The 56,131-nt window shown below is 63.5% G+C and carries 61 protein-coding genes and 1 tRNA gene (1 of these 62 only partly in view); 42 read left to right on the top strand and 20 right to left on the bottom strand.

Annotated elements, in window-relative coordinates; translation table 11 throughout:
* Positions 1-1,483, top strand: a 1,483-nt coding sequence (thrS, locus tag C483_RS04850; RefSeq protein ID WP_006652238.1) for a threonine--tRNA ligase, incomplete at its 5' end; no start/stop codon positions are given.
* A gap of 221 nt (positions 1,484-1,704) precedes the next feature.
* On the opposite strand, the gene C483_RS04845 is transcribed toward thrS, so the two are convergent.
* Both C483_RS04845 and C483_RS04840 read right to left on the bottom strand, forming a co-directional pair.
* The gene (locus tag C483_RS04845; protein ID WP_006652237.1) at positions 1,705-2,352 is read right to left on the bottom strand and encodes a DUF6498-containing protein; all 648 of its coding nucleotides are present in this window, start codon (positions 2,350-2,352) and stop codon (positions 1,705-1,707) included.
* A 219-nt stretch (positions 2,353-2,571) separates the two neighbouring features.
* A complete protein-coding gene (locus C483_RS04840; RefSeq protein ID WP_006652236.1) occupies positions 2,572-3,189 on the bottom strand; it encodes a methyltransferase family protein in 618 nt (205 codons plus the stop codon).
* Positions 3,190-3,353: 164 nt separating this feature from the next.
* On the opposite strand from C483_RS04840, the gene C483_RS04835 reads away from it, so the two are divergent.
* On the top strand, positions 3,354-4,028 hold the full coding sequence (locus C483_RS04835) for a helix-turn-helix domain-containing protein (protein WP_006652235.1): 675 nt from the start codon (positions 3,354-3,356) through the stop codon (positions 4,026-4,028).
* A 130-nt stretch (positions 4,029-4,158) separates the two neighbouring features.
* Positions 4,159-4,869, top strand: coding sequence for a phosphoribosyltransferase family protein (locus C483_RS04830; protein ID WP_006652234.1), 711 nt, complete (start codon positions 4,159-4,161; stop codon positions 4,867-4,869).
* A gap of 134 nt (positions 4,870-5,003) precedes the next feature.
* Here C483_RS04830 and C483_RS04825 read toward each other — a convergent pair whose 3' ends face one another.
* The 4 genes from C483_RS04825 to C483_RS04810 form a co-directional block, all read right to left on the bottom strand.
* Positions 5,004-5,438, bottom strand: a complete 435-nt coding sequence (locus tag C483_RS04825) for a universal stress protein (RefSeq protein ID WP_006652233.1) — start codon at positions 5,436-5,438, stop codon at positions 5,004-5,006.
* 213 nt (positions 5,439-5,651) lie between these two features.
* Complete coding sequence (locus tag C483_RS04820) at positions 5,652-6,242, bottom strand: 50S ribosomal protein L15e (RefSeq protein ID WP_006652232.1); 591 nt, start codon at positions 6,240-6,242, stop codon at positions 5,652-5,654.
* Between the two features lie 202 nt (positions 6,243-6,444).
* A complete protein-coding gene (locus tag C483_RS04815) occupies positions 6,445-6,657 on the bottom strand; it encodes a hypothetical protein (RefSeq protein ID WP_006652231.1) in 213 nt (70 codons plus the stop codon).
* Between the two features lie 445 nt (positions 6,658-7,102).
* Positions 7,103-8,008 carry a serine/threonine-protein kinase RIO2 gene (locus C483_RS04810; RefSeq protein WP_006652230.1) on the bottom strand — a complete coding sequence of 302 codons (906 nt, stop codon included), beginning with the start codon at positions 8,006-8,008 and terminating at the stop codon, positions 7,103-7,105.
* A gap of 171 nt (positions 8,009-8,179) precedes the next feature.
* On the opposite strand from C483_RS04810, the gene C483_RS04805 reads away from it, so the two are divergent.
* The 4 genes from C483_RS04805 to C483_RS04790 all read left to right on the top strand — a co-directional run bounded on the left by C483_RS04805 (position 8,180) and on the right by C483_RS04790 (position 12,016).
* The gene (locus C483_RS04805) at positions 8,180-9,016 is read left to right on the top strand and encodes a lipoate--protein ligase family protein (RefSeq protein ID WP_006652229.1); all 837 of its coding nucleotides are present in this window, start codon (positions 8,180-8,182) and stop codon (positions 9,014-9,016) included.
* A 73-nt stretch (positions 9,017-9,089) separates the two neighbouring features.
* Positions 9,090-10,058, top strand: a complete 969-nt coding sequence (locus C483_RS04800) for a M48 family metallopeptidase (protein ID WP_006652228.1) — start codon at positions 9,090-9,092, stop codon at positions 10,056-10,058.
* 128 nt (positions 10,059-10,186) lie between these two features.
* Positions 10,187-11,068, top strand: a complete 882-nt coding sequence (locus C483_RS04795; RefSeq protein ID WP_049912434.1) for a deoxyribonuclease IV — start codon at positions 10,187-10,189, stop codon at positions 11,066-11,068.
* 138 nt (positions 11,069-11,206) lie between these two features.
* A complete protein-coding gene (locus tag C483_RS04790; protein ID WP_006652226.1) occupies positions 11,207-12,016 on the top strand; it encodes a class I SAM-dependent methyltransferase in 810 nt (269 codons plus the stop codon).
* Positions 12,017-12,054: 38 nt separating this feature from the next.
* On the opposite strand, the gene C483_RS04785 is transcribed toward C483_RS04790, so the two are convergent.
* The gene (locus tag C483_RS04785; RefSeq protein WP_049912433.1) at positions 12,055-12,264 is read right to left on the bottom strand and encodes a hypothetical protein; all 210 of its coding nucleotides are present in this window, start codon (positions 12,262-12,264) and stop codon (positions 12,055-12,057) included.
* Positions 12,265-12,411: 147 nt separating this feature from the next.
* Between C483_RS04785 and C483_RS04780 the strand changes: the two genes are divergently transcribed.
* The 6 genes from C483_RS04780 to C483_RS04755 all read left to right on the top strand — a co-directional run bounded on the left by C483_RS04780 (position 12,412) and on the right by C483_RS04755 (position 17,734).
* Positions 12,412-13,446: an ABC transporter ATP-binding protein gene (locus C483_RS04780; RefSeq protein ID WP_006652224.1), complete on the top strand. Its 1,035-nt coding sequence runs from the start codon at positions 12,412-12,414 to the stop codon at positions 13,444-13,446.
* Positions 13,439-14,227, top strand: a complete 789-nt coding sequence (locus tag C483_RS04775) for an ABC transporter permease (RefSeq protein ID WP_049912432.1) — start codon at positions 13,439-13,441, stop codon at positions 14,225-14,227. Before C483_RS04780 ends, C483_RS04775 begins: the two co-directional genes overlap by 8 nt.
* Before the next feature lie 214 nt (positions 14,228-14,441).
* Positions 14,442-15,386, top strand: a complete 945-nt coding sequence (locus tag C483_RS04770; RefSeq protein WP_006652222.1) for a substrate-binding domain-containing protein — start codon at positions 14,442-14,444, stop codon at positions 15,384-15,386.
* A 5-nt stretch (positions 15,387-15,391) separates the two neighbouring features.
* Positions 15,392-16,207 (top strand): ABC transporter permease, encoded by an 816-nt coding sequence (locus C483_RS04765; RefSeq protein ID WP_083860392.1) that lies wholly within the window; start codon positions 15,392-15,394, stop codon positions 16,205-16,207.
* On the top strand, positions 16,204-16,977 hold the full coding sequence (locus tag C483_RS04760; RefSeq protein ID WP_006652220.1) for an amino acid ABC transporter ATP-binding protein: 774 nt from the start codon (positions 16,204-16,206) through the stop codon (positions 16,975-16,977). The genes C483_RS04765 and C483_RS04760 overlap by 4 nt, the downstream gene beginning before the upstream one ends.
* Positions 16,978-17,014: 37 nt before the next feature.
* On the top strand, positions 17,015-17,734 hold the full coding sequence (locus C483_RS04755) for a molybdenum-dependent transcriptional regulator (RefSeq protein ID WP_006652219.1): 720 nt from the start codon (positions 17,015-17,017) through the stop codon (positions 17,732-17,734).
* A 30-nt stretch (positions 17,735-17,764) separates the two neighbouring features.
* On the opposite strand, the gene C483_RS04750 is transcribed toward C483_RS04755, so the two are convergent.
* Positions 17,765-18,574, bottom strand: a complete 810-nt coding sequence (locus C483_RS04750) for a DUF7095 family protein (RefSeq protein ID WP_006652218.1) — start codon at positions 18,572-18,574, stop codon at positions 17,765-17,767.
* A gap of 51 nt (positions 18,575-18,625) precedes the next feature.
* On the bottom strand, positions 18,626-19,099 hold the full coding sequence (locus tag C483_RS04745) for a DUF4442 domain-containing protein (RefSeq protein WP_006652217.1): 474 nt from the start codon (positions 19,097-19,099) through the stop codon (positions 18,626-18,628).
* 162 nt (positions 19,100-19,261) lie between these two features.
* Between C483_RS04745 and C483_RS04740 the strand changes: the two genes are divergently transcribed.
* Both C483_RS04740 and ncsA read left to right on the top strand, forming a co-directional pair.
* Positions 19,262-20,011, top strand: coding sequence for an alpha/beta hydrolase (locus tag C483_RS04740; protein ID WP_006652216.1), 750 nt, complete (start codon positions 19,262-19,264; stop codon positions 20,009-20,011).
* A 128-nt stretch (positions 20,012-20,139) separates the two neighbouring features.
* Positions 20,140-21,099, top strand: coding sequence for a tRNA 2-thiolation protein NcsA (ncsA, locus tag C483_RS04735; protein ID WP_006652215.1), 960 nt, complete (start codon positions 20,140-20,142; stop codon positions 21,097-21,099).
* On the opposite strand, the gene C483_RS04730 is transcribed toward ncsA, so the two are convergent.
* From C483_RS04730 to C483_RS04710, 5 genes are all read right to left on the bottom strand, one after another.
* On the bottom strand, positions 21,100-21,615 hold the full coding sequence (locus tag C483_RS04730; protein ID WP_006652214.1) for a hypothetical protein: 516 nt from the start codon (positions 21,613-21,615) through the stop codon (positions 21,100-21,102).
* Between the two features lie 96 nt (positions 21,616-21,711).
* The gene (locus C483_RS04725) at positions 21,712-22,551 is read right to left on the bottom strand and encodes a nucleotidyltransferase family protein (protein WP_006652213.1); all 840 of its coding nucleotides are present in this window, start codon (positions 22,549-22,551) and stop codon (positions 21,712-21,714) included.
* A gap of 212 nt (positions 22,552-22,763) precedes the next feature.
* Entirely contained in the window at positions 22,764-23,951 is a 1,188-nt protein-coding gene (ftsZ, locus tag C483_RS04720) for a cell division protein FtsZ (protein ID WP_006652212.1), read from the bottom strand.
* 2 nt (positions 23,952-23,953) lie between these two features.
* Positions 23,954-24,133 carry a ribbon-helix-helix domain-containing protein gene (locus C483_RS04715; protein WP_004216792.1) on the bottom strand — a complete coding sequence of 60 codons (180 nt, stop codon included), beginning with the start codon at positions 24,131-24,133 and terminating at the stop codon, positions 23,954-23,956.
* A gap of 220 nt (positions 24,134-24,353) precedes the next feature.
* Positions 24,354-25,163, bottom strand: a complete 810-nt coding sequence (locus tag C483_RS04710) for a zinc ribbon domain-containing protein (RefSeq protein WP_006652211.1) — start codon at positions 25,161-25,163, stop codon at positions 24,354-24,356.
* Positions 25,164-25,286: 123 nt separating this feature from the next.
* Between C483_RS04710 and C483_RS04705 the strand changes: the two genes are divergently transcribed.
* From C483_RS04705 to C483_RS04650, 12 genes are all read left to right on the top strand, one after another.
* Positions 25,287-25,360, top strand: a tRNA-Tyr gene (locus C483_RS04705).
* A gap of 519 nt (positions 25,361-25,879) precedes the next feature.
* Positions 25,880-26,311: a DUF5789 family protein gene (locus C483_RS04700; RefSeq protein ID WP_006652210.1), complete on the top strand. Its 432-nt coding sequence runs from the start codon at positions 25,880-25,882 to the stop codon at positions 26,309-26,311.
* 81 nt (positions 26,312-26,392) lie between these two features.
* On the top strand, positions 26,393-27,004 hold the full coding sequence (locus C483_RS04695) for a translation initiation factor IF-2 subunit beta (protein WP_006652209.1): 612 nt from the start codon (positions 26,393-26,395) through the stop codon (positions 27,002-27,004).
* Positions 27,005-27,232: 228 nt separating this feature from the next.
* On the top strand, positions 27,233-27,958 hold the full coding sequence (locus C483_RS04690) for an HAD family hydrolase (protein WP_006652208.1): 726 nt from the start codon (positions 27,233-27,235) through the stop codon (positions 27,956-27,958).
* 46 nt (positions 27,959-28,004) lie between these two features.
* Entirely contained in the window at positions 28,005-29,027 is a 1,023-nt protein-coding gene (locus C483_RS04685) for a CobD/CbiB family cobalamin biosynthesis protein (RefSeq protein ID WP_049912431.1), read from the top strand.
* Positions 29,018-29,779, top strand: coding sequence for an adenosylcobinamide-GDP ribazoletransferase (gene cobS / locus C483_RS04680; RefSeq protein ID WP_006652206.1), 762 nt, complete (start codon positions 29,018-29,020; stop codon positions 29,777-29,779). Before C483_RS04685 ends, cobS begins: the two co-directional genes overlap by 10 nt.
* Positions 29,779-30,492 carry an NTP transferase domain-containing protein gene (locus C483_RS04675; protein WP_006652205.1) on the top strand — a complete coding sequence of 238 codons (714 nt, stop codon included), beginning with the start codon at positions 29,779-29,781 and terminating at the stop codon, positions 30,490-30,492. Before cobS ends, C483_RS04675 begins: the two co-directional genes overlap by 1 nt.
* Positions 30,489-31,601, top strand: a complete 1,113-nt coding sequence (gene cobT / locus C483_RS04670) for a nicotinate mononucleotide-dependent phosphoribosyltransferase CobT (protein ID WP_006652204.1) — start codon at positions 30,489-30,491, stop codon at positions 31,599-31,601. The genes C483_RS04675 and cobT overlap by 4 nt, the downstream gene beginning before the upstream one ends.
* Positions 31,591-32,682, top strand: coding sequence for a pyridoxal phosphate-dependent aminotransferase (locus tag C483_RS04665; protein WP_006652203.1), 1,092 nt, complete (start codon positions 31,591-31,593; stop codon positions 32,680-32,682). The genes cobT and C483_RS04665 overlap by 11 nt, the downstream gene beginning before the upstream one ends.
* Positions 32,682-33,548 (top strand): adenosylcobinamide amidohydrolase, encoded by an 867-nt coding sequence (locus C483_RS04660; RefSeq protein WP_006652202.1) that lies wholly within the window; start codon positions 32,682-32,684, stop codon positions 33,546-33,548. The genes C483_RS04665 and C483_RS04660 overlap by 1 nt, the downstream gene beginning before the upstream one ends.
* Before the next feature lie 26 nt (positions 33,549-33,574).
* Entirely contained in the window at positions 33,575-34,060 is a 486-nt protein-coding gene (locus tag C483_RS04655; protein WP_006652201.1) for a hypothetical protein, read from the top strand.
* A 142-nt stretch (positions 34,061-34,202) separates the two neighbouring features.
* A complete protein-coding gene (locus tag C483_RS04650; protein WP_006652200.1) occupies positions 34,203-34,421 on the top strand; it encodes a hypothetical protein in 219 nt (72 codons plus the stop codon).
* Positions 34,422-34,557: 136 nt separating this feature from the next.
* Here the strand turns inward: C483_RS04650 and C483_RS04645 are convergent, their stop codons facing one another.
* Complete coding sequence (locus C483_RS04645) at positions 34,558-35,448, bottom strand: sulfurtransferase (protein WP_006652199.1); 891 nt, start codon at positions 35,446-35,448, stop codon at positions 34,558-34,560.
* 105 nt (positions 35,449-35,553) lie between these two features.
* Between C483_RS04645 and C483_RS04640 the strand changes: the two genes are divergently transcribed.
* Positions 35,554-36,294, top strand: coding sequence for a fumarylacetoacetate hydrolase family protein (locus tag C483_RS04640; RefSeq protein WP_006652198.1), 741 nt, complete (start codon positions 35,554-35,556; stop codon positions 36,292-36,294).
* 6 nt (positions 36,295-36,300) lie between these two features.
* Here the strand turns inward: C483_RS04640 and C483_RS20755 are convergent, their stop codons facing one another.
* Positions 36,301-36,717 carry a hypothetical protein gene (locus C483_RS20755; RefSeq protein ID WP_006652197.1) on the bottom strand — a complete coding sequence of 139 codons (417 nt, stop codon included), beginning with the start codon at positions 36,715-36,717 and terminating at the stop codon, positions 36,301-36,303.
* A gap of 138 nt (positions 36,718-36,855) precedes the next feature.
* Between C483_RS20755 and C483_RS04625 the strand changes: the two genes are divergently transcribed.
* The 6 genes from C483_RS04625 (at position 36,856) to C483_RS04600 (ending at position 42,457) form a co-directional block, all read left to right on the top strand.
* Complete coding sequence (locus C483_RS04625) at positions 36,856-37,368, top strand: YkgJ family cysteine cluster protein (protein ID WP_006652196.1); 513 nt, start codon at positions 36,856-36,858, stop codon at positions 37,366-37,368.
* Positions 37,369-37,477: 109 nt separating this feature from the next.
* A complete protein-coding gene (locus C483_RS04620) occupies positions 37,478-37,762 on the top strand; it encodes a translation initiation factor eIF-1A (RefSeq protein ID WP_076609512.1) in 285 nt (94 codons plus the stop codon).
* Between the two features lie 322 nt (positions 37,763-38,084).
* Entirely contained in the window at positions 38,085-39,668 is a 1,584-nt protein-coding gene (locus C483_RS04615) for a phytoene desaturase family protein (RefSeq protein WP_006652195.1), read from the top strand.
* Positions 39,655-40,674: a prenyltransferase gene (locus C483_RS04610; RefSeq protein ID WP_152419823.1), complete on the top strand. Its 1,020-nt coding sequence runs from the start codon at positions 39,655-39,657 to the stop codon at positions 40,672-40,674. Before C483_RS04615 ends, C483_RS04610 begins: the two co-directional genes overlap by 14 nt.
* The gene (gene cruF, locus C483_RS04605) at positions 40,667-41,596 is read left to right on the top strand and encodes a bisanhydrobacterioruberin hydratase (RefSeq protein ID WP_241431471.1); all 930 of its coding nucleotides are present in this window, start codon (positions 40,667-40,669) and stop codon (positions 41,594-41,596) included. Before C483_RS04610 ends, cruF begins: the two co-directional genes overlap by 8 nt.
* Before the next feature lie 126 nt (positions 41,597-41,722).
* Positions 41,723-42,457, top strand: coding sequence for a hypothetical protein (locus C483_RS04600; RefSeq protein ID WP_006652192.1), 735 nt, complete (start codon positions 41,723-41,725; stop codon positions 42,455-42,457).
* 74 nt (positions 42,458-42,531) lie between these two features.
* On the opposite strand, the gene C483_RS04595 is transcribed toward C483_RS04600, so the two are convergent.
* On the bottom strand, positions 42,532-43,488 hold the full coding sequence (locus C483_RS04595) for a phytoene/squalene synthase family protein (RefSeq protein ID WP_006652191.1): 957 nt from the start codon (positions 43,486-43,488) through the stop codon (positions 42,532-42,534).
* Positions 43,489-43,653: 165 nt separating this feature from the next.
* Positions 43,654-44,949, bottom strand: a complete 1,296-nt coding sequence (locus C483_RS04590; RefSeq protein ID WP_006652190.1) for an ornithine cyclodeaminase family domain — start codon at positions 44,947-44,949, stop codon at positions 43,654-43,656.
* A gap of 446 nt (positions 44,950-45,395) precedes the next feature.
* On the opposite strand from C483_RS04590, the gene msrB reads away from it, so the two are divergent.
* The 3 genes from msrB to C483_RS04575 all read left to right on the top strand — a co-directional run bounded on the left by msrB (position 45,396) and on the right by C483_RS04575 (position 47,260).
* A complete protein-coding gene (msrB, locus tag C483_RS04585; RefSeq protein WP_006652189.1) occupies positions 45,396-45,839 on the top strand; it encodes a peptide-methionine (R)-S-oxide reductase MsrB in 444 nt (147 codons plus the stop codon).
* 163 nt (positions 45,840-46,002) lie between these two features.
* The gene (locus C483_RS04580) at positions 46,003-46,209 is read left to right on the top strand and encodes a DUF2196 domain-containing protein (RefSeq protein WP_006652188.1); all 207 of its coding nucleotides are present in this window, start codon (positions 46,003-46,005) and stop codon (positions 46,207-46,209) included.
* Positions 46,210-46,354: 145 nt separating this feature from the next.
* Positions 46,355-47,260: a YihY/virulence factor BrkB family protein gene (locus C483_RS04575; RefSeq protein ID WP_006652187.1), complete on the top strand. Its 906-nt coding sequence runs from the start codon at positions 46,355-46,357 to the stop codon at positions 47,258-47,260.
* A 6-nt stretch (positions 47,261-47,266) separates the two neighbouring features.
* Here C483_RS04575 and C483_RS19845 read toward each other — a convergent pair whose 3' ends face one another.
* On the bottom strand, positions 47,267-47,485 hold the full coding sequence (locus C483_RS19845) for a hypothetical protein (RefSeq protein WP_152419822.1): 219 nt from the start codon (positions 47,483-47,485) through the stop codon (positions 47,267-47,269).
* A gap of 22 nt (positions 47,486-47,507) precedes the next feature.
* On the opposite strand from C483_RS19845, the gene C483_RS04570 reads away from it, so the two are divergent.
* The 4 genes from C483_RS04570 to C483_RS04560 all read left to right on the top strand — a co-directional run bounded on the left by C483_RS04570 (position 47,508) and on the right by C483_RS04560 (position 52,785).
* Positions 47,508-50,897, top strand: a complete 3,390-nt coding sequence (locus tag C483_RS04570) for a bacterio-opsin activator domain-containing protein (RefSeq protein WP_006652186.1) — start codon at positions 47,508-47,510, stop codon at positions 50,895-50,897.
* A gap of 105 nt (positions 50,898-51,002) precedes the next feature.
* Positions 51,003-51,143: a rubrerythrin-like domain-containing protein gene (locus C483_RS19840; RefSeq protein WP_006652185.1), complete on the top strand. Its 141-nt coding sequence runs from the start codon at positions 51,003-51,005 to the stop codon at positions 51,141-51,143.
* A 114-nt stretch (positions 51,144-51,257) separates the two neighbouring features.
* Positions 51,258-52,034, top strand: a complete 777-nt coding sequence (locus C483_RS04565; RefSeq protein ID WP_006652184.1) for an NAD(P)H-hydrate dehydratase — start codon at positions 51,258-51,260, stop codon at positions 52,032-52,034.
* 103 nt (positions 52,035-52,137) lie between these two features.
* Entirely contained in the window at positions 52,138-52,785 is a 648-nt protein-coding gene (locus C483_RS04560; protein WP_049912429.1) for a class I SAM-dependent methyltransferase, read from the top strand.
* Positions 52,786-52,797: 12 nt separating this feature from the next.
* On the opposite strand, the gene C483_RS20360 is transcribed toward C483_RS04560, so the two are convergent.
* Positions 52,798-52,956, bottom strand: a complete 159-nt coding sequence (locus C483_RS20360; RefSeq protein WP_006652182.1) for a hypothetical protein — start codon at positions 52,954-52,956, stop codon at positions 52,798-52,800.
* Positions 52,957-53,115: 159 nt separating this feature from the next.
* On the opposite strand from C483_RS20360, the gene C483_RS04555 reads away from it, so the two are divergent.
* Positions 53,116-56,131 carry the 5' portion of an ATP-dependent helicase gene (locus C483_RS04555; RefSeq protein ID WP_006652181.1) on the top strand. Its footprint extends 20 nt past the window's final position, so the window shows 3,016 of its 3,036 coding nt (coding positions 1-3,016); the start codon lies at positions 53,116-53,118; its stop codon lies beyond the right edge, outside the window.

Genomic DNA, 56,131 nt, shown 5'->3' with positions numbered 1-56,131 from the left:
CATCAGAGATGTGTATAAGAGACAGCTCGAACTCCTTGCCGAGTTCGCCGACGAGAACGAGCAGGTCACCTTCTACAAACAGGGCGAGTGGGGGGACCTCTGTGCCGGTCCGCACGTCGATTCGACGGGTGAGATCGGCCCCGTCAAGCTCCTAGAAATTGCTGGGGCCTACTGGCGCGGCGACGAGGAGAACCCGATGCAGACGCGCATCTATGGCACCGCGTTCGAAGACGAGAGCGATCTCGAGAACTTCCTCGAGCGAAAGCAGGAGGCCGAAAAGCGCGACCACCGCCGCATCGGCAACGAGATGAACCTGTTCTCGATCCAGGACGTAACTGGTCCCGGTCTGCCGCTGTACCACCCGCCGGGGAAGACGGTCCTGAAGGAACTCGAGGACTTCGTCGAGGACCTCAACCAGGACGCCGGCTACGACTACGTCGAGACGCCCCACGTCTTCAAGACGGACCTCTGGCACCGCTCTGGCCACTATGAGAACTATGCCGACGACATGTTCATCTTCGACGTCGGCGACGACGAGTTCGGCCTGAAGCCGATGAACTGTCCCGGTCACGCCGCCATCTTCCAGGACCAGTCCTGGAGCTACCGTGACCTGCCGATCCGCTACGCCGAGAACGGCAAGGTGTATCGAAAGGAACAGCGCGGCGAACTCTCGGGCCTCTCGCGCGTCTGGGCCTTTACGATCGACGACGGCCACCTGTTCATCCGCCCCGACCAGATCGAACAGGAAGTCGAGGAGATCATGGACATGATCATCGACGTGCTCGAGACGTTCGATCTCGAGTACGAGATGGCACTCGCCACGCGCCCAGAGAAGTCGGTCGGCAGCGACGAGATCTGGGAGCACGCAGAGGAGCAACTCGAGAACGTCCTCGAAAAGCGCAACCTCGAGTACGATATCGAGGAGGGTGACGGCGCGTTCTACGGGCCAAAAATCGACTTCGCGTTCGAGGACGCCATCGGCCGTGCGTGGGACGGGCCGACGGTCCAGCTCGACTTCAATATGCCAGACCGCTTCGACCTCTCATACGTGGGCGAGGACAACGAAGAGCACGAGCCGGTGATGATCCACCGCGCGCTCTATGGCAGCTACGAGCGGTTCTTCATGATGCTCATCGAGCACTACGAGGGCAAGTTCCCACTCTGGCTCGCGCCGGAACAGGTCCGCGTCCTCCCGATTTCGGACGCGAACCTCGGCTACGCCTACCAGGTCGCAAACGAGTTCGATGACTTCCGTGTCGAGGTCGACGACCGCGACTCGACGCTCGAGCGAAAGATCCGCGCGGCCCACGACGATCGGGTGCCGTACCAGATCATCGTCGGCGACAACGAGGAAGAAGACGGGAACATCTCGGTCCGCGACCGCTTCGAGGATCAGGAGTACGATGTCGAAATCGAGGACTTCCACGACCACCTCGTCACCGAGCGCGACGAGCAGCGCTCCGAGCCGGACTTCCTGCAGTAGGCAGTCGTTTCTCGACTCATCCGTTCTCTGATATGGTGTAGGGTTCTCCGATACTGCTGTATGGAACGTCATCGAGAAAGCACCGTCCGTCAGAGTGGGAGCAGTTAACGCGAAATCACAGGCGAGACGGGGTTCGCAGACAGCGACGTACAGCAGTCTGGGTGAAATACGGGACGAATATTGGCAAGGACGACCAAGTGGGGCGGCAGCCGTCACTCCTGTCAGGCTGGCGTTTTCTGCCTGGACTGGGTACGGCCGTACAGCGACAGGTCGTACAGTATTTTTCCGATGACGAGACACAACAGACCGACAAGCGGTGAACCGAGTAGCATGACCAGACTTGTCCCAAAAATGAGCCCAAGAAAAAAGAAAAATAGTTCGTTGAACGCTTCCTGAGTCACTTCGTCGGGTGTCGCGGTCCGATATGCGTTCTTTCCAATGTAGTCTATGGAAAGTGTGAGTCCACTGCTGAGGAGAGACATACCGAGTGCGAGCAGGAACCATAGCTCCGTCATGACACCGATCACCCCCGGATCTGCCGTGACGAAGATCAGAAAGATGAACACACCGTATATGACCCAGCAGAACCCGTACCCGCCAAGAAAGCTGCTCATCGGACGGATGTTCGCTCGCCGTGGACGGAATCTGACTGTCTCGGATGCAGTGGGGGTGGGCGTGACTTGTTCATCGGTCTGATTCTCATCCGCTGCAAAGAGCACTTTCACGGCAGTTTCGACGGAACTGATTGCCAGTTCGAGCCAGTAAAGGACGACGAGGGCAACCACACTCCAACCGGCGGATACGACACCAATGATCGGGATTGACCCTGCAACGATGATACCTGCGGCGGGGAGTGCAGACGTTCGCATCTGATGTCGCCCCCGCTGTTCGTGAGGACGCATCTGTACTTCAATACAGATATGGTTGAAATAATTATCTCTTGTAATCGGAGCAGGGTTGATGTTCTCCAGTGTCTGTGAGTCTGTTCGTGTTTGTGCATCTGACAGAGACGCAGACCACCGAGTAACTCGCGCGACGACCAGACACTTTCCGGCATTGAATCTGGACGATCGACGGTGGGTCCCTCGTTATCCGTTCACCCCATTCCGACTGTTCGCAAGCACTCGTACCGTTTGCCGTCCAACGAACCGTGGCACGCGTTCGGCGTAGCGTTCGTACTCCTCGCCGTACTGCTCGCGCAGCCAGGGCTCTTCGGCGAACGGTAAGGCAAGCCACCAGCAGAGGAAGACCGTACAGACGATGGCCACCAGTACCGAGTTTGTGAGCAACGCAAACCCGACCGTCGCGGCGATGTAGCCGACGTACTGCGGATTTCTCGAGTACCGATACCAGCCGCCGGTCCGCAATTCACCGGACAGTCCCTTCGTTTCCTCGACGCCGAGATCGTGGCCGGCCGCGAAGGCAGCCGCGAAGCCGCCGAGGAACAGGACTGCACCCGCAGCGAAACTCGGGACCCGTGGAAGCCCGAGACTGTTCCAGTCCAGATACGCGAGCACAGCCAGGACGACGTTGAGCAGGTGCGAAATCGTCCAGTGCGTGTAGAACTGCCACGTTCGTTCGCCCGGCGGCCAGTAGTCGGCGACACCGAGTGCGCTGGCGACGATGCCGGTGAGGTTCGCAATCACGAGTGCGAAACTCGCGGCGAACACCGCAGTCGGTACCGGCAGCGAACTAAGTTCGATCACGATGACACCTCCATCACTTGCTCGTCGGTCGACGTTCGCTGCTCGAGTCTCGACGGCTGCTGTCGTTCCATATCGATTATCGCGGCGCGACCGCCCTTCGCGTTCTCCCGGTTCTACTAGTGAATATATAAGTGAACTGTCCTCGCAGAACTGAACGACGACCGATGAAGCACCTCGACGTCCGCCTCTCACAGCCCGACTGGATGCTCCATCCGATGCAGCGATTCATCCGCGAGACGGATGTGGTTCGTTACGAGGAACTACTGACGTGGAACGTCGTCGGTCGCGAGGACGGACTCGAGTACGAACTGTTCTACGCTGAGGCCGATCGCGGTCCCTACGAGGCGAGGATCGAGACCGTCGATTCGGTTCGCTGGTACGATCTCACGCCGATCGACGACGAGACGTTTTACGTCTACATCTGCCAGGAAACGCGTCCGGAGGATATCCGCTGGCGTGAGGCGTTCGCCGCGCTCGATCTCGTGGTCGTGCCACCAATCGTCTACGATTCCGCGGCTGATTTCTACATGACGATCGTCGGCGCTGGCGACGATCTCCAGGCGCTACTCGAGGGATTACCCGACGAGATCAGTGTCGACGTTCGTGCGATCGGTGAGTACGACCGCCGTTACGTCCCGCTCAGCGGTGACCTGACGGATCGCCAGTTCGAAGCGCTCGAGGCCGCCGTCGAGATCGGATACTTCGAAGTCCCGCGTGAGGCCGGCGTCGATGAGGTCGCAGATGAATTGGGTTGTGCCTCGAGTACGGCGTCGCGACTACTCCAGAAGGCGCAGGCACGTGTGATGCAGCGCCTGGTGGGGCGGTACAGTCGAAAATAGTCGACCCATGGTTCGCCCGGCTGTTCTCTCTAACGGTCGGTTTCATCTCTCTCGAAAGTCCATGTTCGTGATGGTCTCTCACTCACGAGGAGATCGAAATCCCCATAGTTGCGGAATCGTGCATACCTATATGAACCGAGCCGAGAAGGCCGCCCTCCAGTTGCGGGCGGTCGACGTCTTGCGGATGTTAAAGGAGACGCGAACCTACGACGAACTCGCCGAGACGACGGACCTCCCGGCGGGTGACCTCAACCGCTACGTCAACGGCCACGTCCTCCCCGGCACCGAACGCGCCCGCGAGGTCGTCGAAGACATCGGCCGTGAGGCGCTTGCAGCCGAACTCAATGCCCGTATTCGCGTCGATGACGAGGGCTACGTCGACAACTCCGGCACCGTCTTCGATCAGTCCTTCCTCGACCTCGTTGCACCCGTCGTCGCCAACGGTTTCGAGTTCGACCGTCCCGACGTCGTCCTCACCGCCGCGACGGACGGCATCACGCTCGCCGCCTCGCTCGCGAGCTACTACGGCACTCGCTGTGCCTACGCGAAGAAGAGCAAGGAGACCGCCGTCGAGGAGTTCATCGAGGCTCGCCAACGCCTCCAATCCGGCATCGAACTCACCTACTACCTACCCGCCTCTGCCGTCGACGCCGGTGACTCCGTTCTCGTCGTGGACGACCTCATTCGTTCCGGTGAGACCCAGGAACTCCTGCTTGATATCGTCGAAACCTCCGAAGCCGAGGTCGCCGGCGTCTTCGCGCTCATCGCGGCCGGTGACGACGGGATCGAACGCGCCCGCGAGCGAACCGACGCACCGGTTGGCGCGCTGACAACCGTCTAGTGTCTATTTGACTGTCCCCACTAGCACGCTTCCGCTTTTGCCTCCCCTCCGCCTCCGTCTACCCGACTACGCGTTCTCGCGTCACTGTTTCACGTCGCTGTCGAGTACCTTCTCCAGAGAATTGTTAGGACAGCTTACCGGACGATCGTTACCGGCACCGGCGACCGCCGCGCAACGTTCTCCGCGACGCTGCCCAGCAGAATCCGACTCGCACCAGTCCGGCCGTGACTACCGAGTGTAATGTGGTCGACGTCGTTCTCTTCGGCGTAGTTCACGATCGAGCGCGAGATACCGCCGACGACGCGGTCAGTCTGGATCTCGACCCCGTGCGTGTCGGCCTGTTCGCGGGCCGACTCGAGTAGCTCGTCGGCACGGCTCTCGTGATGTTTCTGAATCTCTTCGTAGTTCGCCATCGCGCCGCCTTCGATCCCCGTTGCGGCGTAGAAGTCACCCGGGTCGATGACGTGCAGCGCCGTGATCGTCGCATCGGGGTACTCCTGGCAGGCGAACTCGAGTGCGTCGGTCGAGCGGTCCGAGTCGTCGACTGGGACGAGGACGTGTTGTGGCATAGTCGCTCCTACGGCTGACTGTGATTTAAACTCCGGGCCGTTCTCTCGGGCGCTGGGATGCCCGATTCGTCCTGCTCCTGCGGGTCGCTGTGCAAGTGCCTCACCGTGAGTGGGGGGCTGATTGCTCACAGACTGTTGTCGCGACGGCTCCCGTCGACGACGCTGTCGCTATGTGGTCGTAGAAATAGAGAAGTGGAACTCGAATTCGAGAACTTACTTCGCGCGACCCTGACCGCCCGTGTTGGACGGTCGGACCTTCTCTGCGCCCTTGCCACGGTTGTTGAGACCGCGGTTTGCCTTGCCGGCGTTGGTAAGCCCACGGAACGCGCGGTTCGTGTGGGCGTCGTCGCAGATCCAGTTCAGGTCGTCGTCGTTCTGGATCGCAGGGTGTTCGGGATCCACGAGGATCACTTCGAACCACTTCTGGCTGCCGTCCTCGCCGACCCAGTAGCTGTTGAGGACGCGCAGGTTGGGGTACTTTCGGGAGACGCGCTCTTCACCGATGCGCTGGATGTTCTTGCGCCGCCCGATGCGGTTGACACCCTGGCGCTTGGTTCGGCGACCGGCCTTGAAGCGCTGCTTGCGTGCAGTCCCCTTGCGGACCGACACGCGGGTCACGATGATGCCCTGCTTTGCCTTGTAGCCGAGTTCGCGCGCCTTGTCGAGGCGGGTCGGACGGTCGATGCGCTCGATTGCGCCCTGCTTTCGCCATTCCTGCTTTCGCTGCCACTGCAGTTCCCCGAGCTTGCCGTCGTCGGGGTCCTTCCATGCCTCCTTGATGTGGGAGTAGAAGCTTTTTGCCATTGATTGTCACCGCGGGCGTTTCCTGGTTCAATCCGAGCGTCGGATCACATCCCGTCCTGTGGCGGCGTCGTGTGCCGAACAGGTGCCCGCTGGTGCCCGCGATCCAGCGAGTCGGTTTCACCTATTCAACTCCCGAGTATAAGGGCTTCGAAGCGTGCGGACCGTGTCGTGTAGTGACGACCCACCGCAATCCGCTCGCAGCTCAGGCCTCTTTGGCCTCGAGTTCGGCCTCAAGCACCTCGTACTCCTGTGAAAGATCGTCCCACAACCGATCCACTGACTGCATTGACTCCGCATCCGCAAGCCGGTCGTGCAACTGTGCGGCCTCTGCCTCCGAGGCCGACCCGACGTATACTGCCTCATCGATTACCGTTGCGAGCACATCCTTCTGGTACTCGAGTACTGTCTCTGACATCCCGAGTGAACGAATGACACAGCGGGTGATAGCTATGCACAGCACTAGACTGTTTCTATACGACTAACAGGCTGCTAATCGACACAATCGTAGATTGCTCACTCGTGATTACAGTTCGCAGTAGCCCTGCCCAGAAATCGCCTGCAGGCTTCTCGGGGTCCCGCTCGTTGAAACGGTTCGGCGTTCGATGTGAGTCGCGGTTCTGCGTACAGAACTGTTCTATTCGAGCCATCAGCAGTGCGCTCTTCACGGGCTTCGAGTAGCGACGGTGAATTTTATACTTTTACGACAGTCAAACTATTCTATATACCATAGTACGATTTATGAGTTACAACTCCTACTGTCCTGTGGTGATTCAGTAGCAGGTCCAGACGAATATCTCACGCCCAATCGCCGGCAAACGTGAAAAGCGGGGTCGTGGCGGTCGACAGTCGTCGCCGTCCGCTTACGCTCGACGAACCGTCTCGAACGAGCCGTCGATGATTTCGGTCGCAACCTCGTCGCCCTCGAGTTCATCTGAAATGTGCTGTGGATACTTTCGGCGGAAGTACCCCACCGCGTTTCGAAGGTCGCGCCGGAGGAACTCCTCGGCGTTTTCGTGATCCGTCGGCACGGCCTGGGGCCAATCGAAGATCGTGACACCTCCCTCGTCTAAGAAGACGTTGTACTCACTCATGTCTGCGTGGACGTAGCCGTGTTCGTACGCGCGTGCGATTTCGGAGACGAGCAGGTCGAGTACACCGAGTACCTGGTCGTCCTCGAGTTTCGTTCGCGAGAGCTCGACGCCGTCCATCTTCTCCATGACGATGGCGTGGCGGTTCTGGTCGATCGGTTGGGGAACCGCGACATCCGGGTACAGCTCTTCGAGAATGTCGTATTCGCGCTCGGCAGCCTTCCGGGCGGTGTACATCCAGGAGACGTGCTCCTTGTCGGACGTGTAGTCGCGTTCCTTCTGGACTTCGCGGAAGTTCGTATACCCCTCGCGGTGGTACTTCAGCGCGAGCGGTTTGTACGATCGAACCTCGTAGACGTCGCTCTCCTTGCCGACGCCCAGTGGCGAGCCAAACTCCGAGATCGTCTCGCGTTCGACGAGCGCCCGAAGCGCGAGGATGTCGTAGCCCTCGAACTGCAGGGTGTACCCCTCGTACTGGATGGTTTTCTTCTCGACGAGCCCCCGTTTGAGACAGCGCTCGAGACGGTAGTCCACCTCCTCTTCGGTGAGACTCGAGAACTTCGGGAGCTTCTCGCGCTGGACCCACTCCGAGAAGCGCATCCCCTGTTCGACCCCCGAGAGGAGATAGAAATCCTGCTCCTCGAGTTCGGGCAACATTTCGGCGACGTTCCGCACCATATAGTCGGCGTAGCCGCCGTGTACGTAAAAACGTCGTGACACGGCACACCGTCGTAGTAAACCAGATAGGGCTATATCGAATATGGGCGAATCTGCCTGGGAGCCAAACTCCTACCGCCCGGACACGAACCGAACCCATACCACTAACTCGACCCGCGGCAAGGAACAGGTATGACTGCGCTTGCCGACCGCGAGTGGCGGCTCATCACCGACGAGGCCCGCGACGGTGCGACACAGATGGCACTCGAGGAGGCCGCCGCTCGGACGGCACTCGAGGACGACGTTCGAACGGTTCGCGTCTACTCCTGGGAGCCGAGCACCCTGTCGCTTGGCTACCGACAGGAGGCAGACTCGGTCGACTGGGACTTTTGCGACCGCGAGGGAATCGACGTGACGCGTCGCCAGACGGGTGGCGGCGGGATCTACCACGACCGATACGCCGACATCTCCTACACAGTTGTTGCGCCGGCCGAGGAGGTCCCGGGCGATCTAATGGAGTGCTACGCGCTCTTTTGTGAGCCCATCCTCACAGCCTTCGAAGAGATGGGCGTCGACGCGGACTTCGCCGCCGCCGAACAGTCGGCAATCTACAAACCGTCGTGCTATCTGCGGGATATCCATCCCGCCCACGACGTGGTCGCGCCGGCGAGTTCGCCAGAACAGGCCCGGAAAATCAGCGGCAACGCCCAGTACCGCCAGCGCGATGTCGTCATCCAACACGGCTCGCTGAGCTACGCCCGCGAACCCGACCAGCACGTCGGCGTGTTTGCCGAGGCACTCGAGACGGACACCTTCACCGACCGGGTGACGAGCATCCGCGAGGAGTCCGGCATCGACCGTGAGGAAGCGGTCGACACCCTCGCGGGGGCGCTCGGTGACTGGTGTGACGCGACGCCGGGCGAGTGGCGAGACGAGGAACTGGCGACCGCCCGCGAGCTCGCCGACCGAAAGTACGGATCGGACGCGTGGATCCGAGAGCGAGAGGTTCTCGAGGCGGGAGAGCAGTAGCGTCTGTCGTCACCACTCGCTCGGCGGGTACCGAAAACGGACTGCTTTTGATCCGACGGGCGTACCGCTCAGTATGCGACTGACCGGACCGATCGGGATCGGTATTCGAGCCCTGCTCGGTGCCGGCATCACCGCGGTTACGTTGCTCGCGAGCGCGTACGTCGTCACCGTCTTCGCCGCGGCTGTTCTCATCTTCGTCGCGATGCAACTTGGCCCACTCGAGTTCACCGAGACGGGATTCCTGTGGGCGCTCGCCATCGGCGCGATTCCAGTCCTGCCCTGTTTTGCGATCGTCATCTCACACGCTATTCGACTGGAGCGCGTCGAACTGCTCGAGGGGACCGTTCTTGCCTCGGAGATCGACGCGGATGGAGGGCGAACGCTCGAGGCCTCGGTGACGCGACTGGCGACGCAGTTCGACATTGCAAGACCCGAGGTTCGGGTGCGGCCGGACGTGATGCCGCTGGCGTACACGACCGCTCGACCGACCGACCCGGTACTCGCTGTCCGCCGCCGTGGCTCACCTGTCATCGTCGTTTCGACAGGACTCGTGCAGACGCTCTCGAGCGACGAACTCGAGGCCGTGCTGGCTCACGAGTGTGCCCATCTGGCGAACGACGACCTCCAGCTCACCTCGTGGCTGCTCGTCCCACTGTTCGCCGCTGAATTCCTGTATGAAACCGACGAAACCGACGAAGGCGACGAAAACGACCACTGGCGAGTCGACCCGCTCGGCTGGGCGCTCACGTCGCTGTCGCTCGTCGGCTTCGGCGTGTTCTCCCGTGGGCGCGAACTTGCGGCGGACCGTGCGGCTGTCGAAGCGACCGGCGATCCTGGTGCGCTCGCGTCGGCACTCGAGCGGCTCGAAAATCGCCGTCGTCGCCGTCGCCGACCATCGACGGACCTCCGTCACGCACAGTCGACGAACGCGATCAACGTCATGCCGACGCTGGGCGAAGGTGGCGGCTCGGGTGGTCTGCGATCGACGCATCCACCGCTCGAGGTGCGACTCAGGGCGCTGCGGTCGGTGGCCGCCGCGTAGCGAGAGACGGTCGGAACGTAGCGAGCGGACGGTCGGCTCGTAGTGAGCGAACGGTCTGACCGTAGCGAGCGACGTCGGATTGGTCCGAAGTACCTATCACGAACCGGTACTGACGAGGATTCATGACCATGAAGGTCGGCGCACACGTTTCGATCTCCGGCTCGCGCGTCTCCTCCGACACCGAGACGCCGCCGTACGACGACGTTCGCAACGCAATCTCCCGCCAGCTCGCCTTCGGCGGCAACTGCGGACAGATCTTCACCACCTCGCCGCAGGTCTGGGCCCAGCCCGAGATCAGCGACGAGGCCGCCGCAGGCTTCCGCGAAGAGACTGACGCGGAACTCGAGGGGCCGTGGGTGATCCACTCCTCGTACCTCGTCAACCTCTGTACTCCGAAGGACGACCTCCGCCGGAAGTCCAAAGAGAGCATGCAGGCAGAGCTCGACGCCGCCGACAAACTCGGTGTTCCGTACGTCAACGTCCACCTCGGTGCACATACCGGAGCCGGCGTCGAAGGCGGCCTCGACAACGCGGCGAGCCTGATCGACGAACTCGACGTTCCCGAGGACGTCGAGATCCTGATCGAGTCCGACGCGGGCAGCGGCACGAAACTCGGCGGCGAGTTCGCCCACCTCGCGGGTATCATCGACCGCACCGAGACGGAGATCGGCATCTGTATCGACACCGCCCACACGCTCGTCGCGGGCAACGACCTCACGACGGCCGAGGCCGTCGACGAGACTATCGGCCGGTTCGACGACGAGGTCGGACTCGAGTACCTGAAGTACATCCACCTGAACGACTCGAAGCACGATGTGGGCACGCACAAAGACGAACACGCCCACATCGGCGAGGGCTACATCGGCGAGGACGGCATGCAGGCGATCGTCAACCACCCCGACCTGCGCGAGCTACCGTTTGCACTCGAGACGCCGACCGAGGACGGCCGCGGCTTCGCCTGGAACATCGAGAAGGTCAAGGAGTTGCGAGAGGCAGAAGTAGAGGCCTGAACGCAGGATCTGAGTGTGTGGCGCTCGGAAGGCACAGTTGACTTTGCCCCGACTCCAGTCGAACGCTACCTCGACACCATCCCCGACGCCACCCCGAAAATCGACCCGTTTTTACCCCACACCCTTCTACAGAGGCCCGTGCGCGAGTTCTCCGAAGACTACCTCCACCGGACCCGCGAGGGCATGTGGGACGACTCCCGGGCGGCACTCGAGCCACTCGCACTCGAGTCTCGCGAGCGGATCCTTGATGTCGGCTGCGGGACCGGCGAACTGAGCCGCGTGCTCGCGGCAGAGTCGCCGGGAGAGGTCGTCGGCTGCGACGCAGACCCCGACTTGCTTCGGGCCGCAGCGGCCCACGCGCCGGCCGTCCCAACCGTCGCCGGCGACGCCCACCGCCTGCCGTTTCCCGATGACGCCTTCGACCTCGTCGTCTGCCAGGCACTGTTGATCAACCTGCCCGACCCGGCGGCCGCGCTCTCCGAGTTCGCTCGCGTCTCGCGCGACCTCGTCGCAGCCGTCGAACCGGACAACGGCGCCGTCGAGGTGGACTCGAGTGTCGGTGCTGAGGACGCCCTCGAGCAACGGGCTCGCGACGCCTATCTTGACGGCATCCCGACCGACGTTTCGCTCGGGGCTGACGCCCGCGAGGCGTTCGACGCTGCGGATGCTGATTTTGAGGTACTCGAGACGCGCCGGTACGACCACGTTCGAACCGTCGAACCGCCCTACAGCGAGGGAGCAGTCGCTGCGGCGCGGCGAAAGGCGACGGGTGCGGGGCTGGCCGACGACCGGGAGACGATGCTCAAGGGGGCACTGACGGCAGCGGAGTACGACGACCTGCGAAGCGAGTGGCGTGCGATGGGGCGTGACGTGATCGAGCAGATGGAAGCGCGAGCGTATCGCCGGCGGGAGGCGGTTCCGTTTTTCGTTACTGTCGGTCGAGTGTGACGCGCTGTTTCGACTGGTGAGCAGTGTTGTTTTGCTGGTTACTCCTCGTCGTCCTCAGTGCGCTGTCCAAGCAACGACGCGTAAATACCGACGAACCCGATTACAACGATGAGAACGCCGGTGAGCAGGTCAATCAGCGAAAGCAGTGCGAGCACTGATCCGGTAAGGACGAGCGCGACGTTCGCGAGCAGCGCGACACGCGGCGACTGAATCAGATCGAGAAGCGCAGACGGCGACAGCGAACTCATATCGGTGACCACCGACAGCAGCGACAAAATTCTTCGTATTACACTCGCAACAGCGAGTGGTCGATGCTGACGGTCTCTGTGTCCACCACCTGCCAAGCGGGGCGAGTGATCCGGACTTACATATGCTCTCTCTGTGAACTGTTCACCATGGCCGCAATCGAACTCGCGGGACTCACGAAGGACTACGGCGAGGTGCTCGCCAACGACGACGTCACGTTCTCCGTCGAGCGCGGCGAAATCTTCGGCTATCTCGGCCCGAACGGCGCTGGCAAAACGACGACGATCCGCGCACTTCTCGGACTCATCTCACCGACCGACGGCACCGCACGCGTCCTCGGCCACGACATCACCGACGAATCGGACCTGCTCGAGGGGAAGCGGGATATCGGCTACCTCCCCGATGCCCCGTCGTTCGACGAGGCCGCGACTGGGCGGGACGTACTCGAGTTACACGCCCGAATCAAGGGAGACGAGCGAAGTGAGGAGCTTCTCGAACTGTTCGATCCACCCCTCGACAGGGAGGTACGCGAGTACTCACACGGCAACGTCCGCAAACTGGGGTTAGTGCTGACGTTCATGCACGATCCGGAGCTGGTGATTCTGGACGAACCGACGAGCGGGCTGGATCCGTTGATCCAACAGCGGTTCGCCGAGTTCCTGCGGGCTGAGAGCAAACGCGGTGTGACGGTGTTTTTCTCGTCGCACGTACTGGGTGAGGTGCGTCGACTCTGCGATCGAGTCGGCATCATTCGGGAGGGACAACTCGTGACCGTCGAACCGGTCGAATCGTTGCTCGACAGGAGCGGCAAGGTGGTTCGGCTTCGGACGGCAGAGCCGGTCCCGTTCGAACGGTTCGATCCGTCGTCGCTCGCGGGTGTCCACGATCTCGAGACGAGTCTCGATCGAGAGGACGGAGCGGCGGATGACTCGAAAGCGGCGTTTACGGAGTGTACGTTCACCTTCACCGGTGACGTGAACGCGCTGGTCGAGCGACTCGACGGGATCGGACTGCTCGACCTCTCGGTCGAGGAGGCGCCACTCGAGGACATCTTCATGCGATTTTACGGCACAGAGGACGAGACGGGTGCCGAGCGACCGGCGGACAGTGTCGGCAGAGACGAGGTGGGAGACGAGCAGGCGCATGGAACGGCGCGGTCCAGCGGAGGTGGCGACGATGCTTGAGCTCGCGCGCTACGACGGCCGTCGCCGGTTCAAGGGGAGCGTCTACCTCTCGATCGGAATCGCACTGCTCGCCGCGCTCGTCGTCTGGATTTTTCCGTCGTTTCGCGACGCGATGGATATGGATGAACTGCTCGCGGCCTATCCCGAGCCCGTCTTACAGGTAATGGGAATTCGGACGATGGCGACGCTCGAGGGCTTTCTCGCCGTCGAACTCTACGTCTTCGGCTGGATTATCCTCCTCGGGCTCTACCTGGCGTACAGCACGGCGGGCGTCATCGCGGACGACGTCGACCGCGGCCGGATGGACGTCCTGCTCTCGCTGCCCATCTCCCGCGCCCGCGTCGTCGGTGAGAAGTTCGCCGCGATGGCCGTTCCCATCATCCTCGTCAACGTTCTCACCCCCATCGTCGTCTACGTCGGTGCGCCGCTGATCGACGAGTCGATTTCGGGGGCCGACCTGCTCGCCGTCCACCTGTTCTCGATCCCCTACCTCTTTGCCTGTGCCGCCATCGGCTTGCTCGCGTCCGTGGTCTTCGACCGTGCGAGCATCGCCCAGCGCGTCGCCCTCGGCGTCACCTTTGCACTGTTTCTGGTCGAGTCCCTCCTCGAGGGAACGGACTACGAGGCACTCGGAGCGATCGCTCCGATGCGGTACTTCGACCCGAACGAGATTCTCATCGAGAGTACCTACGATATCGGCGACGCTGCGGTGCTGGTCGGAATGGTGCTCGTCCTCCTGCTGGCCAGCCAGTTCTGGTTCAGGCGGCGCGATATCTCCTGACGGCCGCTGTCGACGTCCGTGAGGTCGTTTCCGCGGCTCGCCACGCACCATCCCTCGTTCCCCGCCGGCGAACCAAAACTGGTTACGGGAGCTATCAAACGTGGGGCTCTCACCTGTCGTGGCCGATTCTGGTTGTCTACTGTAAGAAGGGGAACCGATTCCGATTACACCCGGTCCCATAGCTATTTGCTCTCCCTCTCACATCGTTATATCCATGGCGATACAACGGCGGTCGTTCATCGCGACGATCGGAAGCGGCCTCGCTGTCGGTGCTGCGGGCTGTCTCGGCAGCGACGAGGAGACAGCTGGGGACGCACCGGATATCGCAGGTGAGACGCTGACGCTGACGACGACGACTAGCACGTACGACACGGGACTGCTCGACGACCTCCACATCCCGTTTCAGGACCGCTACGGCGTGACGATCGATACGATTCCCGAGGGAACCGGCGCGGCGCTCCAGATCGGCCGCCGCGGCGACGCCGACGTCGTCATGGTCCACGCCCGGTCGCTCGAGGACGAGTTCATGGAAGACGGTCACGGCGTCAATCGCCGCGATCTGATGTTCAACGACTTCGTGATCGTCGGTCCCGCTGACGATCCGGCCGGCACCGCGGACGCCGACGGCGTGATTGGGGCACTCGAGTCCATCGCGGAAACGGACTCGACGTTCGTCTCCCGCGGGGACAACTCGGGGACACACACGAAGGAGCTCGAGCTCTGGGAGGAGACGGATGTCGGCGAGCCGAGTGGCGAGTGGTACCTCGACGCCGGCCAGGGAATGAGCAGCGTGCTCTCGATGACGAACCAGCAGGGCGACTACACGCTCACGGACCGGGGGACGTACCTCTCGATGCGCGCCGATCTGGACCTCGAGATTCACGTTCAGGGGCCGGTCGAGGGCGGCACGGACCATCTCGCCAACCCGTATGGAATCGTCGCCGTGAATCCCGCGGTGCACGACAACGTCAACTACGATCTGGCGATGGCCTACATCGGCTTCATCACGAGTCTCGAGGGGCAGTCGATCATCGAGGGGTACACCGTCGACGACGAGCAGCTGTTCTATCCCGAGGCGCTCAGCGAGGAGCCGAACTTCGAGCAGTACGTCCCGGCGGGGTGGCGAGGCTCCGGTGACAACGGCGGTGATGGGTCGTAGTGTCGATGATTGCGTTCGGCCCTCGGCTGTGGGGTTGGGTGGCCCAGTCGGCACCTGACACCGTCGCGCTCGCGGCTGACTTCCCGTTCGAGTGGACCTACATCAGGAGCATCGTCGAGGTCTCGCTCTACGTGAGCCTCACCGCGGTCGTCCTGAGCACGCTCATCAGCATCCCACTCGCCCTGTTCGTCGGTTTCAAAGAGTTCCCCGGAAAGAGCGTGTTCGCCTCGGTCATCACGACGGGCATGGGCTTTCCGAGCGTCGTCGTCGGACTCGTCGTCTTGCTCGCCGTCTCGAACCAGGGGCCGCTCGGCTCGTTCGACCTCGTGTTCACTCCCGAGGCGATGATCCTCTCCCAGATCGTGCTCGCGGCACCGGTAATCACCGGTGTGAGCCTCGCAGCCGTCACGAGCGTCGAACAGCAGGTACGGGACGCGGCGTTCGCGATGGGCGGCACTCGTCTTGACGTCGCACTCGTGACGATCAAGGAAGCCCGCTACGGCATCGCGACAGCCGTTCTCGCCGGCTTCGGCCGCGCGATCAGCGAGGTCGGCGGCGTCCTCATCGTCGGCGGCAACATCGTCGGCCCCGAAGGCGAATCCTACACGCGAACGATCACGACCGCGATCCAGCTCGAGGCCCGCCAGGGCCGCTTCGAACCGGCGCTAATCCTCGGCGTAATCTTGGTCGGCCTCGTCCTGTTCGTCAACGCGCTCGTGATCTGGCTCGGGAACAGCGGAGGCGGCGGTGGGGGTGGGGGTGGGAGCGGTGGCAACACCGGTACCGGCGGCAGCGGAGACAACGGCGGTGGTCCCCGATGACACACTCCCTCCGTGCGAACAGCATCCACCACGGCTACGCCGACACCACCGTCCTCGAAAACGTCTCGCTCAGCGTCGACCCCGGCGAGGTCGTCGCTATCATCGGCCCCTCCGGCGTCGGCAAGACCACACTCCTGCGCCTCCTCGCGCTCTTCGACCGACCGCGCGAGGGTGTACTCGAGTACGACGGCACTGACGTCTGGGCGGCCTCCCAGCAGGAGCGCCTCGCGTTTCGCCGGTGCATCGGCATGGTGTTTCAGGATGCCAGTCTCTTCGATGCGAGCGTGCGCCGGAACGCGGAGTACGGCCTGCACGTTCGCCGGTCGTGGTCTGACCGGTTACGCCGCGAAGTCGCGGATCTCGTTGGGCTGCGAAACGGGACCAGCGACGCAGTAGAGGCGCTCGACGTGGTCGGACTCGCGGAGGAACTCGACCGCCACGCCAGTTCCCTCTCGGGTGGCGAAGCCCAGCGCGTTGCGTTTGCGCGAGCGCTGGCGTACGATCCGGACGTACTCTTGCTGGACGAACCCACGTCGGACCTCGACCCGCGAAATACGGCCGTGATAGAGGACGCAGTCCGCGAGGCCAGTTTACGCGGGATCGGCGTCGCGATCGCAACGCACGACATGAATCAGGCCCGGCGGGTCGCCGACCGCGTCGCGGTGTTGCTCGGCGACGGTATCATCGAGGTCGACGATACTGAGACGATCTTCGAGGATCCAGCCGACCCGCGGACGCGCAAGTTTATCGACGGAGAATTGATTTACTGATGGATCGCAGTCGATACCACGACCACCTCGCCCTCACATGACCGTCGAAAAAGACTACCAGACCGAACTCACGATCGGCGACGTGACGATCGACCGCCAGGACGTCGAGATGCTCGCCGCGATCGACGACCACGGCTCGATGCACGCCGCTGCTGACGCGCTCGGGCGCTCCTACGCCCGCCTCCAGCGTCGCGTGGTTGCACTCGAGGACGCCATCGGCGCGGTCACCGAGCGCCGCCGCGGCGGCGCGGACGGCGGCGGAACCGAACTCACGCCCGTCGCCCGCGACCTGATCCGGCGGTTCGAACGCCACCAGACGGAACTGGACGGCGTCGCCCGCGCCACCGCGTCCGTCTTCCCGGGCACCGTCGTCGACCGGACAGGCGAGCTCGGAACGGTCGAGACGCCCGTCGGACAGATTGTCGCGCTAGTTCCTGCGGATGGGTCGTCAGTGCAAGTCAGCGTGCGCTCGGATGCGGTCGTTCTCTCTGCGTCGTCTGGGTCTACCAGCGATGCTGACGATACAGCGACGACCGCGCAAACGAGCCTCAGAAACCAGTTTGCGGGCACCGTCACCGACATCGACGCCGCCGACGCCATCGCCAGCGTGACGCTCGACCTCGGCGCGAGCCACACCCTGCAGACGGTCATCACACAAACCAGTCTGGAGCGACTGGCACTCGAGTACGGGTCGGAAGTTCGGGCTTCGTTCAAGGCGACGGCTGCGCGTGCGATTCCGGTGGCCGAAGACGGCTGAAGTCGGTTAGGTCTGGAAACGCGATGACTCTCAAACTACGTCGCCGCGTACCGTTACGCCATCCTGCTGCTCGCGCCAGGCGTGTAGCTCCTTGGCCGCGGTCGTCGCCTCCTCGTCCTCCATCCCGAGCATCTCCAGGGCCGCCGACAGCGTCGGCAGCGCGAGTTCGCTCTCGCGGAGCTTTCGGAACGCCTCGTCGCTCCGGGTGCCGTCGGCCCAGAGGCAGACGCCGCGGGGATCGAGTAGTTGGGTATAGTCTTCGCGCAGTTTTGCACCCCGGAGCCGCTGCGTGACGTTGTCCTCGAAGGAGGCGTTGCAGACCTCGAGGTGGATCGGTTCGTCACCGGCCCCGTGTTCGTTTCCGAGGAGGTGCGCTGCGAGACACTGTTCCGGGGCGGCGTGTCCGTTCGCGTTCGCGCGCAGGAACTCGGGGTATTCCTCGGCCCAGTCCGCGCGGACGGATTTCCCGACGCCTTCGATCCCGTGGGATTCCTGAAAGCGCGCGTCGGGATCCTGCTCGTCGCTCCCTCCACTGCCGCCTGCAGCGGACGTGCTCTCGTCACGCAGCAGAATATCCTTGGTCAGATAGATATCGAGCCGTTCGACCGGATCCAACCCGAGCGCAACGTCGCCGAAGGCCCAAACCTCGCGGACCGGGACGGGCATCCGGTCGCGCTCGACGGTGTCGACGAGGGCCTCGAGTCGGTCGACTGCGTTGGCGCGGTCGAACCCGCTGTCGCTGGCGCTGCCGTTCCTGCCTCCCTCCTCGCCCTCGCCATTGTTTCCGCTCTCGCTCTTGCTCCCCGTCTCACGCTCGCTCTCGCCATCAGTGTCGCTCATTATCGACGGTGGGTACTCGAGTTGCAAAACGGTTTCTCAGCCGACGCCTGCTCAGGCGCGTTTCGACTGATCCGTCGTCACGTACACGGTCTTGCGGATCGTCGCGTGCACGGCTCCATCGGCGTCGACGAGGTCGACGGTGTAGTGGCGGTCGATCGAGTCCGTTCCCTCGCGGTCGAGTTCGGCGCGGATCGCGTCGAGTTCCTCGTTGGTCATCGTGAACCGCGCGTACAGCGTTTCGGTGCCGGGTTTCTTAAAGCGGATCTCGGCTTCCTTGTCCCAGACGGTGTACTCGTCGCCGAGCGTCTTCAGGAGCATCATCATGTGGAACGGGTCCGTTGCGGCGTACATGCTGCCGCCGAAGGTTGTCCCGACGTAGTTGCGCGTCCGCCAGGTGTGGGGGAGTTTGATGCGAATCTCCTGCCAGTCGGGCGCGATGTAGGTGACTCGGCCGCCGGTGCGTCGATAGGCGGGAAAGAGGTTGAACCCGAGCCGATAGAGTCGGGCGCGGAGGGAGTCGAACATGGGTCGACTCACACGGGCGCTTTCAAAGCAGTTGCCAAACGCTGTGTTCGTGGCTGTGCGTTGTTGTCCGATGGGCAGTCGAACTGTTCTCTCGCCGGCAACGTCACCACACTGTCCTGTCAAGAGAGCAGGTTTTTATCTGATCCGCCCGAAGTGAACCGTATGCGACACCGCGTCTTCAACGAGGACGGCGAGACCGAACTCGTCTTCGTCATGGGCTGGGGCAACCGCTGGACCCACGAGAACGTCAGCTGGCTCATCGGGAAGCTCACCGACGCCGGCTATCGGGTTCACGCCTTCGAGCTCCCGACGAATATCGAGGACTTCAAAGCCGACTGGCTCGAGCCGGTTGCAGAGTACGTCCTCGACCTGGAGGAGTATCAGCTACTCGCCCACAGCGCGGGCGCACTCGTCGCGCAGGCGCTCGACGGCGCTGACAACCACGTCTACCTGAGTCCGTGGTGGGGGTACAACATCGACCTGCCCGAACAGGCGCTCGATCTCGTCTCCCGTGTGCCGACGACGCTCCCGTGTATTCCGGTCGGCGAGATGGGACGCGACGCACTCGGCGAGAAGGCAACGGACCACCAGATTTCGACGACGCCGCGCTGGGTCTCGCCGGCGTTCGTCCGGGAGGTCCACCACTCCCAGCAGAACCTCCTGACGATCGACCACGATGCAGTGGTCTTCTGTACGCTGCGTGACTCCGTCGTGGACCTCGAGCCGATCGGTGAGCGCGTCCCCGCAGAGCACGTCGTGCTCTACGACGGCGGCCACGAACTGTTCTCCTCGTCGACGCGCGAGCGCTACGTCGATCTGCTCCTCGACTCACTGCAGGACGGTGCTGAGGCCATCGAGGACCGTTCTGTCGTCCCGCCACGGACACCGGCAGCGCCCGAATCGGCCGAGTAGCGATTCCAGCAACGATCCTGGTAACGACCCCGACAACGCCTCAACAACAACCCCAACAACGATCCCAGAGACCACAACGCACGCAGGAGACGAAACCGACATACGCGTTCGACGGCAATCTCACCGCGATGGACTGCAATCGGTGTGACGAGGAGGCGGTCATGCACGCCGCCTACTCCGGGGCACACCTCTGTGCGGATCACTTCCGTGAATCGGTCGAGAAGCGGGTACGCCGGCGCGTGCGCCGGGACGACCTGGTCCCGAAGGACGCGACGCCGGAGAACCCGCAAACGTGGGTTATCGGCCTCTCCGGCGGCAAGGACAGCGTCGTCCTCACCCAGATTCTCCACGAAACGTTCGCCAAGGACCCGCGCATCGAACTCGTCGGCCTGACGATCCATGAGGGGATCGAGGGCTACCGCGACAAGAGCCTCGACGCCTGCGTCGAACTGTCCGACGACCTCGACATCCGCCACGAGGTCGTCAGTTACGAGGAGGAGTTCGGCATCCAGATGGACGACGTGGTTGAGGACGACCCCGAAAACATGGCAGCCTGTGCCTATTGCGGCGTCTTCCGACGTGATATCCTCTCGCGCTACGCGGACGACCTCGGCGCGGACCTCCTCTTGACGGGCCACAACCTGGATGACGAAGCCCAGACGGCTCTAATGAACTTCCTCGAGGGCGACGTCGAACAGATCGCCAAGCACTTTGATGCGAGCCTCGGGCCGCTCTCCGAGCGCGAGCAACAGGACGAGTTCGTCCCGCGCGCCAAGCCGCTTCGTGACGTTCCCGAAAAGGAAGTCGCACTCTACGCCCACCTCAACGACCTCCCGGCACACATCACGGAGTGTCCACACGCGAGCGAGGCCTACCGTGGTGAGATCCAGCAGCTGTTGTACGACCTGGAGGAGAACCACCCCGGCACCCGTCACTCGATTCTCTCTGGATACGAAGAACTCGCGAGTATTACATCAGACGAGTTCAGCGGTGAGGACGGCGCAGACCTGCAGGACTGTTCCGAGTGCGGCTCCACGACGACCCGTGAGGTCTGTCGGAAGTGTTCCCTGCTCGAGGCGCTCGTCTAGCTACTCGAGTGCCGCCTCGCAGTACGCACACGTTTCCCGTCCCGAATCGTTCGGTGAGCCACAGTGAGGACAGTTCGTCGAGCCAGTGCGACCGGTTGCACCCGTCTCGCATCCCGAGGTACACTTGATGTCGCCGCCTGCGCGAAGCGGTGCACCACATCTGCCACAGTAGTGTACACGCCACGGCTGTTCATCGGAATCCGCGCTGTCCGCGTGGCGATTGCGCTCGACACCTTGATCGCTCTTCTCGCCATCACCAGTGTCCGTAGTCGTGGCCGTCGCGTCGAATACACCTCCCTCGATCGCCGTGCCGCAGTTCGGACAGTAGTCCGGCAGTTCGCCATCTGTCCCACCGTTTTCGGGGCGGGTTCGAGTTCGATACACCTGTACGGCACCGATCACGAGCAACGGCACGAACACCACCATCCCGATCGGGCCCATCGCCAGCAAGGTGACGAACAGCAGATAGCCGGCGGCGAGAATGCCAAGGATCCGAAGCGCAAGCGAGACCGTCATCTCGTCCGGGTTCGAATTCCCGCCACGTAAGTTTCAGGGTCGACCACGGTCGCGTGTAGTCATCAGAAGGATCTCACCACCTGCCGCCGTTTTCGCTTAGTTCCCAGCACTTGCTCTCCCTTCGAACCGTTCTCGCGCCCGCTCGAGGTCAGCAGGCGTATTCACGTTCCGATGCCAGCCCTCGAGTTCGACCCCGACGTACTGGGCGCCGTCTGTGAGCAGGGACTCGAGTGCAGCCGTGAGTTCGAACTCGCCGCTGTCGGCGCGCTCGACTGTACGACACGCCTCGAGGAGGGCGGGTCCATCGTGGGTCTGGACGCCGGCGGCCATGTAGCCCGTCGTCTGCTCGCGTTCGAGTGTCGACTCGACGGATCGAATACGGCCGTCGTCTGCGAGCGAACACAGTGCTGTAGCTTCGGCTTCGTTTCGGGAGACACGGTCGAGTAACAGTGTTCCGTCGACGCCGGGTTCGCGATGGTGGTCGACGAGCGGCGAGAGGTCACAGTCGAGGGCGTTGTCGCCGTTGATCGTCAGTACGTCGTCCGGGAACGCGGTGTCTGAGACGTTTGTGCCTTTGTCTTCCCCGTCCTCATCCCCATCCCCATCCTCGTTCTCGTCGTCGTCAGATGCGAGTGTGACACCGTAGCCGTCCTCGGCCGCCCGGCAGACAGCGTGTGCGAGTCCCTTCCGGTCGCGTTGCCACGCGTAAGACACTGGGACACCGTCGACCGTCTTCCCGATGCAGTCGACGATGTCGTCGCCCCGGTAGCCAACGAGGACGGTGAACTGCTCGATCCCGGAAACGGAGTCAGTGACCGTCTGCAGGGTTCGGCGGAGCAACGGCTCGCCACTGATCTCGAGCAGCGGCTTCGGTGTGTCGTCGGTGTACGGCTGGAGCCGCGTGCCGCGACCGGCAGCAAAGACGAGTGCGTGCATCGCTGGTCGTCTTACACTGTCTGCGTGGGGCCTGTTGTACATTCCGGTCAGATACCACACGAATCAGTAGCATCCGAATACCGCTGTCTGCACACAGCCTCTGGTTCAAGTAAGACACTCGGAAACAAGACGAAACGAGACGAGGCGAGCCACACAAAACCGAAACCGCACCGCAACCGTACTGCAGTGACTGCGCCGCAGTCTGGCGTCAGTTAGCGGATAACGTCGACGCCGTTTTGCTTATCGAGTTCGCTTCGGCCGCCGTCGCTCTGGGCACCGAAGCTCTGGCCGGACTGTTCGACGTTGTTGCTCGCGTCGAAGTCGCCGTCGTTGAGTCCCTCGATGCTCGCACGGGACTTGTCGGCCTGCTTCTGCGTCGTCGGGCCCAGCACCTGCGCGCTCTGGACGCCGGTCATGATCGCCATGACGCGGACCTTGCCCTTGTAGTTCTCCTGAATCCGGGCGCCCCAGATGACGTTTGCAGACGCCTCGAGGCGTTCCGTGATGTTGTCCGCGATGCCCTCGGCCTCTTTGAGCGTGAGGTCCGGGCCACCCGTAATGTGGACGAGTCCACCGGATGCACCACGGTAGTCGACGTCCAGCAGCGGATGGTTCATCGCGTCCTTGACGACCTCGTCAGTCTTGTTCTTATCCTGTGTCTCGCCGACGAGCATCACCGCGACGCCGCCCTGATTCATGATCGTGGACATGTCCGCGTAGTCCAGGTTGATCAGCGACGGCTGGGTGATCGTCTCCGAGATTCCCTTGACGGTTTCGGCGATGATCTGGTCCATGACCGAGAACGCCTTGCCGATCGGGAGGTTCGGGACGTAATCGAGCAGTCGGTTGTTGTCGAGGACGATGATCGAGTCCGCCTGATCGCGGAGCTTCTCGAGTCCTTCCTCTGCCTTGACCGTACGGGCACGCTCGACGTTGAACGGCGTCGAGACCATGCCGACGACGATCGCACCCTGCTCTTTGGCGATCTTCGAGACGACGGGGGCGGCACCCGTGCCGGTGCCACCGCCCATACCTGCCGTCACGAAGACGAGGTCTGCGTCGCCGAGGACCTCTTTGACCGTGCTCTGGGCCATCTCGGTCGCGCGTTCGCCCATCGAGGGATCTCCGCCAGCGCCGAGCCCGTTCGTGAGCGACTTGCCGACGAGGATCTTCGTGTCGGCTTCGATCATCTTCAGGTGCTGTTTGTCCGTGTTGATCGCCACGGTGTCAGCGCCGTCGACGCCGATGTTATACAGCCGGTTGATGGTGTTGTTGCCGGCACCGCCACAGCCGACGATGACGATTCGGGGGTCACCGAACTCGTCGTCGTCCATCGTGGCATCCATCTCTCGGGCTTCCTGTTCTGCGTTCTCGAGGGCGTCCTGAACAATATCCTGCATTGTTAGACCTTTGCCCAGTTGTGTTTTCCGGCCTGTTCGCTGTGGCCGTCGTACTGCTCGTTGATCATCTCGCGGACGGCCGACCGGATCGCTTCACTCCGGTTCGGGAACTCGCCCGAGTCAACCAGCTGCTCTACCTCATCGATCTGCTGTTTCGGAATTCGCAGTGTCACACGCTCCATTGTTGTATTCCCCGTTGGGTAAGACGATGGCGCGCCCCTGTCAGACGCGCCGTGTCTTACACTACAATCGCCCACAGTCGGGCGATTTTGGGCAGTTCCTGCCTGGTGTAAGACAGTCGTCTTACGCGAATAAACAGAATACCGTCCTTCATAATAAAACTATCGGCGAGACGGATTTTCAGTGTCTTACAACTGTTCGTCAGCCGAGACTGTTGGACCGTTATCGGGGCTCGAGGACGTCTGCTGCCGGTGTCCGCCTCCCGCAGCCGGGACAGAACGACCAGTCTGACCGGTACTCATCCCCACACTCACAGAACAGCCGTCGCGAGGACTTCTCGCCACAGTTTGGACAGTGTACGTGATCTGCGTCGACGGCTTCACCACACTGATCACAGGTGTGGCTCTCTGTCGACGCTGGCTGTGTGTTCGTCTGTGGCTGCTCGGTGGTCCGAGTGGGTGATCGATCCTGTCCGACAGCAGCGTGATCGGTTGGTCCAGCCTGACCACTGTCTGACTGGGTATTTGGTTGTGGGCTGTTCGTCTGTGTTGTCTCGCGCGTCTGCACGCTCGATGCTTGCTCCTGCTCAGCCGAGGACTGCCCAGCGACACTCTCAGCAACTCCAGCCAGCGAAATACTGACGTTTACATCCTGTGGGTGACGCGCTGGCGGCTGCCTCCGCATCCGGCTCTCACCTCGACGCCCAGTGTCTGACGTCGTTTCCACTGGTCCGACTCGGCGGTCGCGACTCTCGTCCGCCTGGGAGTCGAGTCGCTCATCGAGCCGTTTGTCGACACGCTCGCAGACGAATTCCTCGAGCATGCACTCGAGTTGCGTGCCGAGGGATGGGTCTTCGGTGGGTGTCGATGGTGCTGCTCGTTCCGCACGCGCCTCGTCGGCGGTCTGTCGCCCGGCATCGTCGTGGCTGAGATAGGACCGAAGGGCCTGACGCATCGCCTCGCTCTTGGAGAGTTCGAGGGACTCGAGTTCCTCGACGAGGTCGTCGTCAGCGCGGAACGTGATCTTGCTCATGGCCGATATACAGACATATTGATACGCATCCTATATCAATCATGCTGTTACGTGGTACCATAGTTGGGTCGGAGCAGAAATAATAACCCTTATGTCTACCTCGGCGACTACGTTTGAGTGCGACCGCCCTTAGCTCAGACTGGTAGAGCAGTCGACTGTAGATCGACTTGCCCCCCGTTCAAATCGGGGAGGGCGGACTTTTGTTGCGAACAACGTGAGCAGCCGAAAGTCCATCCCGACAGGATTTGAACACGCCAGTCGCAGTGCGCGAACGGAGTGAGCGCGATCGTCTGGCACCTGTTCAATCGGGGAGGGCGGACTCGTTTTCCAGCCGCTTCATCGTTGCCTATCGGTTGCGCTGTCGATTCTGTATCACGGGTACTCGATCAGTAGACACAGCAATGACACGACACCGCAGTGCGCCCTGCGGTAGTGGTAGGTGGTGACGGTGGTAACTGACACTACCGCGGGCATGAGTTTCATCGTGATGGTAAGTGTAAGGACCTGTGAACGTGGCAAACAACGTTTGCACGGCTTCGAAGTCGAAGGTCAACGCTGTAACGGAGCGTTTTTCCGTTGTTCGTGGTCGACTCGAGTAGCTTCGATTGTCACACCTCGTTTCCGGCTGGACTCCTCGTCTCCGATCGGTCATCGACGTGTTCGTGCACGCACGCGCTGGCCGACGGCTTTTGGTCGGCGTGGTGATAGCGCCGCGCATGAGTGAAAACGGCCCCGGCGGGAGCAACGGCGGCAGTGAGAACGGAAGCGGCCTGGACCCTGATGTCGATCGCGTCCAGGATCAGGCCGAACAACGACAGTCCCAGCGCGCCGAGACCACCGAATCCATCCTCGAGGATGTCGAGCGACATCTCGGGGAACTCGAGTACCCGGTCACTGGTGAGGAGATCGCGACCGAGTATGGGAGCGACCCGATCGACATGCCGAACGAGACGGAGTCCCTTGGCAGTGTGTTCGACCGGCTTGCAAACGAGGAGTTCGAGAGCGAGGAGGCGGCACGGGAGAGGATTTACGGCGAGATCACCGGAGAAGCGGGTGGACGGACTGAGGCAAATCCGGAGCGGGATCTGGACAGCCTGGATGACGAGACACAGGGCTCGGTCGGTGACGCGGGAAGCGAGTCACTCTGAGGATACCGGGGTTCTGTCCCGGTTCCGTCGCCGGATCGTGATAGCAGAACGGATTTACGTCAGCGTCGTCTTTCCTCGCACATGGATTACGAGTCGAGTCTCGACCGAGCGATGGCGGACGTTCCCGACATTGGGGGCGACGAAGAACGGTTACAGATCCCCGACGCACAGACGCAGAAAGACGGTGCGTTCACCCGGTTTACGAACCTGGGCGAGATCGCTGATGTCCTCTCGCGCGAGGACGAACACCTCCACCGCTTCGTCCAGCGAGAGATGGGGACCAGCGGTAAGTTCGAGGATGGCCGTGGCCGGTACAACGGGACCTTCTCCGAGCAGGACTTCAATGCGGCTGTCGACGCCTACGTCGACGAGTACGTCCTCTGTACGGAGTGTGGCCTGCCGGACACCCGTCTCGTTCGCGAGGACCGCACGCCAATGTTGCGCTGTGACGCCTGTGGTGCGTTCCGACCGGTTACCAAGCGCTCGACGAGCGCCACACAGCAGCAACAGCAGGACGCCGTCGAGGAGGGCAAGACCTACACGGTCGAAATCACTGGCACCGGCCGCAAGGGCGACGGTGTCGCCGAGAAGGGCGAGTATACGATTTTCGTCCCCGGCGCACAGGAGGGTGACGTCGTCGATATCTACATCAAGAACATTTCGGGCAACCTCGCGTTCGCGCGACTCGACTGAATCGCTGGCTCACCAGAACGGATAGAGCGGTTTCTCTCCCTCCATCTCCGACTGATTTTCTGCTGTCCTCTATCTCTCTTCGCTTCCGACACTGTCTCAGAGCCATCTACTGAGTTTTGATTTGCACCTTATTGCTCTCTCCCGCCTCTCTCTAGCACACTGATACCGCCCCTCGGACGATTCGCGGGAACCGCGAAGGTAAAGTTAACTTGGGGTAATCACACGAACGTGGGAGTCTCGTTCGACCTCTTCGATACGCTCGTTACCGCCGACTACCCGGCCGACCCCGCCGCAGCCGTCGGAACCGAACTCGCTGAACGCGGTGTCTCGGTTCCCGACGACTGGGCGGACGCGTACACGGAGATCCACGTCGACGCTCCCAACGGCGCAGAAGTTCCCCTCCCCGCACATGTCTCGCGCGCGCTCGCGAGTCGCGGTGTTACAGTTCAGGGGAACACAGCCAGGCGAGCAGTCGTCGCCGCGTTCGATCCCGCCGTCGAAACCAGATCGGGCGCACGGGCGGCGATCGACGCTGCTCGCGACCGCGGCCACGCAGTTGCGCTCTGCTCGAACTGCAGTGTTCCCGAACTCGTCGGACGGACGCTCGTCCGATCTGCCCTCTCACGCGATGATTTCGGTGCAATCGTCACGAGCGTCGGCTGCGGCTGGCGGAAACCCGCATCCGAAATCTTCGAGCAAACCGCGGCCCAACTCGGCGTTTCCTCCACAGACCTCGTCCACGTCGGCGACGACCCGCGAACTGACGGCGGCATCACGTCCGTCGGGGGAACCGCGCTCTTGCTCACCAACGGATGTATGACAGCCGAACCCGGTGCGACAGCCGAGGGTACCAGTAGTGTGTCGGGAGAGACACGCGTACTCGAGTCCCTCGCCAAACTCCCCGACGCACTCGATGAACTCGGTGAGATCGAGCCCGGAGGTGACCGACCGTGATGAGAACTGTTCTATCCGACTTCGAACGCGCGAGGGCAGACTCGTGGTGACCACGGCTATCCTCCTCGCCGTCGCCCTCGGCCTCGATCACGTCGCTGGCGAGCCGCGAAATGCGTTCCATCCTGTCGCCTGGCTCGGCCGACTCATCGCGCCGCTCGACCGCGAGTGGAGCGAGCACGAGCACTTTCAGCGCCTCGCGGGCGTCCCAATCGCGCTCGCCGTCCCGCTCGTCCCCGCCGCCGCGGCCGCCGGGTTCGTCCTCGCTGCCACCGCCCTCTCGGCGCTCGCCGGCATCGGGGCTGCCGCCCTCGTTCTCTGGTTGACGATCAGCCTGCGGTCGCTACTCGAGTTGACCGACGAAGTTGTGCGCGCGACAGCCGGTTCCGCGGCGGAGCTCGAGACGGCTCGCGACCGCGTACGCGGTCTCATTGGCCGGGACACAGCCTCGCTTTCGCCGGCCGAACTCCGCAGTGGGGCACTCGAGAGCGCAGCGGAGAACCTCGCGGACGGTCTCGTCGCGACGCTCTTGCCGTTCGCGCTGCTCGCCCCGTTTTCGCTGCCCGCTGCCGCCGCGGCTGCGGCGTGGGTCAAGGGCGTCAACACGCTCGATTCGATGCTCGGCTACCCGTCAAAGCCACACGGAACCGCGAGCGCGCGGCTCGACGATTTCGTAATGTGGGTTCCCGCCCGTCTCTCGGCGGTGTCGATCGCACTTGGGGCGGGCGCGCCGCTCGCGCTCCGGCACGCGGCCGCGTGGGCTCGGACGCCGCCGTCGCCGAACTCGGGGTGGCCGATGGCGACGCTCGCGTGCGCGCTCTCGGTTCGCCTCCGCAAACGGGACGTGTACGATCTCAATCCCGATGCAGAATTGCCGGCACTCGAGGACAGCGAGCGCGCGACGAGTGTGATCCGCGTGGCTGCCGTCGTCTCGGCTGTGCTTGCGCTGGCGCTCGCGACGGGGGTGGCCGTTCTCGCAGCCCAGTTCGGCATTGTGGACGGACCGCCGATCGCTGAAAGCCCCCTACTGCAGCCACAGCCGGCTCTCGCGGAGGTGGCCCAGTGGCCGTAAGACGCTGGCTTCGCGCGACCCGCGGCGCGCTCGGGTTCCTGACGCGACTGCCCGTTAACCACTACGACGGCGACTGGGACGCGTTCCGATCCACGCCGGCCGCGTTCCCGCTCGTCGGGCTCGTCGCAGGCACACTCGCCGCAGTGCCGCTGCTCGCGGCTGATACTCTCACGCCGCCGGTCGTCGCCTTCGGCTACCTGCTCGCCGTCTACGCGGTGACCGGGATTCACCACCTCGACGGCGTCGCCGACCTCGGCGACGCGCTCGTGGTCCACGGCGACGCCGACCGCCGGCGCGAAGTCCTGAAAGACACGACGACCGGAGTCGGCGCGATCCTCGCGGTCGCAATTACAATCTCGGGCCTCGCACTCGGCGGGCTTGGCCTCGCCGCACTTCCAGCGCTAACGGCCGTTACGGTCGCCATCGGAGCTGAAGTCGGTTCGAAACTCGGCATGGCGACGATGGCTTGCTTCGGTCGTGCACCGTATGAGGGCATGGGTCGGCAGTTCACCGAGGCGTCGACGCCTGGTGGCTGGCTCGTCCCGGCAGCGCTCGTCCTCTCGGCGGCAGCGCTCGCCTGGCCGCGCCCAGCTGCACTCGCCATCGCTGGCGGCGTCGCCGGCGTCTGTCTTCCCTGGTACTGGGCGACTCGCCACCTCGGCGGCATCAACGGCGATATCTTCGGCGCGGCGAACGAACTCGGCCGCGTCGCGGGGCTGCACGCGGGGGTGATCGCGTGGACGCTCTTGTGATGTGCGGCGGGACGGGCACCCGACTCGAGAGCGACCACGAAAAGCCGCTTCATCCCATCGCGGGAGTTCCGATGGTCGACCGCGTCGTGGATGCACTCGAGTCCAGTCAGGTCGAGACGATCTACGCCGCAGTCTCCCCCAATGCGCCGGAGACGCACGCACACCTTTCCGAAGCCGACCGAGACGTTCGTCTCGTCGAGACGGCGGGCGAGGGGTACGTCGCGGACCTGCTGGCCGCGCTCGACCGGCCGGAGATTTCCCAGCCACTACTCACAGTCGCAGCGGATCTCCCGTTGCTCTCCGCGGCCGTCGTCGACCGGGTGCTCGCGGCGTACGACGAGCGCGGTGGCGCCGGATCGATGACTGTTTGCGTCCCCGAGTCTCGAAAGCGCGACTGTGGCGTCAGCGTCGATTCACGGCTCGGGCAGACGGGTGATGACGCTGCCACTGCTCCCGACGGTACCGCTCTTGTCCCGACCGGCATCAACGTCGTCGGCGAGACGACCGTCGATGACACTCCCGACCAAGACACCACAGACGACACCCAACCATCCATGACCTACGTAACCGACGACCCACGACTCGCGGTCAACGTGAACCGACGCGAAGACGCTCGCATCGCTGCCGCGTACATCCGGGATCCGGAAACGCGAGCAATGCGAGAAACGCAAGAAACGCAAGAAACGGACGACAGACACGGTGACAAACGATGACTCGTCCGCGTCTCATCCTCCCCGCCGGAACCACCGAAACCGCGCTCATCGACGGCATCAGCGCCGCCGGCGCGGCTCCCGAACTGATGGCCCACACTCCCTCCGCCGACGTCGAAATACTCGAGTTCGGCGCGCCAGCGCGCTCGCCGGTGACGCCGGTCAGTCCGAACGGCTGTCCGACGCCGGCAGCGGTCACGCGAGCCGTCCGCGAAGTGTGCGGGTTCGACGTGACGGTGGTCGACGCCGGGCTGGCCAAGCCGACGAGCGTTCCAACGGTCGACCTTGGTATCGAACCGGGGAACGACATCCGCGAGCCCGCGGCCGTTCCGGACGCAGCGGCGATTTTCGACCGCGCGCATGGCTACGGGGCGAGCCTTCCCGACGACGAGGATGACATCGTCATCGGCGAGACGGTTCCCGGCGGCACGACCACCGCACTCGGCGTGCTCACCGCGCTCGGCGAGCCGACCAGCGTCTCCTCGTCGCTCCCGGAGAACCCCGTCGAGCGAAAGCGCCGCATCGTCGACGAGGCTCTCGACGAGAGCGAGCTCGCCGCCGGCGACTGCGAATCCGCGCCGTTCGACGCAATTCGGGCCGTCGGTGACCCAGTCCAGCCGACCGTCGCCGGCATCGCGGCGGGGGTACTCGAGTCCAACCCTGCTACCAGCGTTACCCTCGCGGGTGGGACGCAGATGATCGCTGTGGCCGCGATCCTCCGTCACGCGGGTGTCGACGCGCCGCTCGAGATTGCGACGACCTCGTTCGTCGCGGCCGAGCAGGGCGAGCAACTCGAGTCGGCCTGCGCTGGGCTCGACTGCGAGCTGACGGTGACCGATCCGGGCTTTGCCGACCACGAGCGTCAACACGTCGCGATGGATCGCTACTGTGCGGGTGAGGCGAAGGAGGGTGTCGGCATGGGTGGTGCGCTCTCGCTCGTTCCCGAGGGCGAGATGGCCGCGGTCAGAGATCAGTTCGAGACGGTTTGTCGGCGGCTCGGAATCGAGCCTGACGGGCTTGCAGGACGTTCTGGCCCGAACACCGACACCGACACCGACACACCTTCCAACGCCGAACCGGAACCAGCACCCGAAGCCGACCATGGACCCTGACTCGATCCGCACCACCGGCCGCGTCCCCCACGGCGGTGAGCCCAACCCAGACATCACCGACGCCTCGGCGAACACCAACCCGAACACACCCGACGGCGTCGACGAGATCTACCACAGTGCACTCGAGAAGTCCCGCCGCTATCCCGACGACGAGTACGCCGACTTCCGGGCCGCGGCAGCCGACTTCGTGGGCTGTGAACCCGAGCAGGTAATTCCGACACCCGGCGGGCTGGCCGCGATTCGACTGGCGATGGAACTCGCGCTCGAGCCCGATGACGAGGCGCTCGTCCCCTATCCAAGCTTCGGCGAGTACGCCCGCGAAGTCCGCCTGCAGGGAGCGACGCCGCAGTTCGTCCGCTACGACGACCTGCTGTCGCTGCGCACGGCCGCACTCGAGTCCGCCTCGCTCGCAATCGTCTGCACGCCGAACAATCCGACGGGTGATGCGGTCGAGCCAGCCGACCTCGTCTCCTTCGCGGACCGCTGTGCTGAGGCGGGGACGACGCTGCTCGTCGACGAGGCGTTTCTCGGCTTTACCGATCTTCCCTCCGCGGCAGCCGCTGCACTTGAGTCCAACTACGCACACGGCCGCGAGCACGTTATCGTCGCCCGCTCGCTCACCAAACTGTTCGGCCTGCCAGGTCTACGCGCCGGCTTCGCCGTCGGATTCGGCGAGAATCGGGGGGCACTCGAGTCGGCCCGTCGCGCGTGGTCGCTCGGAACGCCGGCCGCTCGCGTCGGTGCGCACTGCCTCCGGCAGGACGGGTTCGTCCGCGAGACGCGCGAGCGGGTCGCTGAGGAGCGCGCACGAGTTCGCGAGCGGGTGGAGACCGAACCCGAACTCGGGTTCGACGTCGTGCCATCGGACGCGCCGTATCTGCTGTGTGACGTGGGCGAGCGCAGCGTCGACGACGTGATAGAGACGGCACGCGAACGCGGCGTGGCCATCCGCGACGCCCGCACGTTCCGGGCGCTCGACTCGCACATCCGAATCGCGATCAAAGATCGGGAGACGAACGATCGAGTGCTCGCGGCACTCGGTGCTGGCGGGCCGGACGGCTCGGAAGGTGGCGGTGACTGATGACTGCCGAGGACCCCGCCTATCAGGCTGTTCGCCGCGACGGTGTGCTGCGGGTGTCCCGGTCCGGAACCGAGTGGCTCTCGAGTGGCTGGAACGGCGGCCGCTGGCAGTCCGAGGCCGCGTACAACATCTCGGTGCCGGAGGAGTGGGGACGTCAGGAACTCGGCGCGTACGTTTCGTCGCGACTCGAGCGAGCGGGCTACCAAGACGGAGCGAGTATCAACCGTGATGGGAAGTTGGACTCTCACGCGCGGCAGCCGGGACCAGCCCTCCTCACCGGCGTCGACATCGTCGACGCCCGCGGCGCACACTGCGGCCCCGTCACGGCCTACGCGACCGCCGGTATCTCGAACCCCGCCGCGCTTCCGATGGACCCTGCGGATGGTTCGCTGCCACCCACAGACGCTCAGACTGGCGAGTCGGATGACACAGAGTCCGAACTCGGCACCGTCAACGTCATCGTCGGAACCACACGCGCACTCGAGTCCGGCGCGCTCGCGAACCTCCTCGCGGTCGCCGTCGAGGCCAAGACCGCGACGCTACTCGCCGAAACCGGTTTTCCGGGAACTACGACCGACGCGGTGATCGTCGGCCACGATCCGGCAGGCGATTCCGTCGAGTTCACCGGCAGCGCGACTCGCGTTGGCGCGGCGACGCGGGCCTGTGTCCGTGAGGCGGTTCGATCGTCGCTCCGCGTCCACTACGAGGGAGACGAGTACGCACTTCCTGACTCCGTCGCGGACGCGACCTACGGTGTTTCAACCGACGTCGAGGCGACGGTATTCGAACCGCCGGGGGCTGGCGCTCAGGACGCTGATCCCGTTCCCAGTCAGAACGCAGAGATTGGCCACGACGGCCAGGATTAACTCCCTCCGAACCGAAGCCACCGTCGATGAGTGCCGACTCTGATCCGGCAGCGATTCGCTCAATTGCCGTCTCGCCAGCGGATGTCGTCGACGCCTACGCCTACACGCAGGAGAACCCCGGCGAGGCCGTCCTCCGGATCACGCCGCCGTTCCATGGCCGGATGCGCGCCCGCATCCACGTCTACCGGCGCGACGACGCCGAACTGACCGGGGCGGTTCACGTTCGCCCGGCGGACGTACTCGAGTCCGACGTGATCGAGGCCTACCCGGCGTTCGACGAGATGGCGGACGGTGACGAGTCGGGAGAAGAGTTGGGTGATGCGGGAGTGGGCGAGGCTGGTGGGGACAGTGAAAATGAGGACGAAACTGCTGCTGTCTCCGCCGATCGCCGCAAGCGCCACGCCGAGGCGGTCGAGGAGTGGCAGGCACGGGCACGTGAGGCGCTTCTCGAGGCGGTGCAGATCGAGACCGAGAGTGGCCAGCGAACGGTCGCAGTCAAGCCGCTTGGCTGATCGAGGGCTGTTGCTGACGAGCGTAGCGCAGTCACCGTGATTTTCGGCCACAGAAATACGTACGGGAGCGGGCCAGTACTGACTACTTTCACTTTCACCACGGACGGATCGGATTGACATACTGTCAGTCCAAGTGATGCGTATGACACTGATCGTCGACCGAAGTGATGACCGCTCCCGAGGCGACCTCACCGAGGACGAAGCCGGCCACAGCGCAGCCACGCAGCGCGAACGAATCGAAGTCACCGAACTGCACGCGGCTGGCGTCGAGGAGTTCATCCACGACCGGACTGACGTCGACACCGACCAGGTCTCACTCGAGCACCGGGGTGCGCGGACGTACCTCGTGCTCGAGGAGTGAGTCGGCGAGTTTTCGGCTGTCGACCGTCGACCGTCGACCACAGCAGAGACGGCTCTGATCGAGGCCACACGCAGTCACGTCACACCGCCAGTCTACTTCCCCACCCACAAACGACACCGACCACACCAATCACACTTCACTCCGCCTCACCGCGCTCGATCGGCGCGCGGACGAGATTCCCCCACTCTGTCCAGGAGCCGTCGTAGTTGTGCACGTCGTCGTACTCGAGTAACTCGTGGAGCGCGAACCACGCGATTGCGGAGCGTTCGCCGACGCGACAGTAGGTGACGACGGATTCGTCGCCGTCGATGCCTTCGGCTGCGTACAGCTCCTCGAGTTCGTCCGGCCCCTTGAATCGGCCGTCGTCGCGCAGGTTGGTCTTCACGGGGACGTTCGACGCGCCGGGGATATGCCCACCCCGCTGGGCGGTCTCCTGGAGCCCCTCGGGGGCGATGAGTTCGCCGGAGAACTCTTCGGGTGAGCGAACGTCGACCATCGGGATGCCGGCCTCGCGGGCCTTGTCCACGTCGTCCTTGTAAGCGCGGATGCTCTCGAACGGTCCCTTCGCGGTGTATTCGACGGCGTCGAAGTCAGGTTCGTCGTCGGTCAGCGGGTAGTCCTCGTTCACCCAGTAGTCCTTGCCGCCGTCGAGGACGCGTGCGTCGTCGTGGCCGTAGTATTTGAACTCCCAGTAGGCGAAGAGCGCGAACCAGTTCGGAATCCAGCCGTTGCCGTAGAAGACGACCGTGGAGTCCTCGCTGATACCGTGTTCGCCGACTGTCTCCTCGAAATCCTCCTTTTTCAGGATGTCTCGCTGGTCCTGATCGGAGAGGTCTTCGTCCCACTGCATCCCGACTGCGCCGGGGATGTGGCCTTCGTCGTACCGCGAGGGGAAATCGCCTTCGTCGGGGGATTCGGGGCTGTTGACCTCTACGAGCCGGTAATCCGGTTCGTCTGCCTGAAACTCATCTAGGTGGTCTTCGACCCAATCCGCTGAAACCAGTACGTCGCTGTCGTGGTCGGACATGCGGAGACCACTCCGACGAGCACCGTCAAAAGCGTAACACGCGGCTGTCGGACACGTCCGAAATCGAACCGGTAGGCCTACTTCGATCGGTTCACGACCCCCTGTATGCGACTCGCACGGATCGAGACCGAGCACGGACCGGTGGCTGGGCGGTACGAGGACGGCGTTGTTCACCCGACAGACGACACCGACGACAACACGTACGAGGTCGGCGTCGACGGCGATCTGCTCCCGCCCTGTGAGCCGACCGCGCTGTACTGTGTTGGCCGCAACTACGCCGAGACGCTCGAACAGATGGAGTACGAGCGCCCCGAGGAGCCGGATTTCTTCATCAAACCGCCGGCATCGCTACTGGCCCACGAGCAGCCGATTCCCTACCCCGACTTTACCGACGAACTCACCTACGCAGGTGAACTCGCCGCCGTCATCGACGAGGAGTGCCACGACGTGGCCGAGGACGAGATCTCTGACGTCGTCCGCGGCTACACGATCATGAACGACGTCGACGCGCTCGACCAGCAGGGCCGCACCGCACGAAAGGCCTTCGACGGCTCCGGCCCGCTCGGTCCATGGATCGAAACCGAACTCGACGCGACGGACACAACGATCGAGATGCACACTGACGTAGCGGGCGAGCGCCGCCAGGAGGCGACAACGGATCTGATGCTATTTGGCGTCGCCGAGATCGTCTCGTACCTCTCGAAGCGGTTTACGTTCCAGCCAGGTGACGTCGTCGCCTTCGGTAGCCCCGCAAACCCCGGCCTCGTCGAACCGGGTGACACGGTGGATATCACCTACGAGGGTGTGGGAACGCTGCGGAACACGGTCGCCGAGACGAGCCGGTAACCGCACTCATCCGGAGGAACTCGACTGCCGGCCGCTCCCACTACCAAGGCGTTCGCCGCCCGTTGCGCCGAGACCGAATCCGATCAGGAAGAAGACGCCGAGGAGGATGTGCACCGGGCTGTCGAACGGTCCCGCGTCTACCTCGAGGTAGCCCCACCAGGCGAGGTAGACAAGGAATCCCCCGGTGAGGAGAGAGTCGGTGCGCACACCGGTGAGCCGCGAGAACAGCGCCCCGGAGACGGCGCAGACGAGCACCAGCGAGAGGATTACTCCCAGTTCGCCGACCCAGGCATCGACCGTCGACCAGGCGGCACGTCCCGGCACCGTGAGGACGTACGAAACGAGGAAGACGAAGACAGCACCGCCGAGAATTTCGGTGAGTCGGCCAGGTATCTGTTGCTTGTTGTGCGGTTGGTTGGGCATCTGTTGCTTGCTGTGCGGTTTTCTGTCGCCGAATATAACTGTGCGTCCCGAACAGTCGCCCGTTACCGACTCCGATGCACACCGGGATCCGGGAGGGAGGTAGAAAGGCACTTCAGCGCGAACCGTTTCCAGAAACACGTGAGCGCTGACGCGACGCGACGTGTCGAGGTCTATCCCGACCGCGAGGCCGTCGTCGAGTTCGATCCCGATCTCACCTTCGAGTGCGTCGACGACTGCACCTGGTGCTGTCATCACGGCGTCCTCCTCTACGATCGGGACCTTCTCGAGCTCGCCCAGCGGGCGAATCTCGCCGAGACGACGACCGACTTCCGCGGCGAGAAGTTCGTCACGCGCGAGGAGAAAGACCGGGCAGACCACGTCGCAGACGACGGTTCCGCCTGTGCGTTTCTTCGGGAGGACGGCCTCTGCTCGTTGCACCTGGAAGAGGACTGGAAGCCGGCGCGATGTTCGGTCTTCCCACTCGGTGTCTGGCTCGAGGACGGCGACCTCCACGTCGACATCCGCGAGTCTGCCCACGAGCACTGTGATGGCCTGAACGTCAGCGAGCGGCGCGTGATTGACAATCTCGAAGCCTTCCTGCCGGAACTGTTGTGGGACCTCGAGAACCCCGACTCAGAGCGCGAACTCTAATACAACTGATATAGGTTCGCTGAAACAACTGATTTCCCCATACCAGGGTCGTGGTGCGTGGTACCACGACTTTCCGATGATTTAAACGTCTGCCGAACGTAGGTCGGGTGTGACAGAAGAATCCGGGCGACGGAACCTCCGTATGCCCAACAGCGATGAAGTATTCGCCGTCGTGACCGAACACCTCGGTGGCAACCACGTGCAACTGCGTTGCGAGGACGGCGAGGAACGTCTCGGCCGTATTCCAGGCCGAATGAAATACCGAACCTGGATCGAGCAAGACGACATCGTCGTCGCCGAGCCTTGGGACTGGCAGGACGAGAAGGCCACGATCGAGTGGCGCTACACCAGCCAGGACGCCGACCAGCTCCGTCGCGAAGGCCACATCGACTAATTATACTTCGGTGGCAGTAGCGCTGCGCTGATCTCGATACCACTATCTACGCGTTGGACCCGTAGCTCCAGCGACGTTCACACCCAGTAGTTCCAGCCGCGTACACATTCACCGCTGTATCCACAGAGCCGCCGCTCATGCACTCACGCTCGCGTCTTACAACCGGGATCGATGACACTACGATCGTAGCACTCCGTCGCTCGGCTCTGCCAGCCGGACCGGCTATAACAGCGGATATTCCTCAGAAAGGAGCGCCATTGTCGCCTCTCGCCCCACATTGTCAGGACCTAGGTTTTTCACTCCACCGAGAGTCAGGTCGACTATGCAACCACTCTCCGGGAGCTCCGCCGTCATCGTCGGGGCCGGTGTCGGCGGCCTCTCTACCGCTTGCTACCTCGCCGACGCCGGCGCTGACGTTCGCGTCGTCGAAAAAAACGACCAGCTCGGCGGCCGTGCGAGCCGCCTCGAACGCGACGGCTTCCGGTTCGACATGGGGCCATCCTGGTATCTGATGCCCGATGTCTTCGAGCGATTCTTCGCCACCTTCGATCGAGCGCCAACGGACTACTACGAGCTGACACACCTCGATCCCCACTACCGAATTTTCTTCAAAGAGGGCATGGAGGCCGATACCGGACCCGATGGCACTCGAGTACGCACAGATGGCGACACCCCAGCGACAACGACGATGGCCGCCTCGTCTCAGATTCCGGGCGACCGAATCGACATCACACCGGAGCTGGAGCGAACGAAGGAGCTGTTCGAGACGTACGAGGAGGGCGCTGGTGAGGCACTCGAGCGCTACCTCGAGAAATCACGGGAGAACTACGAGGTCGGCATGGAGCACTTCGTCTACGAGGATCGGCCGCGGCTGCGAGATTACATCGACCCCGCCGTTGCGCGGCAGGCGCGGGGACTCTCGTTGCTCGGATCGATGCAGGGCCACGTCGAGGACTACTTCGATCATCCGCAGTTACAACAGATCATGCAGTACACGCTGGTCTTCCTCGGCGGGTCGCCGTCGAACACGCCGGCGCTGTACAACCTGATGAGTCACGTCGATTTCAATCTCGGCGTCTGGTACCCCGAGGGCGGAATTGGGGCCGTCATCGATGCGTTCGTCGACCTCGGCCGCGAACTCGGCGTCGAGTACGACACCGGGCGACCGGTGACGAAGATCAAGGGCCGGACGGGCGCGTTCCTCGTCGAGACGACCGACGGGCCGCTCCGGACGGATCTGGTGGTGAGCAACACCGACTACGCGCATGCCGAACAGGAACTGCTCACGCCCGAACGGCGCGGCTACGACGCCGACTACTGGGAGTCACGAACCTACGCTCCCTCCGCGTTCTTGCTCTACCTCGGCGTCGAAGGCGACGTCGACGAGCTCGCCCACCACACGCTCGTCCTCCCGACCGACTGGGAGGAGCACTTCGACCAGATCTTCGAGGACCCGCAGTGGCCCGAGGACCCGGCGTACTACCTCTGTGTCCCCTCCGAAACCGACGACACCGTCGCACCCGACGGCCACAGCGCGCTGTTCGTCCTCGTCCCGATCGCACCGGGACTCGAGGACACCCCCGAAATGCGCGACCAGTACCGGAATCTCATCCTCGATGATATCGAGACGTATACGGGAACCAGCCTCCGCGATCGGATCGTCTTCGAGGAGGACTTCTGCGTCTCGGACTTCGCCAGTCGGTACAACAGCTACGACGGGACCGCACTCGGGCTCGCCCACACGCTCAGACAGACGGCCCTGTTCCGGCCGCCACACCGCTCGAAGCAGGTGGACGGGCTCTACTTCACGGGGGCCGACACCACGCCGGGAATCGGCGTCCCGATGTGTCTGATCAGCGGTGAGTTGACGGCTGAGGCCGTCCTGGAGGATCATGGCGGTGCCTGAGCGCGTACTCGGATTCGCGAGGACGGGGTTGCGTGTGGAGAGGGACTCGAGTACCGCCCCTTTTCGCTCCCTTCGTGGGGACGACGTATCGGACGACAGCGCCCCTTCAGCCAGTGCTGACAGCGGCAACACCAGCGGAGCCAGCGAGACTGCTGGCCGAGGCGGCTTCGAGTCGCTCTCGTACCTGTTCACGCTCTCACGCCCGCGGTTCTGGTTCTACCTCGCCGGACCCGTGCTGGTGGGCATCGCCTACGCGGCCGAGGGCACCGGCGACCTGGTCACGCTCGCGACGGTTGCGCTGTTCGCGTACTTTCTCTTGCCGGCGAACGTGTTTCTCTACGGAATCAACGACATCTACGACCGCGAGATAGATGCGAAGAACCCGAAGAAAGCGGCCGACGAACGGGAGGCGCGCTACCGCGGACAGGGGTACGTGCCGGTCGCCGTCGCGCTCTGTGCGTCGCTTCCAGTCGTGCTCGTTCCGCTCGTGCCGAGCGCGGCGTGGCCCTGGATCGCCGTCTTCCTCGTTCTCGGCGCGGCCTACAGCGCGCCGCCGGTTCGATTCAAGACGACGCCGTTCCTCGACTCGGTTTCGAACGGCCTCTACATCGCGCCGGGTGCGGCGGCCTACGCTGCGGTCGCCGGCACGCAGCCCCCAGTGCTCGCCGTCGTGGGTGCCTGGCTCTGGGCGATGGGGATGCACACGTTCTCCGCAATCCCGGACATTGAACCTGACCGAGAGACCGGGATTCGAACGACTGCGACCGTCCTCGGTGAGACGCGGACGTACGGCTACTGTGCTGCTTGCTGGCTGGGCAGCGCGTTCGCGTTCGCCGCGCTCGACGTGCGACTCGGTGCGCTGTTGCTGGTTTATCCGGCACTCGTCGCCACGATCGTCGCGACCCGAATCGATGTCGACCGCGCCTACTGGTGGTTCCCGGCGATCAACACCGTCGTCGGCGCGGCGATGACCATGGGTGGCCTCTGGGTGATGCTCTATGGATAGTTCGGACTCGGGCTCCGAATCGAGCACGTCACCGGACACTGCCGCTACTTCGGCGTCCCCAACTCGAACGAGTGAGGGAGAGGTCAGTGGTGATAACTCGCGCGCTGTGATCCAGCACCGACTCGAGTCCATCATCCGTGAGAACCGGTTCACCATCGCGGTGGTGTTCCCGGTCATCGGCGCGGTGACGCTCGTCGCAAGCGATATAGGGCTGTTGCCGGAGCCGGTCGCGTACAATCCGCTGTTGTTGCTCTTCGGGACCGCCGTGATGCGCTCGCCGCTGCTCGTTGGACTCTTGCCTCGGATCGGCTGGTGGGCGCTCGGCTGTCTCGGCCTGTTGACCGTCTACACGTACGCGATCGAAATCGTCGGCGTGCGAACCAACTGGCCCTACGGTGCGTTCGAGTATACGATCCAGCTCGGACCGATGCTCCTCGGCGAGGTGCCACTGGCGCTGCCGCTGTTTTTCATCCCACTGGTGCTCAATGCCTACCTGTTGACGCTGCTGGTCCTCGGTGACCGTCACCGGAATCCCGTCCTCAGGTTGGCAAGTGCTGTCACTGCAGTAATTGCGGTCGACCTCGTCCTCGACCCCGCCGCCGTCGCGATCGGCTTCTGGGAGTTTGTACCTGCAGGGGTCTACTACGGCGTTCCGGTGTCGAACTACCTCGGCTGGCTGCTCTCTGGGACCATCGCGGTCGTGCTCGTCGACCTGGCGTTCGATCGCGAGGCACTACTCGAGCGCGTCCGATCCTGTGAGTTCATCCTCGACGATCTGGTGAGTTTCGTCCTGCTCTGGGGATCGATCAACCTGCTCTACGGCAACTGGATCCCCGCTGCCATCGCCGGCCTGTTCTGTCTCGGGCTGTTCAGCACGGGTCGGTACGACCGTGACCTGCTTCGAACAGCAGTTCCTGCCTGACCGGGGACCTGTCCCGCCTGCTTTTGCTAGTGCAGTTCTGGACACTCCTTTCTCCGGCTACTGCTAATCAGAAAACACTTATTATACAGATATAACGTGTCAACAGTGAAGGTATCGCCTCGGACAGTGTTTTCACTCCTCGTGTTGCTCCTCCTGGTTGGTAGTTTCGTGTATCCGGCGTCGTTCGCGAACCCATACCACTCGAGTGCGACGACGTACGCCGTCGCGCACGAATCGACGGAGGCCTTCAACGAGACCGTCGAACGCGACGACGTCAACATCTCCACACCGAAAGCGGTAGACGATCTTTCACCGGCGACACAGCAAGCGTTCCAGGAAGCCATCGTGCAACCGCCGGAGTACAGCGAGCATCGCGGGTACGGTTGGCAGCGACTCGGCAGCGTCCGTCTGTGTCACGACTCTCTGCTCCTCTGTGACGAGTACGCGGAATCGCCGGCGTTCCCGACGAACGTCGATGCGTACGAGACGTACGGATTGGTGGCCAACGGCGACGAGGTCTATCTCACGCACGCTGAGGGTGGCAAGTTTCTGAGTTTCAGTGGCCTGTTCCGCCTGATCCTGGTGGCGCTGTTCAGTCCGTACCTCCTGTTCCTCGGTGCTCTCACGTTCTTCGATCCGAACGTGCGACCTGCTGAACAGGTCGTGTATACCGCCGGCGGCGTCGTGATCGGGGGATTCGGATTCGCCTTCCCCTATCTCGCGATGTTCGAACTCGTCCCGCAGCTCGGGTACCTCGCCTCGCTGTTGATCGGTGCGTCGTGGCTTGCCATTTGCGTCGGCAGCTACACACACTGGCGCAGAATCACACCGTCGTCTGTGCAGTCAGACTCATCCGACTGACTCGACTGCGGTTCGCCCCGCTCGACTGTTCTCGTCCCACTCGAGTCGGTCGGGTCTCGTTGTCCCTGTCGCTGTCACTGAATCGGCGTCCGCTCACCGTGTTCGCTGTGTCTCGTCTCCCTGCTCGCGTCAGCAGCGGGAACGGCCGAAACGCGCTGAAATACCGCCTCCGGATCCCGGTTCCACTGCCAGTGCCAGCGCGTCTGAAGAACACACCGAAGCTTTCGCGCCGTCGACAGCGACGGCTCCGAGGTGAGCACGTCGTACCCCTGCGCACGAATCAGCGCGTGATGCTCCGCGTAGAGCACCGCCGCGACGAGCACCGGGAACTGGCAATCGTCCGGCAAATAGCGAATTCCCGCCACACCCTCACGGTATCGTGCCTCCGTCCGCTGTAACTCCTCCGCCATCGCCGTCGCGAACGACTCGTCGAACTCGAGTGCCTCGATCTGTGCGTCGGACACACCGTGTTTGCGGAGGGTTTCTTGCGGGAGGTAGATTCGGTCGCGGTCGAGGATGTCTTCGCGCACGTCGCGCAGAAAGTTGGTCAGCTGGAAGGCTTCGCCGAGTTTGATGGCGTGTGGACGGGCCGTTTCGGGGAACTCGGGTTCCATGATCGCGGTCATCATGACGCCGACGGCGGCCGCGGAGCCGCGCATATAGTCGTCGAGTTCGGCGGCGGTTTCGTAGCGACTCGTCGTGATGTCGGTCGCCATCGCGTCGATGAAGACGTTGATCTCTTCGTCCGGAATCTCGTAGCGCTCACGGAGCGTCTGGAACGCTTCGAGGACCGGGTCCTCGGGGTCAGTCTCGCCGAGCGCCTGTGCGCGGAGGGACTCGAGTTCGGCGCGCTGGGTTTCAGGGGGCACGCCCGCAGCGTCGTCGACGATTTCGTCGGCGATGCGGAAGAAGGCGTACAGGACGTGCGTCGCGTGGCGAACACGCTGGGGCAGGAATTTGGTTGCGAGGTAAAACGTCTTTCCGGTCCGTTGCTGAATCTGCTTGCTGGCGTCGATATGTTCCTGTTGCATCCTCCCTCCGTCTCACGATCACAGGCGTCGGTCCCGACCCACTGGCCGCTGACAGGTGATGGATACGAGATACCACAGTACGATATAAAATACCTTGCCCTGACTGCAGTTCGATGAACAGTCAGACCGAGGATCAGAGACTCGTCGGCTGGCACTCTGGGGTATTCACTTCGAGTCGGACTCGAGTAGTTCGTCAGTGAGCATCGGGAGGAACGCGCCGATATCGGTGACGAGGCCGATGGCCTGGGCGCTGCCGCGGTCGAGCAGCTGGGTGACGGTTGCGGGATTGATGTCGACGCAGACGGTTTTGGTCGTCGAGGGGAGGCAGTTGCCGACGGCGACGGAGTGCAAGAGTGTCGAGAGCATGAGCACGAGGTCGGCGTCTTGGGCCTGCTTTCGGATCGCGTCCTGTGCCTCGATCGCGTCGGTGATGGTGTCCGGCAGTGGGCCGTCGTCGCGGATCGAGCCCGCAAGCACGTAGGGAACGTCGTTTTGGACACACTCGTACATCACGCCCTCGTCGACGACGCCGGCGTCGACGGCCTCCGGGATGCCGCCGTGGCGGACGATTTCGCTGATCGTGTAGATGTGGTGTTTGTGTCCCTTGCGCGGGTGTTCGAGACTCTCGGTGTCGACGCCGAGGGAGGTGCCGTAGAGGTCTCGCTCCAGGTCGTGGACGGCGAAGCCGTTGCCCGCGCTGATCGCGTCGACGTAGCCCTCGTGTACGAGTTCAGCGAGTGCGTCGCGGCCACCGGAGTGGACGATGGCGGGACCACAGACGGCGAGCACGGTGCCGTCGTTCTCGCGCACGTCGCGCATCTCGTCGGCGATTTCCTCGATCAGTGATTTAGACGGCCGTTCGCTGGAGACGCCGCCTTGCATGAAGCCGAAGGAACCGCCGCCGTTGCGCGGGCGTTCGGGTGGTTCGACGCGGATGCCGCTCTCGCCGGTGACGACGAGGTCGCCCTCCTCGACGGCGTTGAGGACTTTGGTGTGGACGCGTGGTTCGTTGCCGTCGCCGCCGTCGCCGCCGTCGCTGCCATCGTCGCCACTGCTCTCCCCGTCGCCCTCGTTTCGCTCGACCACGAGCGCACAATCCATCTCGATATCCTCGACCTCCACCCAGTCGCCGTCGACGCGGACGTAGGTAGGGTGGTTCGTCGTCGAGTAGAAGTCGACCGGAACGACCTGATCGTCCGGCGCAGGCTCGATCGTTGCGTCCCGTGGGTCGGCGACGGTCGCCCCCTGCTGGTTGAGTTCGTGCAGGATCGCCCGGAGGTCCGCCGGCGTGTCCGCGGTGACGGTCATCCGGCAGTACGTCTCGTCGTGCTTGTGACGGCCGACTTCGAACTCTTCGACTTCGAACTCGCCGCCCATCTCCATGACGGCCCCGAAACAGTGGCCCATCGACCCGGAGTCGATGATGTGGCCCTCGAGTTCGACGGTCTGGGAAACAGTCATTGGGACGAGTTGGCGGTCGACCACTGTGAAGGTGTGTGTCTTCGGCTAGCGTTGCGAGCCACGTTTGAGTACATGGTGCAACACACTGTCGTCCAGCCTCTGCTTGCCTATCAGTGTGCGTGATAGTACCAACCTATATGGCTGCTTTTGTCATACTGTCACACATGGCCAGCACACCAACATCCCACGGCCAGTCGCGATGCCGTCGATGTGGCTTCGAAGCCCCCGGCGGGGACGACCAGTGGCACCGAATCACCGTCCCGAAACTCGGCCGTATGACGCAGTGTCCAGACTGCGAGAGCACGGACGTCATCACGAGCAGGTAGTCGTAGACACGTTGGGTCGCACAACAGTCGACGCAGAACTGTCCCACTCGCGAGCATCGTACCGGCGTACCGACGTCGTGTTACAACAGACTCTTGGCCGTCTCAGTTCTTGCTAGGCGTATGGGAAACGACGACCACGAGCGTGCAGCAGCGTCGGAACAGCGACCGACGGACGACAAGAGCGACGCGGAGTGGCGCGCGGAACTCGACGAGGAGGAGTACCGAGTCCTCCGTGAAGCGGGCACCGAGGCCCCCTTCAGCGGCGAGTACGTCGACCACAAGGCCGACGGTAGTTACGAGTGTGCCGGCTGCGGGGCTGAGCTGTTCGACGGCGACACGAAGTACGACTCCGGCTGTGGGTGGCCGAGCTTCTACGACGTCGACGACGACCGGATCGAGACGCGACGCGACACTAGCCATGGGATGCAGCGCACGGAAGTGCTCTGTGCCAACTGCGACGGCCACCTCGGCCACGTCTTCGAGGACGGGCCAGAGCCGACCGGCAAGCGCTACTGTATCAACTCGGTCGCGCTGGATTTCGAGGACGAGGAGACCAAGGACTAGGGGCTGTCGGCCGGGAGTCGAAAGCCGAGACCGAGATCTGAGACCAAGACCGAGACCGAGACCCAGACCGAGAACTGAAGGCGAAGCCGTTTCACTCCACCCTGACAACGCGAACGCAAGCGCAGGCACCACCCTTTTCGAGCGACCTATCCCACCTTCGTCCATGTCCAGCGATCGGCCAACCGCGGAGGAACTCCGCCAGGGAATCACCGTCGAAATCGTCCAGGGCGACCAAGACGTTGAATCCGAGGACCAGGAACCGATCATCGGTGAAATCGGGACGATCTACGAGGACGATCCGGCCGGCCCGAAGGTCGAACTGAAAAGCGGCGTCGTCGGTCACGTCCAGTCGGTCGTCCACAACGAGTGAGCGTCATCTCCGGCTACGGACAGACAGCCCGAGTCGCAGCGCCAGCACCAATATCAGCACTAGCACTGACGCCAGCGCCAGCATCAACACCCACTGTCACCACCACCAACCACTTCTGCCCCACCGTTGTCTGCTTCTGACAGCCATGTCCTCTGGCAGCGACTCGAGTGCACCCGCATCCGACTCACCAGCCGATCCCGGATCCACCTCTCCCCTCGCACTCGCCCGCGCTGTCGCTGCAGTCGCACGCAAACGCCAGATCAGCGTCACCGCCGCGGGACTCGCCTACCACGCGTTCAACACGCTCGTTCCGCTGGTGATCCTCCTACTCGTCGGCATGACGCTCGTCGACGCACTTGAGCCCCTCCTCGAGATGATCGAGGAGGCGGCCGGCCTGGAGGGGATGCTCACATCCGATGCAAGCGAGGTGGCCGGCGATGCAGGCGTCGACCTGGCCCGGGCTGGTGTGCTCGCGCTGGCAATCTTGCTGTGGAGTGCCGCACGGCTCTTTCAGGCGGTCAACAGCGCGTTTACGGGAATCTACGGCTCTCGAAAGGACCAGTCCTACGTTGGCAGTGCGATGACGGTGACGATCGTGACGGCGCTCAACACCGCGTTGCTGACCGTGACGGTCGCACTTGGCGTCGCGCTGGTCAGCGTCGTCGGCGTCAGCGTTTCTGTCTTCGTCGGCGGCGTGGCGGCGACGCTCATCAGCAGTATCGTCCTTCTGGGACTTCTCACCGTGCTCTTCTTCCCGATGTACTACCTGTTTCCGCAGGCAGACGTTTCGGCCCGCGAGGTGCTTCCGGGGACGGCCTTCGCGGCGCTCTCCTGGACGGTGCTGGCGCTTGGGTTCCGGCTCTACGTCGCGACATCCGAGAGCGTTGCACTGTTCGGAATCGCTGGTGCCGTGCTCTTGATCCTGACGTGGGTCTACTTCGGCGGCTTCTGCCTGCTGCTCGGGGCTATTCTCAACGCCGTTCGGGCAGGTCGGGTGGATCCTGACGAGGAGTGGGAACCCGTCCAGGATGCAGTGCCGACCGACGTGTAGTGGTGCTCATCCTTTCCATTCTGGGCTACTGTCTCCCAGTACCGCTCGCGCTCGCCGCCGCTGTTCGCCGTTTTCGCCGCCTTCGCCACCTTCGCTACCTTCGCTGTCCTCCCCGCCTTCGCCGTCCTCGCCGTCCGAGTCAGTCTTCCTGATAGATCGGTTCCGGTTGATGTACCCCTCGCCACGATCGCTGCTGCAAACCTGCGAACCGATGCTTTCACTCACCCGTGTCACGTATTCCCATCGAATGCATACCACACGGACTGTCGACGCGCCCCCGCCACGGCTGCTCGTCGTCGGCTCTGCGCTCGCGACCGAGTTCGACTCCCTCGTCTCCGCGTGGAGCGGACCACTCGCTGAAGCGACCATCGAGTCGGTCCCGACGGCGACCGCTGCACTCGAGTGGCTCGACCGGCACGCGGCCGGCGGTGTCGACGGTGTCGGCGGCGTCGATTGCGTGGTGACGGCGGCCGACCTTCCCGACGGATCAGGACTGGGGGTACTCGAGTCGATCCGAGAGCGCGACATAGAACATGGAGGTTGTGAACCGGGGGTTGGAGAGCGCGACGCGCCGAGTGACGGCGGGGACGAGATCCCGGTCGTTCTCTCGCCGGGGGCAGGCGAAGGGGATGGTGTACTCGCGCGAGCAGTAGCCGCGGCCGGGTGTACTGAGTACGTTCCGCGTGTTGGCGAACCGGACGTGAATGTGGATGTGGGTGCGGATGTGGATGCTGATGCGGGTTCAACATCAGGACCTGATCCAGATTCAGATTCAGACCCAGACCCAGACCTAGACCCAGATCTGGATCCCTCCTACGACTCGAATACCGCGCTCTTGGCCGTCGTCGAAGGAGTCCTGTCGCGAACTGGGAAACGAAACCGACGCCGAGAGCAGGCCCGCCAGTTCGAGGCCATCTTCGACGATCCGTCGGCGTACGGCTGGGTCCTGGACCCCGACGGCGCGGTCCGACAGGCGAACGAGGCTGCGCTCGCCGACCTCGACGCGACGCCGTCCGACGTTCGCGGGCGCGACCTCTGGTCGCTCGCCTCGTGGGACCAACTCGAGGACTGTCGGGAGACGATCCACCAGGCCGTCGAAGAAGCTGCGAGCGGCCAGGTAGTACGGCGGGAGGTTACACGTGAGCGGCCGAACGACGGGGATGACAGACCAGCGGACACTGCTGAGACAGCGGAAAGTAGCCGCCAGACGCTTGACCTGACCGTCCGTCCGGTCACCGACGGCGACCGCGTCACGACGATCCTCGTCCGGGCGACGGACGTCACCGAGCGCGCGGCACTCGAGTCCGACCTGCGCGAGTCCGAGGAGCTCCACCGGGTGACGCTCAATCATATGACCGATACGGTCCTCATCACGAACGACGAGGGCGAGTTTACCTACGTCTGCCCGAACGTGCACTTCATCTTCGGCTACACGGACGCCGAGATCCACGAGATGGGCTCGATTGACGAACTCCTCGGCGCGGACCTGTTCGACCGCGCGGAGCTCGCTGAGGACGGTGTCCTCACGAATATCGAGTGTACGGCAACGGACAAGGTGGGTCGCGAGCACACCCTGTTGGTCAACGTCCGTGAGGTCTCGATTCAGGACGGGACGCTTCTCTACAGCTGTCGTGATATTACGACCCGAAAGCGCCGCGAGGAGGCGCTGACAGCGCTGCACCGAACCGCCCGCGAGTTGCTCTACGCCGAGACGGATCGCGAAATCGCGGCCGTTACCGTCGAGGACGCGACGGACGTGCTCGACCTCGAGGCGAGTGCGATCTACCTGTTCGATACCGACGAGAACGTGCTTCGCCCGGCCGCACGCTCGGACTCGATGGCGGCGCTTCACGGCCCGCTCTCAGCCAAACAGGTCGGCGAGAGCATCGTCGGCGATGTCTTTATCGACGGCGAGAGCCGGTTTCTGGCGGACGTCCACGACTCGCCGTTACTCGCCGATCCGACGACGGAGATCAGAAGCGCTGCGTTCGTCCCGCTCGGTGACCACGGTGTCTTCGTCGCCGGCTCGGCCGAGGCGGATGTCTTCGACGAGGTCTCCAGCGAGGTGACGGACCTGCTGGCGGCAACGGCGGAGGCGGCGCTCGACCGCGTCGAACGCGAGCGCACGCTTCGGGAGCGCGATCGCGAACTCAAACACCAGAACCGTCAGCTCACCAGTCTCAACCAGATCAACGAGATCATCCGCGAGATCGACCAGGAACTCGTCCAGGCCGAAACGCGCGACGAGATCGAACACGGCGTCTGCGACCGACTGACGGCCACCGATCGCTTTTCGTTCGCCTGGATCGGTACCGACGATCCGTCCGGCGAGCGACTCGAGTCCCGCGCCCACGGTGGGACGGATCGCGGGCGGGACTACCTCGATAGCGTGTCGTTCTCGCTCCCCGCACAGCCGGGTGGCGGAGCCACGGGAGACGGGTCAGCAGCGGAGACTGCAGCTACGACCGAAGCGTCCATCAACGACTGCGAACCCGCCGTCAGAACCGCCCTCACGCGCGAGGGAACGGTCGTCTCCAACGTCGTCGACGACCTGCGTGAACAGCCCTGGCGGAGCGAGGCGCTCGCTCGCGAGTATCAGTCGGTTATCAGCGTCCCGCTCTCCTACGACGAGTTCTCCTACGGCGTGCTGACCGTCTACGCGGACCGCCCCGACGCCTTCGACGACGTCACTCGAGCCGTCCTCACCGAACTCGGCGAAACGATCGCCTCGGCTATCGCTGCGGTCGACCGCAAGCGCGCACTCCTCTCGAACGCGAACACGCGACTCGAGTTCGATGTCGCCGACGAGAGCTTCGTTTTCACCCGCCTCGCGACGCGAGCGGATTGTACGCTCTCGTTCGACGGCGGCGTTCGCCAGCACGAAGACGGCGCGACGGTGTTCGCCTCGGTCGAAGGGGCGCCGGCAGCCGATGTCGTCTCAGCGGCGACTGAACTCGTCGCGGTCACCGACGCGCAGGTCGTCAGCGACCACCAGCGTGGGGGACGTGGGAGCACGAGTGGTGGTGCAAGTGCAAATACGAATACGAACACGAACACGAACGCGAACGCGACCGGCGAGGGCGGCGGGACGATCAAACTCGAACTCGCGCGGCCGTTCCCAGCGCTCACGCTCGCGGACCACGGTGCCATCCTTCGCAGTGTTCGGGCGACGCCCGATTCGACTCGCGTCGTCGTCGACGTGCCGGCCGATGTGGGCGGTGGTGCTGGCGCTGGTGGCGCAGGTGGTACTGCTGGTACTGGTGACGAAGGTGGTTCTGATACCACTGCTGGCACTACCATCGGCGGGGGTGCCGACACCGGTGCCAGCACCGATATCGTGACGACAGCCTTCCCAGACATCGAACTGCGGTCGAAGCGGCGAGTCGACCGGACGACGCCACGGGATCTCCGCGCCGAACTGCTCGACCGGCTGACCGACAGGCAACTCGAGGTCGTCCAACTCGCGTACTACAGCGGCTACTTCGAATCGCCGCGCGAGCGTTCTGGTGAAGATATCGCGTCGATGCTCTCGATTTCACCGGCGGCGTTCTATCGACACCACCGGACGGTTCAGCGAAAGCTCTTCTCGGTGATTTTCGACGAGCTTGGCGTACCGTCTCACACCATGGTTGAATAGTGAACCCTGCTATTTTGGTGACGCTAGATACTCAACGGACAGATTCAACCTAATATCCCTAATATTCCTGAATGTGACGGCCGGTGCGTCACGGTGTCCACCACGATGAAAGACGTCAAACTCGACCCAAGCGAGGAATCGGTATACGAGTGTTTCGCCTGCGGAACCGTCGTAACAGCGATTGCGCCCGGCTCCTGTCCCGACTGTGGCGCAGACATGCGAAATCGCGGAACCCCCATCGAGTAACGAGTTCCTGGCTGGCGTCTCGCACCGATCACTTCTATTCACGTCGAGAGCGGCCGCTTCCAAACCGGAACACGCCTGCCGAATCCACTCCCGCGAGGCTGCCCTACCGCTCGTATGGGTCGCCTACAACGAACGCTCTCGAATATTTCAGAGACGAGCGACACCGACAACGGCCGCGTCGCCGTCGTCGGCGGTAGCATCGACTATCCGAACCAGCCCGCACTCGTCGGACGCGCAGCGCTTCGGACCGGCACAGACCACGTCCGCGTGCTCGTTCCGGACCCACTCTACGATCCCGTCGCCGGCTCGTCGCCGAATCTGCTCGTGAGCCCCTACGACGGCGATCAGTTCGATCAGGACGCAGCCGACGACGCGGTCGACAGCTGTGAGTGGGCCGACGCACTCGTCATCGGCCCCGGCCTCGTCGACGCCGACGCGGACGCGATCCGCGACGTTCTCGAGCGAACCGACATCCCCGTCGTCGTCGACGCCCTCGCGATCGAACCCGCACTCGAGTCGGATCTCTCGACGGCCGTGCTCACACCGAGTGGGTCGGAGGACGATCCGATCTACGAGGCCTATGGCTCACTCGAGGCGTTCTCCGAGGAGACGGGCGCAGTGATCACGCTGACTGGTGGCGTCGACGAAATCGTGACGGCGGGTGAGCGACTCGAGAACGACACCGGCACGTCGGCACTGACCGTCGCGGGAACGGGCGATACGCTGGCCGGGATCACGGCGTCGTTGCTGGGTCAGGAGATGGAGCGCCAGGAGGCGGCGGAGCTCGGTGCCTGGATTCTCGGCAAGAGCGGCGAACTCGCGACGGCTGAGTACGGACCGGGCGTGATTGCCACTGACGTGATCGAGTGCATTCCGAAGACGATCCGCTGAGTACGATGTGTCGCGACGACCGACCGATGCGTTGGCCGAAACCGACCGACGCGTTGGCCGCGTTGGCCGAACCGATAACACACGCCGCGTCGTAGATCACGATATGGGCGCACCCGTCGACACGAACGAAATCTCGCATCCGCTGGTCGCGACAGCCTACGACCTCCTCGTGCCGGATCGGCTCCTGTTCGAGCCACACCGGCGATACCTGACACGGGATCTCTCGGGTCGCGTACTCGACATCGGCGCCGGGACGGGCGCGAACTTTCCGTACCTCGCGGAGACGGCTCCATCGGTCGAGATCCACGCAATCGAACCGGATCGACATATGCGCCGTCAGGCGATTGCCAAGGCGAGGAACTCCGGGTGTGCGGTCGACATTCGCGACGCCCGGGCCGAATCACTCCCCTACCCGGACGATGCGTTCGACGTCGTGCTCGCTAGTCTCGTCTTCTGTACGATCCAGAAGCCTGACGCTGCACTCGAGGAGGTCGCGCGCGTGCTCAAACCCGGCGGCGAGTTGCGGTTTCTCGAGCACGTTCGTGCCGACGGCTGGCGCGGGACTGGACAGCACGTCCTGAATCCGCTCTGGGAGTGCGTCGCTGGCGGCTGTCAACTTACTCGAGACACCGTCGAGCGGTTCGTCTGTCACGACGAGTTCGCCGTCGAACAGATCGAACGGATCGACCGCGGCGTCTTTCCGGCGACGCCGATCGTTCGTGGGACGCTGCAGCGTCGTCGGCACCGATAATTCGCGACCGACTTACTCGCTCGAGGATGCGTCGTCCGGTCGCAGTACCTCGAGTACGCGCTCCGAGCGCGCACCGAGACCGAGTCCGGCGAGGAACGTGAGGAAACTGGGAACGAGAATCCAGAAGAGATTTGGGTGCCCGCTGCCGGCGTGGAGTGGAAGTTCGAACATAGGGATTCTCTATCCAGCGGTTCCAATGAATCTGCCGATCGTTGCAGGTTCTGCAGTCGTTGGCCGCTGCCACCCAGTCGTCCATCGGGACCCAGCCACCGCTTCACTTTCGCTCCGGTGGGCAAACCCTCTTACACGCCGGTCCCCCAGACGGTGGTGATGGATGGGACCGCGCGCCGCGAGTTGCCGATCGACGACGACGCCCTCCCCTTCGATCTCGAGACCGCGACGATCGACGACCGGGACGTCTTCGACCTGCTCGAACCCGCCGTCCAGGAGTGGTGGCTTCAGGAGTTCGGCGAGTTCGTCCCCGAGAACGACGGTTTCTTCACGCCACCGCAGCGGGGGGCGATTCCGAACATCCACGACGGGACGAACACGCTCATCTGTGCGCCGACGGGAGCGGGAAAGACGCTAGCGTCCTTTGCAGCGATTATCAACGAACTCTATCGACGCGATCGCGAGGCGGTCCCTGATGCCGACAACGCCGACGCTGACACCGAGACCACTACCGCCGCTGATGCTGACACCACGACCGCCGCTGGTATCGACACCACTGGCGACGCCACCACCAACAGTGGAACCACCGGTGACGCCACCACCAACAGCGACACCACCAGTGGCCTCGAAAACTCCGTCTACTGCCTCTACATCTCGCCGCTCAAATCCCTCGCAAACGACATTCACCGCAATCTCGAGGTGCCCCTCGAGGGGATCGAATCGATCGTCGACGACCGGGACGACAGAGCGCAGATGGGCGAAATACGACACGCCATCCGTCACGGTGACACGTCCTCGAGTGACCGCCAGAAGATGCTCGAGGAGACGCCCCACATCCTGAACACAACTCCCGAGACGTTGGCCATCCTGCTGAACTCGCCGAAGTTCCGCGAGAAGCTTCGGACGGTGGAGTACGTCATCGTCGACGAAATTCACTCACTCGCAGCGGGCAAGCGGGGCACCCACCTATCGGTCAGCCTCGAACGACTCGCGGCGATGACCGACCACGAACCCACCAGAATCGGCTGCTCGGCGACCATCGAACCGCTCTCGGAGGTCGCGGAGTTTCTGGTCGGCCGCGAGGAGCCGAGCATGCCGAGCGACGACACAGCGGCCAACGGCTCGTCGACCGCCGACGCAGCAGCTAGCGACGAACCCGTCGACGACGCAGCAGGCACCGACACAACAGCCACCGAGGCAGAACCGGAAAGCGAACCACGCGACTACGACATCGTCGATGCCCGCTTCGCCCGCGAATTCGACATCGAACTCGAGTGCCCCACCGACGATCTGATCAACACCTCCCGCGAGGTCGTCCAGGATCGGTTCTACCGGATGCTCCACGAACACATCCAGGACCACACGAACACGCTCGTCTTCACGAACACCAGATCCGGTGCGGAGCGGGTGCTCCACACTCTCCGCGAGCGGTTCGACGCCTACGACGAGGACAACTCGGGTTGTCACCACGGCAGCCTCTCGAAGGACGTCCGACAGGATATCGAGGCCCGGCTGAAGGAGGGCAGCCTCGATGTCGTCACCTCCTCGACAAGCCTCGAGTTAGGGATCGACATGCCCCACGTCGACCTCGTCGTGCAGGTCGGCTCGCCCAAATCAGTCGCCGCGCTCCTCCAGCGCGTCGGCCGCGCGGGCCACCGCGTCGGCCAGACCGTGACGGGCCGAGTGATCGCCCTCGACCGGGACGAGCTACTCGAGTGCGCGGTCATGTTGAAGAAGGCCGAAGACGGGTTCGTCGACTCCGTCTCGATCCCCGAGAACGCCCAGGACGTGGCGGCCCAGCACGTCTACGGGATGGCGATCGCGGAGATTCGGCCGGAGTCCGAGATTACGGCAATTCTCCGGCGTGCCTACCCGTACCGCAACTACTCCGAAGCCGAGTTCGAGTCGCTCATGCGCTACCTGACCGCCGAGTACGCCGGCATGGAGGAGAAGAACGTCTACGCGAAGGTCTGGCGTGATACGAACGACGCGCCCGACGGCGAACACCACTACGAGGAGTTTCCCGTCGGCAAGCCACTAGTCGGCAAGCGCGGCCGGCTCGCGCGGGTGATCTACATGACCAACATCGGGACGATTCCGGACTCGTTCACCTGCGACGTCTCCACTCGCGCCGGCGACGAGTGGGTCGGCCAGCTCGACGAGAACTACCTCGACACCTTGGAGAAGGGCGACGTCTTCGTCCTCGGCGGAGACCACTTCGAGTTCCGCTATCGGCGTGGCTCGAAGGTCTACGTCGACCGCACGAGTGCCCGGCCGACGGTTCCGTCGTGGTACTCCGAGCGACTCCCACTCTCGTACGACCTCGGCTGTGAGATCCTCGACTTTCAGGCAGAGCTACTCGCCCACTACGAGGCGGGCGGCCCGCCCCGGGTTCGTGCCTGGCTCCGTGAGTTTCCGCTGGACGACGACAGCGTCCGCGCGATTGCACGGCTGTTCGACCACCAGCTTCGGTACGCCGGCGCGGAGAGCGTGAGCACGCCCGACCGGCTCGCGATCGAGGTCGAACGCGACCGCGAGGAGTACGAGCGCCACTATTACGTCCACTCCGCGTATGGCCGCAAATTCAACGACGGCCTCTCGCGGCTGCTCGCCTACTACTGCGCCCAGGAGGCGACGGCCAACGTCCGCGTCGCGGTCGCGGACAACGGCTTTGTGCTCTCGATGCCGCTCAACCGGAAGGTCGACGTGGAAGGCATCTTCGACGACTTAGAGCCCGAGCGGGTCCGCGAAGACCTGCGCGCTGCCATCGACGGCACCGACCTCCTCCAGCGCTACTTCCGAATCAACGCAACCCGGGCGCTGATGATCCTCAAACGCTACAAGGGCTACGAGAAATCCGCCAGCGAGCAACAGGTTTCAAGCGAGATGCTCCTCGGGTTCGCACAGGACTTAGAGGAGTTCGCCGTCATCGAGGAAACCTACCGCGAAATTCTCGAGGACAAACTCAACGTCGCCGAACTCGAGTCGTTCGTCGCTGCACTCGAGTCCGACGAAATCACCGTCGAGCGCACGCTGCTCGATTCGCCGACGCCGCGGGCGTTCGGGCTGGCGACGCTTTCGGCGAGCGACGTGGTGCTCGCGGAGGACGAGAGTGCGGCGTTGCAGGCGTTCCACGAGCACGTGCTGGACGAGATTGGCGACGAGTCGGTTCGGG

This window comes from Natrialba hulunbeirensis JCM 10989, from assembly GCF_000337575.1.
Lineage (GTDB): Archaea > Halobacteriota > Halobacteria > Halobacteriales > Natrialbaceae > Natrialba > Natrialba hulunbeirensis.
The sequence above is the reverse complement of the archived record's forward strand: the minus strand, read 5'-3'. Positions and strand labels throughout refer to the sequence as shown.

Coding starts and splice junctions, on each gene's coding strand:
- C483_RS04845 (WP_006652237.1), bottom strand. CDS start 2,352: ATGCGAACGTCTGCACTCCCCGCCGCAGGTATCATCGTTGCAGGGTCA.
- C483_RS04835 (WP_006652235.1), top strand. CDS start 3,354: ATGAAGCACCTCGACGTCCGCCTCTCACAGCCCGACTGGATGCTCCAT.
- C483_RS04830 (WP_006652234.1), top strand. CDS start 4,159: ATGAACCGAGCCGAGAAGGCCGCCCTCCAGTTGCGGGCGGTCGACGTC.
- C483_RS04825 (WP_006652233.1), bottom strand. CDS start 5,438: ATGCCACAACACGTCCTCGTCCCAGTCGACGACTCGGACCGCTCGACC.
- C483_RS04820 (WP_006652232.1), bottom strand. CDS start 6,242: ATGGCAAAAAGCTTCTACTCCCACATCAAGGAGGCATGGAAGGACCCC.
- C483_RS04815 (WP_006652231.1), bottom strand. CDS start 6,657: ATGTCAGAGACAGTACTCGAGTACCAGAAGGATGTGCTCGCAACGGTA.
- C483_RS04810 (WP_006652230.1), bottom strand. CDS start 8,008: ATGGTGCGGAACGTCGCCGAAATGTTGCCCGAACTCGAGGAGCAGGAT.
- C483_RS04805 (WP_006652229.1), top strand. CDS start 8,180: ATGACTGCGCTTGCCGACCGCGAGTGGCGGCTCATCACCGACGAGGCC.
- C483_RS04800 (WP_006652228.1), top strand. CDS start 9,090: ATGCGACTGACCGGACCGATCGGGATCGGTATTCGAGCCCTGCTCGGT.
- C483_RS04795 (WP_049912434.1), top strand. CDS start 10,187: ATGAAGGTCGGCGCACACGTTTCGATCTCCGGCTCGCGCGTCTCCTCC.
- C483_RS04785 (WP_049912433.1), bottom strand. CDS start 12,264: ATGAGTTCGCTGTCGCCGTCTGCGCTTCTCGATCTGATTCAGTCGCCG.
- C483_RS04780 (WP_006652224.1), top strand. CDS start 12,412: ATGGCCGCAATCGAACTCGCGGGACTCACGAAGGACTACGGCGAGGTG.
- C483_RS04775 (WP_049912432.1), top strand. CDS start 13,439: ATGCTTGAGCTCGCGCGCTACGACGGCCGTCGCCGGTTCAAGGGGAGC.
- C483_RS04770 (WP_006652222.1), top strand. CDS start 14,442: ATGGCGATACAACGGCGGTCGTTCATCGCGACGATCGGAAGCGGCCTC.
- C483_RS04765 (WP_083860392.1), top strand. CDS start 15,392: ATGATTGCGTTCGGCCCTCGGCTGTGGGGTTGGGTGGCCCAGTCGGCA.
- C483_RS04760 (WP_006652220.1), top strand. CDS start 16,204: ATGACACACTCCCTCCGTGCGAACAGCATCCACCACGGCTACGCCGAC.
- C483_RS04755 (WP_006652219.1), top strand. CDS start 17,015: ATGACCGTCGAAAAAGACTACCAGACCGAACTCACGATCGGCGACGTG.
- C483_RS04750 (WP_006652218.1), bottom strand. CDS start 18,574: ATGAGCGACACTGATGGCGAGAGCGAGCGTGAGACGGGGAGCAAGAGC.
- C483_RS04745 (WP_006652217.1), bottom strand. CDS start 19,099: ATGTTCGACTCCCTCCGCGCCCGACTCTATCGGCTCGGGTTCAACCTC.
- C483_RS04740 (WP_006652216.1), top strand. CDS start 19,262: ATGCGACACCGCGTCTTCAACGAGGACGGCGAGACCGAACTCGTCTTC.
- ncsA (WP_006652215.1), top strand. CDS start 20,140: ATGGACTGCAATCGGTGTGACGAGGAGGCGGTCATGCACGCCGCCTAC.
- C483_RS04730 (WP_006652214.1), bottom strand. CDS start 21,615: ATGACGGTCTCGCTTGCGCTTCGGATCCTTGGCATTCTCGCCGCCGGC.
- C483_RS04725 (WP_006652213.1), bottom strand. CDS start 22,551: ATGCACGCACTCGTCTTTGCTGCCGGTCGCGGCACGCGGCTCCAGCCG.
- ftsZ (WP_006652212.1), bottom strand. CDS start 23,951: ATGCAGGATATTGTTCAGGACGCCCTCGAGAACGCAGAACAGGAAGCC.
- C483_RS04715 (WP_004216792.1), bottom strand. CDS start 24,133: ATGGAGCGTGTGACACTGCGAATTCCGAAACAGCAGATCGATGAGGTA.
- C483_RS04710 (WP_006652211.1), bottom strand. CDS start 25,163: ATGAGCAAGATCACGTTCCGCGCTGACGACGACCTCGTCGAGGAACTC.
- C483_RS04700 (WP_006652210.1), top strand. CDS start 25,880: ATGAGTGAAAACGGCCCCGGCGGGAGCAACGGCGGCAGTGAGAACGGA.
- C483_RS04695 (WP_006652209.1), top strand. CDS start 26,393: ATGGATTACGAGTCGAGTCTCGACCGAGCGATGGCGGACGTTCCCGAC.
- C483_RS04675 (WP_006652205.1), top strand. CDS start 29,779: ATGTGCGGCGGGACGGGCACCCGACTCGAGAGCGACCACGAAAAGCCG.
- cobT (WP_006652204.1), top strand. CDS start 30,489: ATGACTCGTCCGCGTCTCATCCTCCCCGCCGGAACCACCGAAACCGCG.
- C483_RS04665 (WP_006652203.1), top strand. CDS start 31,591: ATGGACCCTGACTCGATCCGCACCACCGGCCGCGTCCCCCACGGCGGT.
- C483_RS04660 (WP_006652202.1), top strand. CDS start 32,682: ATGACTGCCGAGGACCCCGCCTATCAGGCTGTTCGCCGCGACGGTGTG.
- C483_RS04655 (WP_006652201.1), top strand. CDS start 33,575: ATGAGTGCCGACTCTGATCCGGCAGCGATTCGCTCAATTGCCGTCTCG.
- C483_RS04650 (WP_006652200.1), top strand. CDS start 34,203: ATGACACTGATCGTCGACCGAAGTGATGACCGCTCCCGAGGCGACCTC.
- C483_RS04645 (WP_006652199.1), bottom strand. CDS start 35,448: ATGTCCGACCACGACAGCGACGTACTGGTTTCAGCGGATTGGGTCGAA.
- C483_RS04640 (WP_006652198.1), top strand. CDS start 35,554: ATGCGACTCGCACGGATCGAGACCGAGCACGGACCGGTGGCTGGGCGG.
- C483_RS20755 (WP_006652197.1), bottom strand. CDS start 36,717: ATGCCCAACCAACCGCACAACAAGCAACAGATACCTGGCCGACTCACC.
- C483_RS04615 (WP_006652195.1), top strand. CDS start 38,085: ATGCAACCACTCTCCGGGAGCTCCGCCGTCATCGTCGGGGCCGGTGTC.
- C483_RS04610 (WP_152419823.1), top strand. CDS start 39,655: ATGGCGGTGCCTGAGCGCGTACTCGGATTCGCGAGGACGGGGTTGCGT.
- cruF (WP_241431471.1), top strand. CDS start 40,667: ATGGATAGTTCGGACTCGGGCTCCGAATCGAGCACGTCACCGGACACT.
- C483_RS04595 (WP_006652191.1), bottom strand. CDS start 43,488: ATGCAACAGGAACATATCGACGCCAGCAAGCAGATTCAGCAACGGACC.
- C483_RS04590 (WP_006652190.1), bottom strand. CDS start 44,949: ATGACTGTTTCCCAGACCGTCGAACTCGAGGGCCACATCATCGACTCC.
- msrB (WP_006652189.1), top strand. CDS start 45,396: ATGGGAAACGACGACCACGAGCGTGCAGCAGCGTCGGAACAGCGACCG.
- C483_RS04580 (WP_006652188.1), top strand. CDS start 46,003: ATGTCCAGCGATCGGCCAACCGCGGAGGAACTCCGCCAGGGAATCACC.
- C483_RS04575 (WP_006652187.1), top strand. CDS start 46,355: ATGTCCTCTGGCAGCGACTCGAGTGCACCCGCATCCGACTCACCAGCC.
- C483_RS04570 (WP_006652186.1), top strand. CDS start 47,508: ATGCATACCACACGGACTGTCGACGCGCCCCCGCCACGGCTGCTCGTC.
- C483_RS19840 (WP_006652185.1), top strand. CDS start 51,003: ATGAAAGACGTCAAACTCGACCCAAGCGAGGAATCGGTATACGAGTGT.
- C483_RS04565 (WP_006652184.1), top strand. CDS start 51,258: ATGGGTCGCCTACAACGAACGCTCTCGAATATTTCAGAGACGAGCGAC.
- C483_RS04560 (WP_049912429.1), top strand. CDS start 52,138: ATGGGCGCACCCGTCGACACGAACGAAATCTCGCATCCGCTGGTCGCG.
- C483_RS20360 (WP_006652182.1), bottom strand. CDS start 52,956: ATGTTCGAACTTCCACTCCACGCCGGCAGCGGGCACCCAAATCTCTTC.